Consider the following 57,671-nt stretch of genomic DNA (forward strand, 5'->3'; position numbering starts at 1 on the left):
GCCATGGCGAAGCAGCTTCACATCAAAGAGCCTGAGGTTGACGGTATTTGGGGCGCGGGTAAATACCTGTGTGAAATCTTTGAAGCAACAGCTGAAGAGAAGCTTGAACAGCCTACGTTTATTACTGAATATCCGTGGGAAGTATCGCCGCTTGCACGTCGTAACGACAACAACCCGTTCATTACTGACCGTTTCGAGTTCTTCGTAGGCGGACGTGAATTAGCGAACGGCTTTAGCGAGCTTAACGACCCAGAAGACCAGGCTGAGCGTTTTGCGAAACAGGTTGAAGAAAAAGATGCAGGCGATGATGAAGCCATGCACTTTGACGATGACTATATTCGTGCGCTTGAGTATGGCCTACCGCCTACGGCAGGTGAAGGTATTGGTATCGACCGTCTAGCTATGCTGTTTACCGATAGCTCAACCATTAAAGACGTAATTTTGTTCCCTCATATGAAGCCTGAGGCAACAAAAGAAGCTGAATAAAATGCATTGAATGCAGCGCGGGTGGTTAATCTAGCCGCGCTTGTTCGATATAACGTTTAACGCTGAGACGTAATTAAACGAGTATTGGCACTCAGGGCTTTTACGCGTTGAACAAGAAGGGCATTGGTGCTTGCACTAATGCCTTTTTTATTTGCCATAGTCACAATATAACCATTAATTGCGTCTATTTCTGTTTGGCGTTTGTACTTAATATCTTGGTGCATACTCGAGAAGTTATTCCCCGTGGCGGTTGCCACTTCAAGCACAGTGTTTTTTATAGCCCGGAGATCAAAACGCTGCCCGCACGACGCTGCTACATCCACAAATTCCTGACATATTTGATGTCGAAGTTCACTGTAGCATTCATCGCAAATAGCGCGATTCGGCACGTCGTTAAGTGCGGTTAAAGGGTTGATGACTGCATTTACCGCTAACTTGCTCCACAACGCATACAAAATGTCATTTGAAATCGTCACGGGAGGCAAAACACGAGTTAGCAAGTCACAGGCTACTATTAGTTTGTTTTTGCTATTTTCAAGGTTATCTAAGTCCGTAACGATATCAATGCTTTCAGGCTGACTACTGCCGATTGTTATAGAACCACTGCCGGTAAAGATCACTTGGGATACATTACGACTAGTGCGCTTTTTTAGTGCTCCATGACTGGTTGTAGCAAGAAGCAGCGGGTAGTGATCACCAAGTAGCGATTGAGCGATTTCTTGCCCACCCATACCGTTGTGAAGTAATACGACAACGGGTTTTTGGTTTAAAAATGGCAGCCATTGCGTTAACGCCTCTTCTAGCTGATACACCTTAAGAGGAATAATTAACACATCATTGGCACTTAATGACTGAGGAGGGAGGACAGAACCATTTAGCGAAAAAGTTTTTCCGTCCAACCATACCGCACTACCAGGAATATCTGCAGAGACTGCAGAGCGAGGGTAAAGGCTGTAATTCACGTTGTGCTTTTCGGCACCTGCGGCTAACAAGCTGCCTATGGCACCACAGCCTACAATATGCAGTTGTGCCATCTTGGTTAACCGCCTTGAATGTTCATGCCGCGCTCATCGCATTCTTGTTGAAAGCGAGAAGGTAAAGCCGGCCATAAGAGGACTTCAGGTGTAGCGACCGACGATATCCAGTCTTTAACCTGTGCTTCGTTAAATATATCCCCCTCTAAAAGAGGTGCTGTGGCGGATATCACGCCGCTTTTTAGTGGGAGCGTTAATTTAAAAGCATGTAAATACAGCCTGTCGGCATTGCTGCCGCCATAAAGAACGTCTCCTAAAATGGGCGCGCCTATGCTTTTTAGCGCTACTCTGATTTGGTGAGTTTTGCCGGAGTGTGGCTTTAATATAAACCCTCTCACTCCAGGCTTGGCAGAATAGCTGAAAAACTGAGTAAGCGCTGGGTTTACCGTAGTCTTCAACAAAATGTGCTGCCCGCCGCGACGGTTTTTCATATCGCCGATAATAGCGCCTTGTTTTTTCTTTGGTTTCTTATCACTGAGCGCAAGGTAGTACTTACTAACTTGGCGAGTTTCAAATAACCTGCCTATCTCAGCGGCCACTGATTCGTTTTCAGCTAGACATAAACAGCCTGAAGTCCCAGTATCTAAGCGATGACACAAGTGTAGATGCGGCACATTAAGCTGCTCTTTTAATCGCGTTACAATACCTTCGCTATTAGACAAAACGCTATCAGGCGCTTTATTTCTGGCTGTTTCATCGTGCATAGCTGCTTCATCATGCATAGCTAGGTCGACAGGCTTGTTGACAATAACAACACCCTTGTCACGATAGAGGATAGGGATAGATTGCACTATTTCGCGTCGAGTTCTGACAGCGCTTCTTCGTAATCTAGTTCGTCAACGGCATCAATAATTGCTTCGCGCTTTTCGTTTTCAATACCCATAGCCGACAACCACTCTTCTAACGTAGATTGTGAAATGAATTCACTTGCTTTAAGTGCAGAGGTTAACTGTTTTCTTGCGCGTTCTGCAGCGGCGCTATTTACCGGAGCGTTGCTTGCTTTCGCATTGGCGCTGTTATCAGAAGTAGATTCAGCGGTAAGCGTATCAATGTTGCTAACCGTTTCGTTCAGTAAAACCACAAAACTTGAATAGTCATTGGGAAGTTCTTTGTCGTTTCTAATTGCGCTTTCCACTGGCTTGCTTGCGTTGTGCAAAGCAAACAGGCCTAGGTTTCCAGTCACGCCCTTTAGAGTATGAATTAACGAATAGGCATCATCATATTGCTGACTTTCTACAAGTCCCTGTAAATCTGTATCCAACGTTCGATATTCATCGGTGAATTTTCCGAGCAAAGTGAATAAGAGCTTTTTGTTTCCGCTTAACTGCGACAGTCCAAATTCAATATCGACTAATGTCGTTGACTTATCCATGCAGGTATCCTTTTACAACACGTTTAGGCGACGTTTGAGTAACGTCGTTGGTCATTGCTTTACTACCATTGAGCGAAACAACATGGCACTGCTCTGCGTTAATAGAGATGATAGTGCAAAATATGGTGAGTAGTGTATTTCAAGAATACACAAATTAATAGAACCATAGCAAAGTCTGAACAAGTAAAGCGCTCAAAATTCTGGTAATCTCAAGCGCTAACACTGCATCGTCCTCGTGTTGATGAACAATAAGAAAATGCCGCTACCCAACCGGCTTGCAAGAAGTTGTTATAAAAAGGAATAAACATGCCGGGAAAATTCTCCTTTCGCACCATTGGTATGGTGCTTATCGTTTTATCTATTAGCGCTTGTCAGCGTGCTCAGGTAGAACAGAGCCAAGAAACGAACGCTGCCTCAATATCGATACCTTATGAAAAATATACCTTAGATAACGGGTTAACCGTTATTCTTCACGAAGATCATTCAGATCCATTGGTTCATGTTGATGTTACCTATCACGTTGGATCCGCGAGAGAAGAGATTGGAAAATCCGGCTTTGCGCATTTTTTTGAGCATATGATGTTTCAGGGCTCTCAGCACGTTGCTGATGAACAGCACTTTAAGGTAATTACAGAAGTCGGTGGTAATTTAAACGGGACGACAAATACAGATAGAACCAACTATTTTGAAACAGTACCAGCTAATCAATTAGAAAAGGTTTTGTGGTTAGAGTCTGATCGTATGGGGTTTTTACTCGAGGCCGTTGACCAAGAAAAATTTGAGAATCAGCGGGAAACGGTAAAAAACGAACGTTCTCAACGAGTTGATAATCAGCCTTATGGATTGCGCAACGAATTAAATGGTGAAGCTCTCTATCCTGAGGGGCACCCTTATTCTTGGTCAACTATTGGTTATGTTGAAGATTTAGACCGCGTGGACGTTGAAGATCTCAAAGCCTTCTTTAAACGCTGGTATGGGCCGAATAACGCCGTGCTTACCATTGGTGGCGATATCGACATCGAGCAAACCAAAGCGCTGATCAAAAAATATTTTGGGAGTATTCCCAAAGGCCCTGAAGTGTCAGATCCTCAGCCTCAACCTGTAACCCTTAATGAAACTCGGTATCTTACTCTAGAAGACAATGTGCATTTGCCATTGCTTCAGATTACTTTCCCAACTGTGCATGTTCGCCATCCCGACGAAGCGCCATTAGACGTGCTGGCAAATATTCTTGGCGGTGGTAAAACGTCGTTGTTTTATAAAAATTTAGTGAAGCAGGGGATTGCGGTTCAAGCGGCAGTATCACACCCATGTCGTGAGTTGGCCTGCGAATTTCAGCTTCTCGCACTTGCCAATCCATCAAAGATAACTTCTCTAGGTACGCTTCAGAAGGCGCTTAATGATACGCTTAAAGAATTTGAAAACCGCGGTGTAACTGTGGACGATCTTGCACGTACCAAGGGACAGTTGGAGTCAACCACTGTGTTTGGCCTTCAAAGTGTGTCTGGAAAAGTGTCGGCACTCGCCGCTAATGAAACCTTTCATAATACACCTGACCTCATCGCGGAAGATATCGCGCGCTATAACGGGGTGACTGCCAGCGATATTATGCGTGTTTACAATACCTACATCAAAAATGCGAACAGCGTAATTTTAAGTGTGGTTCCGGAGGGTAGCCCACAGCTCGCTGCCGCAGAACCAAACTTTGAACGTCCGGTTCGTACGCTACCTCAATCTGACGCACAGGCCTCAATGACTGAAAATGTGCCTTCACAAGCTTCAGATATTGAGAATGGTGTAAGTAAGCGTGTTGCGTATGACAACTTTGATAGAAGCGTTATGCCAGATGCAGGACCGGCGCCTATTGTAAAAGTACCAGATTATTGGGAGCGTGAGTTAAGCAATGGCATAAAAGTGCTTGGTGTTACCAGCAATGAAACACCCACCGTCACCCTTACTTTAGGAATAGATGGCGGTATGTTGCTAGACCCTAAAGGCAAAGCAGGAACAGCTTATCTTACTGCATTGCTAATGAATGAATCGACAGAGAATTATTCCAATGAAGATTTAGCCAACGAACTGGCAAAATTGGGAAGCTCAATACGCATTAGTGCCTCTGGTCGCTCTACACAAGTTTACGTTTCTACGCTGACTAAAAATCTTACGCCTACATTATTGTTGTTAGAGGAAAAGTTATTTAAACCTGCGTTTCGTGAAGAAGACTTCGTCAGAATGAAAGAGCGCGTGCTGCAAGGGCTTCAACAGCAGGCAAAAACGCCATCTAGCCTTGCGCGTAGAGCCCGAGACTTAATTTTGTTCGGAGAAGAAAACCGCGTGAGTTTACCCGATGAGGGAACGATGGCGACGGTGGAAAATATTACGTTAAGTGACGTGAAAGCATTTTATAAACGTTATTACTCGCCCGCGAAGGCAAGTATGGTAGTGGTAGGGAATCTATCTGAAGATAAAATTGTGGACGCATTAGGTTTTATAGCCCAGTGGAAAGGGCAGGATTATGAGTTTACCGATTACAATGCGTTTCCTTCTTACGATAAAAGAAACCTTTATTTAGTAGATAGCCCAGGAGCCGTTCAATCAGTTGTATTTATAGTCGATAGAGGCTTGCCTTTTGATGCCACTGGAGATTATTTTAAAACAAGGTTAATGAACTTTCCTCTAGGCGGTGCTTTTAATAGTCGGATTAATCTCAACTTACGGGAAGAGAAAGGTATTACTTACGGCGCAAGCAGTGGTTTTGTCGGCGGCAAAACGTTAGGTTGGTTTGAAGCGAGTTCCGACCTCACCGCTGAAAATACCGCAGAAGGCATTGAGGCAATTTTTTCTGAAATACAGGCGTACAGAGAAAGCGGTATTACCGAATCGGAAATTGAATTCATGCGCAGCGCGTTTACTCTTAGTGACGCGCTAGCATTTGAGACTCCAGCGAGTAAAGCTCGCTTCTTAAGGCAGTTGCTAAGCTACGAGTTAGAGAAAGGATATCGCAAAGAGCAGCTTGCCATTATCAATACCATTGATAAAGACACGATAGACAAGTTGGCAAAACAATATTTGAATGCTGATAAAATGCAAATTATTGTAGTGGGCGATAAGGAAGAAATATTGCCGCAGCTGAACTCATTAAAACTGCCGGTCTTTGAATTAACGGTAGATGATAATAAGCGAACAGCGTTAAACTGAAGCGTTAACGTATCTTGAAATTACACTATTGCTCCCCATTTACGGGAGCAATATTGACATCACGGAAAACCATTTTGACTGCAGATACTACCTGTTTCGACGCGCGCGTGAAGGCGCTTAAATCGCCCGAATTTTTAGCCTCACTAAGAGAAATAAAACGCGGTGTAGAACGAGAAGCGCTTCGAATCAATCCAAATGGCACATTAGCCCAAACCCCACATCCAAAGCCGTTAGGTTCAGCTCTGTCCCATGAGTCGATTACCACAGACTTTTCCGAGTCACTGTTGGAGTTTATTACTCCGCCCGAGGCAAGCTCAGCAAAAACCGTTGCGCAACTCAAAGATATTCATCGCTTTGTTGCTGACAACATAAACGACGAGCAAATTTGGCCGCTCAGTATGCCCTGTTTTATTGATGACGAGACGGAAATTCCCATTGCTTATTTCGGCGAGTCGAACGTGGGCAAAATGAAGCGAGTTTACCGAATAGGGCTAAAAAATCGCTATGGTAGCATGATGCAGGCTATTGCCGGCGTGCATTTTAACTTTTCATTTCCAGATAGTTTTTGGGCGCTGTGGGCAAAGCAAAATGGCACAACCCATTCGCAAGAGCAAACTTCTGCGGAATACTTTGGGCTTATACGCAATTACCGTCGTCTATGCTGGTTGATTCCCTACTTATACGGTGCATCTCCGGCACTGTGTAGCTCATTTTTAAAAGGTAAAGAGTACAGCTTGCCGTTTAAGAAAGTAGGAAAAGGGACCCTTTACATGCCATATGCAACATCGTTGCGTATGAGCGATTTAGGCTATACCAGTGCTGAGCAGTCGTCGCTTAAGATTTGTTATAACGAGCTAGACAATTATGTTCGTCTTCTACGCGATGCCATGAGTACACCTTCCACTCGATTTGAGCGTTTCGCTTCTGGCGAAGGCGGCAATTACCAACAGCTGAGCCACAATATTATTCAAATTGAGAATGAGCTGTATTCTCCAATTCGACCCAAGCAGCCCACAGAGTCGATGGAAAAACCCACTGACGCGCTAGTGAGACGGGGAATTAGTTATATCGAGGTAAGAGCACTCGACGTCAACCCGTTTTCTTCTGTAGGTATCAGTGACACACAGTTTAATTTTCTTGATGTATTTTTACTGGCTTGTTTACTTATTCCAAGTGAAGAGTTTGACGAGCAGCAGTTAAACGAGGCAAAAGAAAATATGGATCGTGTGGTGCTTGAAGGCCGCAAACCGGAACTGATGTTGTCTAACAACGGTGTCGATGTAACCTTGCCTGAGTGGAGCAAAAAGCTATTTACGTATTTTGAGCAGGCTGCGAACATACTTGATGAAGCAAATGATACGAAGCAATACAGAGAGGCAGTAGCGCAGGAATACGCAAAAACGCAAAACCCTGAGTTAACGCCGTCGGCAAAAATACTGCAAACTCTTTTATCTGAAAATAAAGATAACAGTATATTTGGGCTTGAATTGGCGGCTAAGTATAACAAGGAGATGAAGACCTTCGATTATACTTACACGCAAAGTGAAGATTTTGTTGAACAAGGAGAGCGCTCGTACGAAGCGCAAAGAGAGATTGAAGCCGCCGACACAAAAGACTTTGATACTTTTATAAAAGACTATTTTGCAGAGCCCCCGGCAAAAAAAAATGCCTGACATAGGTCAGGCATTAAAAGGTTCCAGGGAAACACACATTTTACTAGAACATTAATTAAGACACGCTATGAACCAAAAGTTCAAAAAATGGGTTGTTTTTTTATCAACTCTCATCGTTCTTTTTCCACTATTGATCGCGGGGTGTGCCACAACGCCTCCGAAAAATAGCAGTAACTTGTGTGAAATCTTCTTCGAGAAAGAGGACTGGTATGATGCTGCTGCCGATGCGAGAGATAAATGGGGAGTTCCTATTCACGTGCCCATGGCCATGATGTATCAAGAAAGCTCATTTAGACATGATGCATTGCCGCCAAGAGACTATGTGTTTTTTGGTTTAGTGCCATGGGGAAGAGTGAGCAGTGCGTATGGGTACTCACAAGCAAAAACCCCTACCTGGCAAGATTACATCAGAGAAACAGACAACGGCGGTGCCGACAGAGACGACTTTGAGGACGCTATCGACTTTATGGGCTGGTTTATTTATAAATCACAAAAAGTAAATGGCGTATCAAAATGGGACGCATACGCCCAATATCTGAATTATCACGAAGGGTGGGGAGGATATAAACGCCGCAGCTATGACAGAAAACCCTGGCTTAAAAAAGTTGCGTCAAAAGTTAAAGCTCGCTCATTACGTTACGCGACCCAACTAAAAACCTGCGAAGAAGAGCTTCAAAAAGGTTGGTTGATGAAGTTATTCAGTTAAGCAAAAAAACGAGGGATAGACGAGTGTCTATCCCTCAGCGACGCCAAGCCAAGACCGTTTTTTACCCAACGTCGAACAGGCATATATAATCTATTGCAAATGATAATGATTTGCAATACCGATTGTTGAAATAATTTCTAATCTCCCCTCCGCGTGTTGGTATTTTTGATATAGATCAAACCAACCCTGTGAAGTACGCCTGCGAAATATGGCCTTTGATCTAGATCATAACGACGAGGGCCGCACTCCCATACACTTTATCCATAGCAGATTTATTCACCACTTTGGAGAGAACAATTATGTTGTGGACAATGATTAAAGATCCGGTAGTTTGGGGCTCACTTTTAGGCATAGGTATTATTGTAGCCATGATGGTGTATTACACCTATTTGTTCATGCACAACAGTGCGGCGGGCAAGTAAGCGCGAAAAGCACCTCTTGCAGATGCGTTAGATGCATCAGCAGCGCTATGCAGGGCTAATTAAGACATCAAGCCGCAGGAATAGTATTGATATATCAGCATTGGCGTTGAAAAGCGTAATTACTGTTTGTCACTTATTGAAGGCACTTCGAGTAACACTAAAAGCGCGGCTTTGCCACCGTATTCCAGCGGTGCTTGATGAAACGCTTTAACGTGGGGGTGTTGGACCAAGTAGTGGGGAAGCGCGGCTTTCAGCACGCCTTGACCAAACCCATGCATAATGCAGGCGCAATCGATGAGATCTTTTCTCGCAGCATAAATAAGAGCGCCAATTTCTTCCTTCGCCATCTCACGGGTTAGGCCATGAAGGTCAAGGTGAATCTCGGGTGAAAAGTCTCCCCGTCTTAATTGCTTTAAAACGTGCGTGGGAACATCGTTGCGACAATAACGCATCGGGCCTTCTTGAGGCAGACTCGCTTGATACATATCTGAGAAATTAAACGACGCGGCAAGCTGTTTGCTGTGCTTGATATTTTTAATCGACGACTGCTGTTTCTTTTTAAACAGCTCTACTTGCCTGTCAGGCTCTACTTTGTCTTGTGACAAAGGCTTAACGCCCTGCATAGCATCAGCAAAGGAAAAAGTTTCCTCGTCTTCGGCAGGTTTGTTTACATTTTGCTGCTTTTTGAATGCCTTTAATTCTTTTTTAAATACTCTCATCTCGAATCTTACCCGCATTACAGGGCTTCTGCGCACGCAGTTAATTATGTGAATTAGCATTAAGTTTGGGTATGATACCAGCTTTCAAAATATTGATGTACCCAAACGCTATGACCGATAAGTTTTACCTAGAAGAAGCCATTGACGATCTGCACACTTTGCTAGATATGACTCGATGGGCGACAAGCCGTTTTAATGACGCTGAGCTCTATTTCGGTCACGGTACTGATAATGCGTGGGATGAGGCCGTAAGCCTTGTTCTTCAGGCTCTGCACCTTCCGCATCCCATTTTAGCTTCTGTGGGCGAAAGTATATTGTCCTCTCGTTTAACTAAAAGCGAGCGCGAGAAAATAGCTGAGTTGGTACTGAAGCGTGTTCAAACACGTATGCCTTTGCCCTACATTACCAACGAAGCATGGTTTTGCGGTATGCCTTTTTACGTTGATGAGCGCGTATTAATTCCTCGTTCTCCTTTTGCTGAGCTTATTCAAAACCAGTTTTCTCCTTTTGTGGAAAACGAGCCAGCGTCTATTCTTGATATGTGTACTGGCGGAGCTTGTATCGCTATTGCTTTGGCACACGCTTATCCTGAAGCACAGGTAGATGCAGTCGATATTAGTACTGATGCATTAGAAGTCGCCGACATCAATATACAAGAACATGGCTTAAGTCACCGTGTTTATCCTATTCAGTCAGATCTATTCACAAACCTTGAAGGGCAAAAGTACGACCTCATCATTTCAAATCCGCCCTATGTGGATGCACAGGATATGGCTGACTTACCAGATGAGTATCATCACGAACCTGAATTGGCACTGGCTGCTGGCGAAGATGGACTCGATTTAGTCGATACAATGCTGCGCCAAGCAACGAGCTATCTTAACGATGGCGGCTGGCTGTTCATCGAGGTGGGTAATAGCGAAGTGCATATGAACAACAGGTTTCCTGGTTTAGAAGTCATTTGGATTGAGTTTGAAAATGGCGGGCAAGGTATTTTTGCCGTGAATAAAGACACGCTGGTTCAATATTTTAGTAGTAAGGATTAATAGTTAATTATGTCAGGTAATAGCTTCGGAAAACTTTTCACGGTAACCACTTTTGGAGAAAGCCACGGTATTGCTATTGGTGGTGTGGTTGACGGTTGCCCTCCAGGACTGGAAATTACTGAAGAAGATTTGCAAATAGATTTAGACAGAAGAAAGCCGGGAACCTCTCGCTACACCACAGCACGCAGAGAAGATGACGAGGTACAAATTCTTTCTGGTGTGTTTGAAGGTAAGACAACAGGTACCAGCATAGGTCTGTTGATTAAAAATAAAGATCAACGCAGCCAAGACTACGGTAATATTGCCGATCGCTTTCGTCCCGGTCATGCCGACTATACCTACGATCAAAAGTACGGCAGTCGTGATTATCGCGGTGGTGGTCGCTCTTCTGCCCGCGAGACAGCAATACGCGTAGCGGCGGGGGGGATTGCCAAAAAGTACCTTAAAGAGGTGCATGGAATAGAAGTACTGGGTTATTTATCTCAGCTAGGCCCTATTGCGGTTGAAAATGTCGACCACGCCATTACCAATACCAATCCGTTTTTCTGCCCAGACGCGAGTAAGTTAGACGCTCTTGATGAATATATGCGCGACTTAAAAAAGTCTGGCGACAGCATAGGTGCAAAGGTATCTGTTGTTGCTAAAAATGTACCTGTTGGGCTTGGTGAGCCTGTTTTCGACAGGTTAGATGCGGAAATTGCCCATGCCATGATGGGAATTAATGCAGTAAAAGGCGTGGAGATTGGCGATGGGTTTGAAGTCGTTAATCAAAAAGGCAGTGAACATCGTGATACGTTAACGCCTGAAGGGTTTGCCTCTAATCACGCGGGTGGCGTACTTGGGGGTATTTCCACTGGTCAAGACGTTGAAGTTCACATGGCGTTAAAACCAACATCCAGTATATCTGTGCCGGGTACAACGATTAACAAGCAAAACGAAGAAATTGATATTGTGACTAAAGGTCGACACGACCCCTGCGTGGGAATTCGTGCAGTACCTATTGCTGAGGCAATGATGGCACTTGTTTTAATGGACCACCTACTGCGTCATAGAGCTCAGAACATGGGCGTGGTATCAACTACTGCTCCCATTGCAGGCTCGCGATAAGCGACTCAGTTTCTCGTTATAATTAGCGCCACTAACAATATGTTAGTGGCGCTGTTTTATGTACACACTTTGACTCGTTCTTTTTACTCAAGCTCTTTACGCGCTTACGCAATTTCATTGAGGAAAATGTCTGTTGAAAGCGATTTATTTCACAGAAAGTGATATTCAAAGCGCTTTTACTAAAGAGTTTTTATCTAAAGAGTTACTACACAAAGAGCAATAGCTCATGGAGACGTTCGTTGACACTTAGCCCTCAATCTTCTGGCACTAGCAAAAAGTCGCTCATTATTCTTGCCCTTACTTACTGGCTTTATTTTGGTCAACTTGGCGTTCTTGTCCCTTATCTGGGGATTTTCTTAGACGGAAGAGGCTTTTCATCGCAAGATATCGGAGAGCTATTTGCGGTGATTACGCTTGCTCGCATTCTAGGTCCAGGGCTTTGGGCTGGTGTTGCCGATAAAACAGGAAATGCGATTGGTGTAATGAGACTTGGGTGCTTTTTGACTGTGCTTACGTTTAGTTCGGTATTTTACTTTTCCAGTTTCTGGGGGCTTACTTTAGCGTTCGGCCTAATGATGATGTTTTGGACCGCGGTGTTACCCCAGCTGGAGGTGATCACCATGAACGCGGTGTCTACAAGTTCCACAACTTACGGACAGATAAGGTTATGGGGCAGTGTCGGTTTTATTTGTTTAACTGTTAGTGCTGGTAAGGCGCTAGATATTTTCTCAACTGAAACGCCAGTTTATGTCAGTGTTGCCGTGCTGTCTCTGCTATTTATCAGCACCTTGTTCATCACTGTACCTTCTAAAAAAGCTAAAACAGAGAGTTCAACAGGCAGTATATGGACCTTCGTAAAACAAAAGCCGTTTGCTGTTTTTATCTTTGCATCAGCCTGCCTCCAAATTAGCTTTGGCGCGTTTTATGGCTTTTTTGCACTGTATATGCGAGACCTTGGATACTCGGGTCAACAAACTGGGGTATTCATTGCGCTTGGCGTATTGGCCGAGGTGGGCATTTTTCTTGTTGCACGACACCTCATCAGTCGTTTTGGCGTGTGGAATTTATTATTTGCCAGTATCGTGCTGACTGCACTTCGCTGGTACTTGCTAGCAGACTTTGCTGAATTCATATCCGTTATTGTAATAAGCCAAATTATTCACGCTTTAAGTTTTGGTTTAACTCATGCGGTGTCGGTACACTTTATTCATCAATATTTACCTGCCGCGTTTCATAGCCGCGGGCAAGCTGTGTATATCAGTATTGCGTTTGGCTTAGGCGGCGCTTCGGGTAATTATCTCGCGGGACAGCAGTGGTCTCAGGGGGCCAATGCATATGAAGCTTTTATAACTGCAGCTGTATTTGCTGGTGTAGGTGCACTATCACTGTTTTTGTGCTCAAAAAAGGTAATGGATGGCGAGGCTTCCAGAACCCCGCAGTCAAACTAAGGCTGCGCGGCCAAACTAAGGCAGCGCGGCCAAACTAGGGCGATTCTGGGTGGGGACATTGCGCTATAACTTCGGTTTTACCATCTGGATGCTCTTGCTCTAAACGGACGTCGAATTTCCACAAACGATGCAAATGTCTCATGACTTCCTGTCTTGAGTTGGCAAGTGGAATATCATTTTGAGGGATGTATCTCAGCGTCAGCGACCTATCGCCGCATATATCAACGTTGTAGACCTGAATATTAGGCTCTAGATTACTTAAATTATACTGAGCTGATAGGGCTTCTTTTATGGTGTGATAGCCCTTTTCGTCATGAATTGCGCTTACACTAATAAACGATTTTGACGTGTCATCCTCTAACGCAAATAATTTAAAGTCTCTGATTATTTTGGGTGACAAAAACTGACTGATAAAGCTTTCGTCCTTAAAATTTTGCATAGCAAAATGCACAGTCTCTAACCAATCTTTCCCCGCAATACTGGGAAGGTAATAATAGTCCTCTTCAGTGGGCGACTGACAAACACGCTTTATATCCATAAACATAGAAAAGCCGAGCGCGTAAGGGTTTATACCGGAATAGTAGGGGCTATTATATTCAGGCTGCATAACCACACTAGAATGGCTATGTAAAAACTCCATCATAAACCTGTCGCTCACTAGTTTTTCGTCATACATTTGATTGAGTATGTGATAGTGCCAAAAACACGCCCATCCCTCGTTCATAACTTGAGTTTGTTTTTGGGGATAAAAATACTGTGACACTTTACGCACTATCCTCACAATTTCTCGCTGCCACGGCTCAAGTAAAGGGGCGTTTTTTTCAATAAAGTAGAGCAAGTTTTCCTGCGGTTCTTCGGGAAAACGGGCAGGTTGAGCCTGTTTTTTTTGAGCCCCCTCTGGCAGCGTTCTCCACAGTTCATTGACTTGAGACTGCAGATACGCTTCGCGTTCCTGTTGACGAGTCTTTTCTTCTTGTAATGATATCTTCTGAGGCCGCTTATACCTGTCTACGCCAAAGTTCATTAGCGCGTGGCACGAGTCTAGAATATTCTCAACTTCGTTTATGCCGTATTTTTGCTCGCAGTTGGCAATGTAGTTTTTGGCGAAAACCAAATAATCGATAATAGAACTGGCATCTGTCCATGTTTTGAAAAGGTAATTGCCTTTAGAAAAAGAATTATGGCCATAGCAAGCATGAGCCATAACCAACGCCTGCATAGTGACGGTATTTTCTTCCATCAAATAAGCAATACAGGGGCTAGAGTTTATGACTATTTCGTAGGCAAGCCCCATCTGACCACGTTTATATTGCTGCTCTGTTTGAATAAATTTTTTGCCAAACGACCAGTGGGTATAGTTCAGCGGCATGCCTATACTGGCATAAGCATCCATCATTTGTTCGGCGGTTATTACTTCAATTTGGTTGGGGTAGGTATCTAATTTAAAGCCTCTGGCGATCCTATCTATCTCCTGCTCATATTGTAGCAGTAGGTCAAAGTTCCAGTCTGGCCCGTCGTCGAGCTTATGAGGCGATGAAGCTGCCTGAATTGGCATGATAGACTCCTTAGCGTGCAGAGGCATCTGCGCGTTTAAATAATTCTCTAAACGCAGGATAAATATCTGCTTGAGACTCAATATGTTTGCAGATAAAGTTGCTGTGAGCAGTGCTCACCGCGTCAAATATTTTCCACAAGCTTTGATGAGGTCTTTGCGTTATTTCAATGTAAGTGTAATAACGACAGGCTGGCAGCAAGTGATTGGTGAGTAAGTCTCCGCATTTCGGCGAATCGTCCGCCCAGTTATCGCCATCTGAGGCTTGCGCCCCATAAATATTCCACGCACCGTCACTATATCGTTCGTTGATAATGTCTTTCATTAGTTTTAAAGCGCTAGAAACTATGGTTCCACCGGTTTCCTGAGAGTAAAAAAACTCGTTTTCGTCGACTTCTTTAGCCTGCGTGTGATGTCGAATATAGACCACTTCAACATTTTCGTAGGTACGACTGAGAAACAGGTACAACAAGATATAAAATCGCTTGGCGGTTTCTTTGGTTTCTTGATCCATTGAACCTGATACATCCATAAGGCAGAACATCACTGCTTTACTGCTGGGGAGCGGGCGGGTATCGTAATTTTTAAAGCGTAAATCAAAGGTATCAATAAAAGGAACTTTGGCTATTTTTGCTTTTAAAGCGGCAATATCTTTTTCAATTGCCAGAATATGTAAGGTGTTTTCGTGTTTGTCCTCACGTAGGCGTCTAAGCTCTTCCTCTAGCTCTCCCAGCTTTCGCTTATCAGCTGCTGTTAACGCTATTCGCCGAGCAACGGAACCTTTTAAAGAGCGAACAATATCTAAGTTGGTGGGCATGCCATCGGTTTGATAGCCAGCGCGGTAGGTTTCGTATTGAGTAACTTGAGCGAATTGATTTTTTTGAAGATTTGGCAATTCAAGATCTTCAAACAATATGTTTAAGTACTCGTCTTTTGAAATTGAAAATACAAATTCGTCTTGGCCTTCACCTTCATTACTGGCTTCGCCGGCTCCGCTTCCTTGACCCTCACCACCCAAAGGACGCTCAATTTTGTCGCCCGCAGTAAACTGATCGTTGCCAGGATGAACGATGTGTCGTTTGCCGCCTTTCCCCGTATGAAAAATAGGTTCAGAGATATCTCTTTTGGGAATGCTAATTTGTTCACCGGATTCAACATCGGTTACCGAGCGCTTGCCGACGGCGTCTGAAACCGCTCGCTTTATTTGCTGCTTATAGCGTTTTATAAAGCGCTGTCGATTTATAGTGCTTTTGCCTTTGCTGTTTAGCCTTCGGTCAATAAAATGTGCCATAGACACCTACTTACATAATGTGGCATGTGTGCAGGTTTCTCATACCACGGAGTTTAATCGCGCAAAAAGAGTGTGTCGTTACGACGCTTTTCTCACCCTTAGATACCATTCGCAAAGTAATCGAACCTGCTTCTGTGTATAGCCTTTCTCGGTCATGCGATTAACAAAGTCATCGTGTTTTTTCTGTTCCTCTGCAGAGCCCTTGGTGTTGAATGAAATAACGGGCAGCAGATCTTCTGTATTTGAGAACATTTTCTTTTCAATAACAGTGCGCAACTTTTCATAGCTTGTCCAAGAAGGATTATTTCCGCTGTTATTCGCTCTGGCACGAAGAACAAAGTTAACGATTTCATTACGAAAGTCTTTGGGATTACTTATTCCCGCCGGTTTTTCAGTTTTCTCAAGCTCAGCATTCAGTGCGGCGCGGTCGAACAGTTGTCCGGTTTCAGGATCGCGATACTCTTGGTCTTGGATCCAAAAGTCAGCATAAGTCACATAGCGGTCAAATAAGTTTTGGCCGTATTCTGAATAACTTTCTAAATAAGCAGTTTGTATTTCCTTTCCAATAAACTCTACGTATCTCGGTGTGAGATAACCTTTGATGAATTCGAGGTATCTATCGGCAAGTTCTTGATTAAATTGCTCGCGTTCTATTTGCTTTTCTAGCACGTAAAACAGGTGTACTGGATTGGCAGCAACCTCTTGGCTATCGAAATTAAATACCCGTGATAAGATCTTAAAAGCAAAGCGGGTGGAGAGCCCTTCCATACCCTCATCTACGCCAGCATAATCTCGGTACTCTTGGTAAGATTTAGCTTTGGGATCTGTATCTTTTAGGCTTTCGCCGTCGTAAACGCGCATTTTAGAAAACAAGCTGGAGTTTTCTGGTTCTTTTAAGCGAGATAACACAATAAATTGTGCCAAACATTCTAAGGTATCTGGAGCACAGGGTGCTCCATGTAATTCGCTAGTATCAATTAATTTTCGATAAATTTTAATTTCTTCACTTACCCTCAAGCAGTAGGGCACTTTCACAATATATACCCGGTCTAAAAAGGCTTCGTTATTTTTGTTGTTGCGGAACGACTGCCACTCAGACTCATTAGAGTGAGCCAAAATGAGGCCATCAAAGGGTAAAGCCGAAAAACCTTCAGTAGGGTTGTAATTACCTTCTTGTGTTGCGGTAAGTAAAGGATGCAGTACCTTAATAGGTGCTTTAAACATCTCAACAAATTCCATCAGCCCCTGATTGGCTTTGCATAAAGACCCAGAATAGCTATAAGCATCGGGATCGTTCTGCGCATATTGCTCTAAACGACGTATATCTACTTTCCCCACGAGAGCGGATATGTCTTGATTATTTTCATCTCCGGGCTCGGTTTTAGCGATACCTGTTTGGTCGAGAATAGACGGATAAACCCGTACCACTTTAAATTGAGTAATATCGCCATTAAATTCATGCAGGCGCTTTCTGGCCCAAGGCGACATAATCGTTTTGAGATATCGCTTTGGAATACCGTATTCACGGTTTAAAATTTCGCCGTCTTCTTTTTCATCAAACAAACACAGCGGGTGATCGTTTACTGGGGAACCTTTAAGCCTGTATATGGGAACGTTTTGCATGAGCTCTTTAAGACGCTCCGCAAGTGATGATTTTCCGCCTCCCACTGGGCCCAACAGATATAAGATTTGTTTGCGCTCTTCAAGTCCTTGAGCAGCGTGCTTTAGATAAGACACGATTTGCTCGATAGCGTCTTCCATGCCATAAAACTCAGAGAAAGCTGGGTAACGAGAAATAATGCGGTTGGAGAAAATGCGGCTAAGTGCAGGGTCGTTAGCCGTATCAACTTTTTCGGGCTCGCCGATAGCCGTAAGTAATCGTTCTGCCGCGTTGGCATAGGCAAGTGGCTCTTGCTTACAAATTTCAAGAAATTCACCAATGGTAAACTCTTCCTGCTTACGCTCTTCAAAGCGGCTTTGATAATGTTCAAAGATACCCATAAATACCCCTCAGAAATCTAAACCCCTTACTTTCATGGTAGTAGGTATTCGGGAAAACGTGAGGTTTTGTTACTTAACTTTTTAGTAATACCGTATAGGGTGTAACGTTAAACACGGCCCAATAAAAAAGCCCCGCAGGTGCGAGGCTTCAATTCTTAAGACTTCGTAATCCGTCGTCGACGACTACAACAATCTTTTTTTATTTTTACATTGCTTACGCTAGGTTGCTGTTTGCAAATTCCCAGTTAACTAGTGCCCAGAAGTTTTCTAGGTATTTAGGACGTGCATTGCGGTAATCGATGTAATAAGCGTGTTCCCAAAGGTCAACAGTCAGGATAGGTGTTAATGAATCACCAGAGATTGGCGTTTCCGCATTGCTGGTGTTAACAATGTCTAAGCTGCCGTCTGCTGTTTTAACGAGCCATGTCCAGCTTGAACCAAAGTTGTTTACTGCCTTGTCGTTAAATGCTGCTTGGAAGTCTGCAAATGACCCCCACTTCGCATTAATTGCATCTGCTACTGCGCCTGTCGGCTCACCGCCACCATTTGGGCTTAGGCAGTTCCAGTAAAAAGTGTGGTTCCACACTTGTGCCGCGTTGTTGAACACACCGCCTTCAGACGCCTTAATGATCTCTTCAAGGCTTTTGCTTTCCATGTCCGTACCTTCAACAAGGCCATTAAGCTTTGTTACATAGGTCGCGTGGTGCTTACCGTAGTGGTACTCAAGAGTTTCGGCAGAAATATGCGGTTCAAGTGCATTTTGTTCGTATGGTAATGCTGGTAATTCAAAAGCCATGTCGGTCTCCATGATTAGTTTGTATTTATAACGTTATTCCCCCCCCCTAACGCCTGTGGAAAGGAGGCAACGTGCTAATTTAGCTCACTAATAACATTACGTAGTAAAGCATAACGTAGAAGTGGGGATAAAGTCTTATAACTCAATGACAAAATTATGAATTTTTTGCCACGGTAAAAACGTTAATGTTAATTAATACCTTTAGATAGCGCATGACTGAGTGAACAGATCACTTTACAACGTAGAAAACGCCTCTATTGGCAGTACTTCATTTCGCTAGTGCGGGCCAAAGCGCTAATTGCTTGAAGTAAACATTAAGAAGGATAACGAGAAAATAAATTATGTTATCCTCCCCTTGATAAATGTGATGAGCATTCCCACTTCTTGAATATTAACTATTCCGCTGAGAGGATCTAATGGATAACACTGAAAGCCAATCGACGATTGAACGAATAAAGCAACAAATAGAAGAAAATCCAATTCTTCTTTATATGAAGGGCTCACCAAAACTACCAAGCTGTGGTTTTTCTTCACAAGCATCGCAAGCGCTAATGTCGTGCGGTGAGGCATTTGCTTATGTTGATATCCTTCAGAACCCAGACATTCGTGCAGAGTTGCCAAAATATGCCAATTGGCCTACGTTCCCGCAACTGTGGGTTGACGGTGAACTTGTGGGTGGTTGTGACATTATTATAGAAATGTTCCAGCAAAACGAGCTACAGCCACTTATCAAAGAAACTGCTGAAAAACATAAAACTGAAGAGTAAAACCGTAAATCAGTTTACTATATTAAGAAGCCGGCTTTCAGTCGGCTTTTTTTATTAGGAACGGCAAGAAAACTTTCACCTTTACCCCCGCTAAAATTATATAGACAAGTCAGAAAACAAAATCCTCTACGGTGTGAAAATATATTTTTATTTTGTCGAAAATGGTTTGTTTTTTAGTGCGTTACGCTCTATAAATCGTGCCGTGCTGACGAATTAATCGTCAGTGTTGAAGGTAAAAATACAATCATTTTTGAATTGGTTTAGAACGCATAAAGCGTCAACGCTACTAAAAGCACTCCGGGAAAACACCATGAATACACACTTGTCTTTACTGACTAAAAACGTACGCAGCATTCTTACTGCATCTGCTGCGTTTTCCGTTATCGCAACTGCGCCTGTTTTTGCGCAAGAAGAAAGCGATGAAACAAAAGCAGAAGATTATGAGCAAATTGCAGTAGTAGGTTCACGTGCTGCTCCGCGCTCAATTGGCGATTCAGCAGTTCCGATTGACATTATTTCCAGTGAAGATTTTAAGCAGCAAGGTGCCACCGATATGGTATCCATGATGCAAACAGTTGTACCTTCATTCAACGTGAACGACCAGCCTATTAACGATGCATCAACACTTGTACGTCCAGCTAACCTTCGCGGTATGGCGTCAGACCACACGCTTGTGCTAGTAAACGGAAAGCGTCGTCATCGCTCTGCAGTTATCACGTTCCTTGGCGGCGGTCTATCAGACGGTGCACAAGGTCCAGATATTTCGGTTATACCAGCATCAGCATTGAAGCAAGTAGAAGTACTTCGTGACGGCGCCGCTGCGCAATACGGTTCAGATGCCATTGCTGGTGTTATCAACTTCGTACTAAACGACGCCTCAGAAGGCGGTACGTTTGAAGCACGTTACGGCTCTTTCTATGAAGGCGATGGTGACATGATCCAGCTTTCAGGAAATGTTGGTCTTCCACTGTCTGACAATGGATTCATTAATCTTTCAGCAGAATATCGCACTGCTGACGATACATCACGCAGCATTCAGCGCGATGACGCTGCCGCTCTTGTCGCTGCAGGAAACACCTTTGTTGCAAATCCTGCGCAAATTTGGGGCTCGCCTGAAATTAAGCACGACGTAAAGCTTTTTGCTAACGCTGGGTTAGAGTTATCTGATACGTCAGAAGCTTACATGTTTGGTAACTACGCTGTGCGTGAAGTTGAAGGGGGTTTTTACTTCCGTAATCCGCACACTCGTGGTGGTGTTTATGCCAGCGGTGATGGTTCATTACTGGTAGGTGATTTAACAGGTGACATGTCAGGTAACTGTCCAACGGATATCGCTCCGGGTGCAAATGTTCTAACTAACGACCGTTACATCAATGAAGTAGCAAACAACCCTGATTGCTTCGCATTCAACGAAATTCTTCCAGGTGGTTTTACGCCTCGCTTCGGCGGCGAAGTGACTGACATGTCTTTGGTATTTGGTACCAAGGGTGAGTTAGATAACGATGTGACTTATGACGTTAGTGTAAACTTAGGCCAAAACGAAGTTGATTTTAAAATTAGCAACACAATCAACCCGTCTTTAGGTCCAGATACGCCGTTCGAATTTAGTCCTGGCCGTTACACACAGTCGGAACAAACATTGGATATCGATTTAACTAAACCATTTGATGTTGGTTTATACGAGCCACTTTTCGTTGCGACGGGTTTCCAATACCGTCATGAAAGCTACGAAAGTTTCGCAGGCGATAACGCTTCCTACGAAATTGGTCCATTGGCGTCACAAGGTTTTGGTATTGGTTCAAACGGTTTCCCTGGCCTAGCAGCGAACAGCCAAGGCCTTGTGTCTCGCCATAACATTGCGTTTTATATCGATGCAGAGGCATACATAACAGAGAACTTTATGTTAGCCGGTGCCCTTCGTTATGAAGACTTCTCTGACTTTGGTGATACAACAAAAGGTAAAATTGCTTTCCGTTGGCAGGCGCTTGAAAACATCGCGTTCCGCGGTGCGTTCTCAACGGGCTTTAAAGCACCTACACTTGGACAAAGCAATGTGCGTAACGTAACAACTGCGTTTGGTACAGATGGTAAACTTATTGACCGTGCAACACTGCCTCCTACAGATCCAGTGTCTCAACTTAAAGGCGGTGAACAGCTTACTCCGGAAGAGTCTGAGAGCATTACATTTGGTGTGGTTGCTGAGTTTGATAACGGACTCTTTATTACCGCAGATTACTACAACATCGAACTTACTGACCGTCTAAGTACAGCGTCGGGTATTGCACTGACAGACGAAGACATTGCTACCTTGATTTCTCAAGGTGTTAACGATGCATCTAGCTTCTCTGAAATTAGCTTCTTTACTAACGACTTCGATACTACCACTGAAGGTGTAGATATCGTTGCAAACTACAGCATGGAAATGCTGGGTGGAGATACTAAATTCTCACTTGCATACAACTGGACGTCTACAGTAGTGGACCGTGCTTCTGACAATATTTCAGATTTTCGTATCCGCATGCTAGAAGACAACCTTCCAGCAGTACGTTATAGCGCAACGGCTAACCACACTAATGGTGACTGGCGCTTCCTTACTCGCCTGAACTATTTTGGCAGCACGTTTGAAGATCACTTAGACTCAGCGCTTCCAATTGAAAAGATTGGCTCTGAATTTACGGTTGACCTAGAAGTAGCGTATAGCTTTACAGAAGAGTTCACACTTACTGTAGGCGCGAAAAATGCGCTGGATGAATATCCTGACGAAAATACCCAGTATGCTGGTATTGCTGGGTCGTTGTACCCAACAACAGCACCAATAGGTATTAACGGTGGATTCTACTATCTACGCGGTATGTATACGTTCTAATTGGCGTAATACTTAAAAGGGAGCATCTGCTCCCTTTTTACGTTAAAAGCCTGAAATTTAAAACGTGAAAAGCCAAAAAAAGACAGGCATTATTAGGGTCTGTAAGCAATTCGAAACACGTGCAATAGAGATTTATGACCAGAAAGTCGACAGTAGCTGAAACCTTCTTAAAATACCGTAGCAAATTAATGCGCGCGGTAGGTTCTATTGTTGGTGCTGATGATATCGAAGATATTGTGCAAGAAGCATTTATTAAGAGTTATGAGGCCGAACTAAAACAAGAAATACAGTACGAACGGACCTACATGCTCAAGACTGCGCGCAACTTAGCGCTCAATCATGTGTCGAAAGCTGAAAACAAGAATAAACAGCATTTAGACGATATGGATTTATTGCCCTATGAGTTAATTGGGCACAGTTTAGAAAAAAACGTTGAAAGTAAAGAACGCTTTATTCATTTTTGCCGAGCCACAGATACATTATCGGCGGATGTAAAGCGCGTATTTTTGCTGAAAAAAGTTTATGGCATGCGACAGAAAGAGATTGCTGAACTTGTGGGGTTAAGTGAAAGCACCGTCGAAAAGCATGTCGCCAAAGGTCTTTTAATGTGTTCTCGGTATTTGGCCGACTTATCTAAAGACACGACATCGCCCCAAGCACCCGTGAGTGCGACTCAGGACATAAGCCGTAGTTAATATGAACAATATTCGTCAATTTTCCAGTAAAGAAGATATCCAAGAGCAGGCATGCCTGTGGGTTAGTCGCCTAGATCGCGGTTTGAAAGACAATGAACTCGCAGAGCTTGATAACTGGCTGGGTGAGAGCAACGCCCACCGACAGTCTCTCATTGATGCTGCTAGCTTGTGGGACGACATGTCGGTACTGAATGAGTTAAGTGGTTTGTTTCCAGAAGCAACCATGCGTAAAAACGACGCGGGTAAAAACAAACGTCAGTCTTCTCATTCTTCTCGTCATTATTCGAAAACTTGGGGAATTGCAGCAGCATTTTTGGTAATGGCGCTAGCCATAGGTACTGTCGTGCAGCGCGGATGGTTAGACAATAGTGCTGAGTTTGCGAGCACAAGTGAGAAGGTTGAAACCGGCGTGGGAGAGCAAAAAAATATTACTCTTGCCGATGGTTCTATTCTTCACCTGAACACTAACTCTATTGTTACTGTAGATTTTTCCCCAACAGCTCGCAGTATAGTATTACTTAGAGGCGAGGCGCATTTTGAGGTGGCTCATGATAAGTCTCGTCCGTTTTCAGTCACCGCGGGGAAAAACACCGTCACTGCGGTAGGGACGGCGTTTAATATGCAGTACATCGATGATAACGCCTTTGAGTTGGTTGTTACCGATGGCAAGGTGTTAGTGAAAGATAGATTTAAAGATGCGTCTTCTGCAGAATCACTTTTTGGTAAGAAGTCTGTAGCGGAAGAAGGGCTTCTTATGTTCGCTGGCGAAAAGGCGACGGTTCAAGGAAAAGTAGAAGCGCGTGAGAATATGACGCAGAACGATATTGAAGATGATCTTGCATGGCAGCAGGGCATGATTGTGTTTAAGGGCGAGCCTCTTGAAGCGGTACTAGCAGAGATTGGGCGATATACGTCGGTTCGTTTCAGTATTGCTGATGAGCGCTTGCGCAAACGTCGAGTGGCGGGTTACTTCAAAGTGGGTGATATTGACGGTTTGCTAGCGGCGCTTAAAAGTAGTTTTAATATCAATTATGAGAAAGTAACAGAAACGAGCATTCAATTATCGGTAGCATCTTGATGATTGATTAAAAAGTTAGCCGGATGTCACTGCCCTTAGTGGCATCAGGCTATTGAATGTGACAATATAATAACGACAAATAGCACATCGAAAAATTATCTTGCAGTACATGCATTTTGCTAACATCTCGCACTTTATTAAACGTCAAATTTTATGTTGGCGTGAATCTGCTGTAGATACGCAGCACGGGAATGCAAAGCGAAGTGCTTTTTTTCTTGTCGTAGTTATTTCTTTACTCAGTGCGATATGCTCAAACAACAGCTATGCACTGCAAAATACAATAGCTGAAAAAGGGGCCCCGGCGCCTCCCATCGCTTCTCCACCTTCCTATACATTTTCGGTTAAGTCTCAATCGGCAGATGAAGCACTCACAGAGTTGGCGAAGCAGGCTAACACAACATTGCTTTTTCCTTTCGATTTAGCAAAGCGCGTTAAAACCAATTCATTGGTTGGAACCTTTACGCTTAGCGAAGCTCTTCAGCAATTACTAGAAGGCACCGAACTTGCCGTTATTACTGATGAGCTAGGTGTGTTGAGTATACGCTCACGAGCGTCATTAACCGCCAAGAAAGCTTCGCAGAATAAGCAAGAAGAGCAAGCCGACAACGGTAACGCACTAGAACGCATTGCTATTGTGGGAACGCGAAATACTCCCCGCAGTGCAACAGACTCTCCTGTTCCTCTAGATATCATTGGTGCAAAATCCTTAAGTTCTCAGGGCAACGCAGATGTATTGTCTATGCTCAGCGTTATGGTTCCGTCTCTTAATGTGAACGACCAGCCTATAAACGATGCAAGCAGCTTGGTTCGGCCTGCTAACCTACGGGGAATGTCATCTGATCACACGTTGTTACTGCTCAACGGTAAACGCCGCCACCGCTCTGCGGTTATTACCTTTCTTGGCGGTGGTCTGAGTGATGGTGCTCAAGGCCCAGATATTTCTGTTATCCCAGCCTACGCTTTAAAGCAGGTTGAAGTATTGCGCGATGGTGCTTCTGCGCAATACGGCTCTGACGCAATTGCTGGCGTAATTAACTTTGTGCTCAAAGATGCGAAAGCGGGCGGGAATATTGCTCTGAAAACTGGCGCATACGGCGAGGGAGATGGTGAACTTTTCCAACTTCAGGGAAATCGAGGTTTTGCATTTGGCGACAACGGTTTTATTAATGTTACCGGGGAGTATAGACAGCAAGGTGGCACATCTCGCTCTGTTCAGCGCGATGACGCTATTGCCCTAACTCAACAAGGTAATGCATTCATCGACAACCCCGCACAAGTATGGGGGGCTTTAGATGTGGACAAAGACCTTAAATTTGCAATTAATACAGGTTTCAAATTTTCACCGTCTACCCAGCTTTATGGTTTTCTTACTGCGGCTAAAAGAGAGTTGTCTGGAGGCTTTTATTACCGCAACCCGCAAACCCGAGAAGGTGTGTTTAGCAGAACCAACTCCGAAACCGGGGCTCGGCGCTTAATCGTTGCCGATTTAGACGGTGTAGATAGTGGTATATCCTGTCCGTTGATAACATTGAACGACGCTAATGTGCTTGAAGATCCGAACTATCTGAAAATAGCGGATAACAGTACCCCTTTGGGCGCTAATTGTTTTGCGTTTAACGAACTTTATCCGGGCGGTTTTACGCCAAGCTTCGGCGGTGTGATTGAAGATGGCTCCGTTACCCTGGGCTTAAAAAAAGAATTGCCTTACGACTGGGCGTTTGATGCAAGCGCAACGGTTGGTTACAGCAACATTGACTATAATATCAGTGGCACGGTAAACCCGTCGTTAGGTCCGGAATCGCCCACGGCCTTTGATCCCGGAGGCGTATCTCAAGTTGAGCGTACATTAAATTTAGATTTTACTAAGCTGATTCAATCGGTTTTTGAAGATCCTATCAGCATTGGTGTTGGTCTTGAATGGCGCAAAGAGACATACTTTCAAAAGGCCGGTGATATAAACTCATACATAGCCGGACCTTTTGCCTTAGAGCCACCACTTGGTTTAAACGAAGGGTTTGCGATTGGCTCAAACGGTTTTCCAGGCTATCAGCCTCAATCTGCGGGACACTGGAGTCGTAACAACTGGGCAATGTATGGCGACATAGAGCTGTTTGTTACCGAGTCATTGCAATTCGGATTGGCTTCGCGGGTAGAACATTTTAGTGATTTTGGAACGACTTTCGATGGAAAGCTCAGTACCCGCTACAAGTTAAGCGATCTGTTTGCTATTCGAGGTTCTGTTAATACGGGCTTCAAAGCGCCGACAGTGGGGCAGAGTAATGTTATCAACGTAACTACTGCTTATGGCGAAAACGGGCTTGAAGACCAAGCTACGTTACCTCCCACTGATATGATATCTATGCAATTAGGTGCAACGCCTTTGCAGCCGGAAGAGTCGGTAAATTTCAGTGTGGGGGCGGTGTTGCAAGCTAGCGACCAGTTCTTTGCTACCATCGATTATTTTAATATTAGATTAAGAGATAGAATTAGCACCACTTCAGCTATTCCACTTACTGAAAGCGATATCAATACGCTTATTCAAAACGGTCGCCCCGACGCTGCAAAATATAATGCAGCGAAATATTTCACCAACGATTTTGACACAAAAACACAAGGTATTGATGTTGTTGTTAACTATCAGTTTATGTTTGATGAGTGGCAAAACAATTTACTTTTTGCGTATAACTGGACAGACACGCAGGTAGAGCGAGTTACACTTTACCCCGCGGTTATTGATGGAAGATTACAATTAGCGCCAAACCTAACCGAGGCACGCATCCGCATGCTGGAGGATAATTTGCCGGCACACAGGGGGAGCATTACATTAGAACAACGTCTGCAGTCTTTTGAGTTTACTTGGCGACTGAATTATTTTGGTTCTTTTTATGAAGACCATTTAGATGCGTCTGCAGGGCTAGACATATACGGAGGAGCTAGATTTACCATGGATGCGCAGTTTGCGTGGCAGTTTTCAAAGGAAACTCGGTTAACCTTAGGCGTACAGAATCTTTTTAATACACTACCAGGTACGAATGTTTTTAAAGGGGAAGTTGGAGCACTCTATCCGCCGACCACGCCAGGTGGTATCAACGGCAACTTCTTTTATGCGGGTTTAGAGTATTCGTTTGAGTAAACGTTAAACGCTTTTGATAGGGAATATGAAGGCGGACAGAAAATAACGTTTTAACCCACGTTTTTAAACAGGGACTCATCGATGATTGTTTGGTCAATTATTTGCTGAGCCATACCAATACATTTGCCACATTGAGAGCCCAGTTCTAAGTGCTCACGCAACTCACGCATATTTCCAACACCGTTCGTTTCAACAGCGGCGCGAATACTTTTGTCGGTTACTCCGTAGCACATACATACAAACATTATTGGGCACTCCAAATGAATCTGTAAATGATAATAATTGTTATTCATGAGTTTGGCAAGTCGTGATGAGAATTATTTTCATTAAAAATTACCCAACTTGTTCAGTGGTCAAAAAAGGCTTATGTTTAGCGTCTATAGACGCTAAATTTTAAATTTCGGAGGGGCGAGTGTTGATCAACACTCCCTTTCAAGGGGCCAGCCACCAAGGGCTTTATAGCGGTTTACCATGTAGCAGAATAGCTCTGTGGTTTTTTGTGCATCATACAGTGCACTGTGGGCTTCGTTTTGGTCAAACTCAATACCTGCAGCGCGGCAGGCCTTAACCAATACCGTTTGACCAAGTGCTAAACCAGCTAGGCTGGTAGTATCAAAAGACACAAAAGGGTGGAATGGGGTGCGTTTAATATTGCAGCGTTGAATAGCAGCATTGACAAAACCCTGATCGAAGGCGGCATTATGAGCTACGATCACGGAACGTTGGCAGTCTGCATTTTTTTGTGCCTTGCGCACGCCTTTACACAACTCCTTCATGGCTTCACTTTCTTCTATTGCGCCTCTTAGAGCGCAATGAGGATCAATACCGTTAAACTCTAATGCGGCAGGCTCAAGATTTGCGCCTTCAAAGGGTTCAATATGATAGTGAAAAGTTTGGTCTGGGTGTAGCAGACCATTTTCGTCCATTTTCACCGTCACGGCAGCAAGTTCTAATAGTGCATCGGTGCCTGCAATAAATCCCGCTGTTTCAACATCTATAACAACAGGAAAGTACCCTCTAAATCGTTCAGATAAGGTAGGTATTGCAGTTGAAGACTTGGCTGTAGAAGACTTAGCAGATGAAGACATAGACTCTCTTATAAGAACGGGTGAATTTGGATGTGACCGGCGTAGCTATAGGGCACATATTGTTTCTGCAAAGATTATCGCAAGTATGTAAGGCAAGTGCTAGCATGAATTGTATAGAAGCTGTTTTAGGCCTTTCTTAATAAAGCTCTTTTACGCTGTGATTTTGTTCGAGCGGGGAAGGCAATCGCAAGGGCAAACATAGAACGTAAAAGTAGAACGCAAAAATAGAACGTTAAAATAGAAGAGGCCACCAGGGAAGTAAGCCAAGGACATTTGGCAATCAAGACTAAACTTTTCTACAATTCAGGCGATAATAACACTAAGCGCGACTCTACTACACACATTCGAATAATCTGGGAACAGGGTTTTTTATAACCTACTCTGTGCCTAAATGAAGAGTAAGTGTGGGCGTATAAGTTAAAAATTTTCATTTTCTGGGCGTCAGTATGTCTTTTACATGTAAAATCGGGTGGAAAATAAAACCTGCTATTTTATTTGCAATGCTCGTTGGTATGGCAGCGTCTGCAACGGTGTCTCATGCTGCAATGCGTCAGTATTCCGCTACCGTTGAGACTTCAAATTGGCAAGTTGAGAAGGATTCTAGGTTACAGTGCAGGCTAAACCATGATCTTCCCGGATATGGTGATGCCATGTTTACTAGCGTGGCCTCGAAGCAACTCAATATGGAGTTCGAACTTGATATGCACCTGCTGCCTAATCGATTTGACGTTGCAGCGGTATACTCAGTACCACCTAAATGGATGCCCGGTGTAGCGCCCAAGCCAATAGCTGATATGACGATACGCAAGCAGTACAATGGTGACCTCCCACAAGACGCGGCCTGGACAATGCTGTCAGAGTTAGAGAAAGGATTCTGGCCCACTATCTACTATCAAGATTGGTACAACAAATACGATAAAGTGAGCGTTGCGTTAAACGCTAGCAACTTTATCAGCGTTTACAGAGAATTTGTAAATTGTGTTGATAACTTACTGCCTTACACTTTCGACGATATTGCTTATACCGTGCTGTCATACAAAAATAACAGTACAGAACTCACAAAGTATTCGCAGAAACGATTAACAATGATAGGTGAATACCTCAAAGAAGATGCTGAGCTTGAGCTTGTGTTGTTAGACGGTTACACCGATAGCTATGGAGGGCGCTGGACCAACGAGCAGCTCTCTATTCAAAGAGCGAACGAAGTTAAAGACTATTTGACGACATTGGGTGTCCCTAACGATCGTATTCAACTAACAGGACATGGAGAAAAGCGTCATATTGCTCCGAATGACACTCGCGAGTCTAGGGCGCAGAACAGGCGAGTTGTGGTGCGTTTATCTAAGTCATAACCGCGCGGAATGCAAAGTGTTCGAATTGAGATAATCAGCGCGCCACTTTGCAACAGGTGGAATATGGTCGGTAAATATTCCATCTGCCTTTACTTGCGTTTTTAAGGCATTTAGTAGCTGTTCGCCAGATAGGCCTAGCGGAAGTGCATCTTGGCGGTAGGTGTAGGGGTGTATCGTTAACCCGTGTTTATGCGCCTCTGAAATCCACCCTGCAGCTTTTATTGTACTCTGAGTTTTTTGCGAAGACTGCTTATCTAAAGGTTTGTCATCATAAGTTTGTGCGTCGAAAAGTTGATTGAGCCAAGGACCTATACCATCAGCATACTCAGCTACCTTGGCCATACCCTCTGCGCTGCGGATCCAGTTGTAGTCTGTCTTACTCTCGCGCCAACTGTTCTCTCCAATTAGCATAACAACCTTGCCTTTGTAGCCTAACTCGTTGCGTATGCGCTTGATTTCATTAAAGTCGAAACACTGCAAATAGCTATTATTGCTAGCGCCATCGAGTTTGTACGTTTGAAGCGCTTCTATAACAATCTTACTGGCATCTACTCCTTCGGCTAAGTGAAATGAGGGAGACTTCACTTCTGGGTAAACGCCTACAGATTTACCGAACTGCCGATTGAGCTCGCCTATTAACGCTAAGTGTTCATATAAAGTGGCAATAGAAAAGTGTGGTGCAGATGCGGAAAAGCGCTTTGCAAAAACGGGGTTTTGCTTTTTATCCTCACGCTCGTGAATTCTAAGTGTGCGTAGCTCTGCAAGTGTAAAGTCACGGGCGTAATACCTTCCATCTTTCCGAGCTCTATCAGCGAATACTTCCTCCACATTGGTCACAGTTTCTAAGTGAATATCATGAAGTACAACGGGAATATCATCTTTAGTGATAACTACGTCTTGCTCTATAAAGTCAGCGTTCAATGAAAATGCAAGAGTGGCTGCCTCAAGTGTATGCTCAGGTAAGTAGCCTGACGCACCCCGATGAGCAATAATGGCAAAAGGCTTACCAGCCATACTGGAAGAGGAAGCCTCAGAATCTTCGTGGGAAGTCGCTATTGCAAAGGAGGGCAGGTACGCCGTAAGGAGGCATGCTGTAACAAGGGTTGCAATAAAACGCGGCGCGGTAAAAAGGTATCTGGTGGCAACGCTAACTTTCATATTTAAATTCCAAATGAGTCGGCTCTGAACACATCATAAAGGCGCTTTGTTACGATATTGCTATCTAAGCGCTTTTATCCAAACTTATGTTATGCCTGTGTGGAGGTGTTTAAGGTTGCTCGGACACGGTGGATGATTCGGTTAAACACGCCTGTGATATCAAGCTATCGGCCTTCAATGAGTTCAATGGCATAGCCATCAGGGTCGCGTACGAAAGCAATGACGGTGCTACCGCCTTTTACAGGCCCCGGCTGACGATATACTTCAGCACCGTGAGCTTCAAGATTTTTACAAAAACCATAGATATCTTCCACGCCAATAGCAATATGGCCATAGGCATTACCTTTATCATAGGTATTGTCTCCCCAGTTATAAGTCAGCTCTAGCACAGTAGAATTTTCTTCATCGCCGTAACCAACAAAAGCCAGTGTGTATTCATACTTTTTGTTTTCAGACTTGCGCAATAAGCGCATGCCCATGAGCTCAGTGTAAAAGTGTAACGATGCATCGAGGTTTTCCACGCGCAGCATTGTATGCAGCATTCTCATAGTGATTCTCTCATAATAGTTTGTGTGCACTAGATGTTCGCTATCTATAAATTTAAGCAACTCAGATAAACAAAATAAGTGCAATGGGACCAAGCGTAATTAGTGTAATTAAACGCATGACGGTAAAGAATAACTCTTAAAGATATGTTTGAGAATTGCAGCGGGTTACGCTGTTCTTAAATTACCGTGAGTAACTGTTAAGCAATACTGAGTTGGTATGTTTGGTGAGGAACGCCCTTATTTCTCTAAAAGGAAGCGACGCGAAGCAGCAAAATAAAAATATCCAATAAAGTGATAGTAAACATGAGGTTAAGGAAGAGTTATCATTGTTTAAGTAATATATATACGAAATAATGGGGAAAAGGTTAGACATACTCTGCCATAGCATGTATCTTACGCGGGCTTTAGATATGTTTTACGCTTTACCTAATACTGCGCTGTACCACTCTTTTATTCCTTCAATTGAAGTTTTATATAGATATACATCTGCTTTACTAGCTCGTTTATGTCTATCGCTTATCGGTGATTTCACCACACAAACATCAATTTTTAAAAGGTATATATTATGTCTAATTCAGTAAATGGCACAGTAAAATGGTTTAACGAAGAAAAAGGTTTTGGTTTCCTAACTCAAGACGGCGGCGGTAAAGATGTATTCGTACACTTCCGTTCAATCGCTTCTGACGGTTTCAAAACTCTTTCTGAAGGCCAAGCGGTAAGCTTCGAAGTAGAACAAGGTCAAAAAGGCCCACAAGCAGCTAACGTTGTTGTTCGATAAGCTTAGCTCTAGTTAAGTTTACGAAGCAATTAGGCTCTCTTTTGAGAGCCTAATTAATAAGTTTTTTGAATTTCTATTTCTTACTATAAATTGCTGACTACAAGAGGAATACTAAAAACAAAATATAATAATGATAAAAGAAGTAAATAATTTGCAAGCACAAACATTTAAAAACTCTCCTATACAAACTCCCATTTCAAATATATCAGTACACAAAAACAGCATTGCTTACACAGAAGTGAATGGCAAACGTCATGTTGAGTTTACCTCGAAAAAAGAAACCAGAGCTTATCTTGAATGGCTTTTAAACTTCTCTTAAGTTTAATTTAGCCAAAACCTCTTCAATATTTGATTTTCAAACCAAACTTTTTACCATCAAGCAGCTGATACCAATCCGCATAGATTATTGCCAGACTTTCCCGAAGGGCGAGTTTAAAAATGTCCGTACTCTTTGTTGTGTCACTTTGATGTAGAACCACTATACCTGCGGTAACACGCCGCGATTACGAACATTTTAAGTCTCGCTGAATGGGTAAGTATCTATGCGGACTTGTATAACATCCTTGTTCACTGGTATTTGTGTTATTTCGTGCTCTTCAAATCAATCTCTGTGTCGGCAAGTAAATATATACTGGCCGCATAAGCTGCGATATTTTGCGCAAGTTCATCAGGATTTATCTTATCCAGAGTATCATCGGGAGTGTGATGTAAATCGAAGTAATCTCGACCATTTTGATTAAGCCTAATAGTAGGGACGCCCTTTGCTGCAAGCGGAATAATATCTGGTCCGCCGCCAACAACATCTGCTGCACCTCTAATGATGCCAAGTGGTGACAGTATTTTAGCAATCTCATCGACTAATATTGTAGCCTCTGGGTTGACGTTTGAGACGAGCTGCCAAATAGTTTGTGCGCCAAAATCGGATTCAGTGGCTAGAACATGATTAGCTAAGTTAGCTTCATGCTGTTTCGCATAGGCAAACGCACCTAGTAAACCAACTTCTTCGGCTCCGAACATAACAACGCGAATAGTGCGTTTTGGCCTAGTTGGAAGTTTAGCGATAAGTGCCGCAGCTGCTGTGGTAATAGCAATACCAGCACCATCATCTACCGCACCAGTTCCCAGATCCCAGCTATCTAAGTGGCCGCCAATTAGCACAATTTCTTCTGGTTTTTCACTACCCACGATATCCATTACAACATTGCCGCTGTTTACTTCACCCTTCCATTTCGACTCACTGTGAAGTGAGAGTGCAAGAGGCTTATCTGCGCGATACAAACGACGTAAATGGTCTGCATCGGGGTTAGAAATAGCTATTACCGGTATTTCTGCCCATTTATCATCGTTCTTACTCATCATACCTGTATGAGGAAAACGATGGGAGTCAGAGCCTACTGAGCGCACTACAAGGGCGCTAGCACCTCCACGCTGAGCGTGCTGCCAACCAATGCGGCGGCGTTGATTAGCCTGTCCGTAGCCTGCTCCCGTTTGGCTTTTGACCATAGCATCTCCGTCTACAAAGGCAATTTTACCCTGCAGTTCGCCGTCTTTTACTTCCGTTAACGCATGAATATCACGAAAGTAAACCACATCTGCGTTTACTTCGCTTTTACTTGGCGCAGCGCCGCCCAGCGCAGTTCCGTATAGTTCTTGCTGATAAGGAGAAGTTAATGCAATGTGTAGATGCCCTCTGTCCCAAAAAGGCATGCTAAATTCTTCTATCGTAACCTTGTCGAACCCCAACTCTTTGCCTAAGTCTGCGCCCCAGTCTCGAGCGCGCTTTTCGGCTTCAGAGCCTCCTAACCGCGGGCCAACTTCTGTGGTTAAAGAGGTAACAATATCGTAGCCTAATTTGCTATTTAACGCGGTTTCAATTAATTGTTCAGCAGTGTCTTTCTGCGTATCTGTAATAGGGGAGGGGGCGGCTGATAATGAAGCGCTTAACACGCCCATTAATACACCGAATGTGGCGGCTTTTAGTTGTAGCATGACATCTCCAAATTCTTATAAAGTGCTTATTAAGATTTTATGTAGTTATTTTATACTTTTTGTTATTTATGCGGACCTATGGTTTTATCCAATCATAGCTGTTGAAACTAGAATGTCGATACGGTGTGCTGTCAGTGTAGTATTTAAGGAGATAGATTGAATATTTAGGCGTAAGCTTTGGCAACTCTGAAGAAAGGGCTATGCCAAAGATAGAGCAACGCTACAGAAAGAGCAACGCTATAGTAACAGCAAGACAGTGGCTAGAGTCTATTTCTAAACTAACCTTTCCGTTTTGACGTTAGCGCAAGCTTTTTGTCTTTTTTTTCTTTTTCTTTCAATACTTCGTTAATAAAGCTCTTTCGCCCAAACTCTCTCGTAATAACACATCTATCGAGTGAAAAACCTCGTGCAGGGCAATATTCGCGACCATAAAATATAATCTGCAGGTGAAGGTCGTTCCACTTTTCTCTGGGGAATAAGCGTTTCGCATCTCTCTCGGTTTGCTCGACGCTTTTACCATTAGACAGACCCCATCGATACATCAAACGATGAATGTGGGTATCTACGGGAAATGCGGGTACACCAAACGCTTGAGACATTACTACTGAGGCGGTTTTGTGGCCTACTGCTGGCATGGCTTCAAGCGCGGCAAAGTCTTTAGGTACCTCACCGTTATGCTGCTTTATAATCATATCTGACAGATGCCAGATACCTTTTGATTTCATTGGTGAGAGACCACATGGCCTTATGATATTTTGAATTTCCTCAATACTCATTGAAACCATATCGTAGGGATTATCGGCTATGGCAAAGAGTTTAGGTGTTATCTGGTTAACGCGCTCGTCGGTACATTGTGCTGAAAGTAAAACAGCCACTAAGAGGGTGTAAGGATCTTTGTGATCTAGAGGCACTGGAACTTCTGGGTAAAGTTCATCGAGAATATCCATAATAGCCTGAACTTTCTCTTTTTTTGTTAACGTTTTCACTGCACCACCCATGTAATGTATACCTTTTTTGTTCTTATTTATTTTGGTTTAAGCAATGAGAGTTAAGCATACATAAACTACTTTTTACGTTTCTGCCGTTACTCTAGCCCTTTCTGCTTTCTCTTTTGGTGCAGTTTCTCTTGCTGCCAGCTTCGCATCTATCATATTTTTTAACGCTATTAGCAAGCCCATTGCGAGAAAAGCGCCAGGAGGAAGAATAGCGAGTAAAAACGGGCTATCGGTCTCAAATAGAACCACTGTCCAATTTTTAGCAGCATCGCCAAAGAGTCTATCGGCTCCAGCGAGTAGAGTGCCTGCACCTAACACCTCTCTCAAACCGCCGAGAATAACTAGAACAGCTGTAAAACCAAGCCCCATCATGGCACCGTCATACGCTGACGCCAGCGGCTTATTTTTCGAGGCAAAAGCCTCCGCTCGGCCAATGATGGCGCAGTTAGTCACAATTAAAGGAATAAAAATCCCCAGTGCTAAATATAGCTCGTAGGTGTAGGCGTTCATAAGAAGCTGCACAATAGTCACAAACGAGGCAATGATCAAAACGAACACAGGTATACGGATTTCATTGCGCACAATGTTACGCACTAAAGATACGGTTACATTACTGCCAATGAGCACAAGCATTGTGGCGAGGCCAAGGCCTAAGCCATTAATGAAGGTTGAGGTTACCGCTAGCAGCGGACAGAGTCCGAGAAGCTGCACTAGAGCAGGGTTGTTCTTCCATAGCCCTTGAAGCGATAGGTCGCGAAAATCGGTCATTATATTTGCTCCTCAGATGTTTGGTGATCAGCAGCTTGACTTTTCACTGCCTGAACATCTGCCGTGTCGCAGGCATTTGCCGCATCAAATAATGCCTGCTGATTGGTTTCAACGTACAAAAGAGCGTTTTTCACTGCACTCACTACTGCTCTAGGGGTAATTGTTGCGCCAGTAAACTGGTCAAATTCACCACCGTCTTTCTTAACTTGCCATGGCGCCAGGTTATCACTTGAGAAATCTTTGCCAGCAAAGGAAGTTATCCAATCACTTATCGCAAGCTCTACTTTATCACCAAGTCCTGGTGTCTCTTTATGCTCCACTACGCGAACGCCTAGCACCTCTAATTGGGTGTTAACGCCAATCACCATATCAATGTTGCCGCTATATCCATCGGGCGCTGTTGCCTGAACGACTAGCGCACTTGGTGAATTATCTAAACGCGCTCTATAAATCGCATGCTGACCAGGGCCTAATGATTTTGAATCAGTGACAGTACAGTCAGCATACAGCGCATTGGTGTGTAGGTTGTTAGGAACCACTTCATTTAGAACACTGAGTAACTTGCGCTTCTTTTGTTCTTCGATGGTGTCCTTGGTACCAAAAAAAGTAACGGCAATAAGGGCTGTGGTAACAATGGCAAATGCACCTAGCATAGCGCCATTTTTAACTAAGCTATCTTTCAACATTACTTTGCACCTCGTTTACTGGTCACATTCTTGCCATAGACTCGGGGGCGAGTGTAATAGTCGATTAAGGGTACCGCCATATTCATGATAATCACGGCAAAGGCAACCGCGTCTGGGTATCCACCAAAGACACGAATAATTACAATCCAAAACCCAATTGCGGCACCAAAGATAATGCGGCCTCTAGGTGTAGTTGAGGCTGATACTGGATCTGTTGCGATAAAGAAAGCGCCAACGATAACAGCGCCATTTAATAAGTGAAAGAGTGGTGACGCGTAAACATCGCCATTAGCTAAATGCAAAACGGCTGCGCAGATAAATACACTCACAATCATGCTGCCGGGAATATGCCAACTAATGACACGAGTTTTTACAAGTGCAAGACCGCCAAGTAAGTAGGCTAGGCTAACCCATCCCCATCCTGCGCCGGCAGCATCAAAGAAGCTTCCGTTAAATGTCGCCTTTGATAATGATTCTGAGTAGGTTAGCCCTTGAGTCAGATCGGTTTTTAACGTATCCAACGGCGTTGCCATTGTCACGCCGTCGGCGATAGTTCTCAACTGAGTAACGTCGTAGCCGCTGGTGGTGAAACCGGTAAAAATAAGTGATACAGAGTCTAAAAAGCTGGGTGTAATCCCCGCTTGCGTTGTAGCAGGAAGCCAGAGGCTCATCGCGGCTGGAAACGAAATAAGTAAAACCACGTAGGCAATCATAGCAGGGTTGAAAATATTGAAACCTAGACCGCCGTAAACTTGTTTTGCTACCCCAATGGCAAAAAACACGCCAATAACCGTCATCCACCAAGGTAGAGTGGGGGGGATACTTATAGCGATTAAAAGCCCGGTGAGTGCTGCACTATAATCGGTAAGTGTTCTTTCTATAGGTCGCTTTCTTAGATATAAGATAACACCTTCAAAAAGAACAGCGCTAAACACCGCAATTACCGCTTGAATTAGCATTCCCCAGCCAAAGAAGAATGTCTGAGCCAGCATGCCAGGAATCATTGCATAAATAACAATACGCATGACTTGCCCAGTGTCACGTCTGACTCTTTGATGTGGTGAGCTTGATAAACTTAGTTTCATTTCGACTCTTTCTCTTTATCAGCCGCCGCTTTTTTAGCCTTCGCTTTTGCCACTGCCGCCGCTATACGCGCCTTTTTGTCATCTGGCGTTATGTTACCGGTAGATACAGAAGTATCATTACTTGTATCGCTAGTCATCGCATCGTCTGTGTGAGCATCGCTGGTGGCAGAATTGCTATTTGATGCATTGATATTCGCGGCATTGCTGGCCGACGTACTGCCTTGAGCACTCGCTTTTTTGGCTTTAGCCTTTGCTACTGCCGCTGCAATACGCGCTTTTTTTGCTTCAGCTGCTGAAGTTGCTCCACCGCTGGCTTCGGAAGCGTTAGGCTCCTTGGGAGTTACTCCGCTCTCATTTCTGCTCTCATTTCCGCTTTCCTTTGCACTGTCCTTTGCGTTGTCTGAGGTAGATTGAGTGCTTTCAACGTGCTGCGGCTCGTTTGACGGGGCGTGTGACGGGGCATTATCTTTTGTTTCTTGCGCCGCTTTTTTTGCCTTCGCACGAGCTATAGCCGCAGCTACTTTAGCCTTTTTAGCATCGGCCGATGTGGAATCAGCGTTGTGCGTTTCAGCGAGTGGTGCATCTGGTTTTTTCGCTAAGCTAGCTTGAGCTTCTTTTTTCGCTTTTGCTCTCGCTATTGCTGCCGCGACTTGCGCCTTTTTGTCGTTGGCTGCAGTTTGAGTTTTATTATCTTCGTCAGCGGCTTGCGAGTTCGACTCGGAAATTGGTTTAGAGGAAACGTCCCCTGTTGATGAGTTTGCTTGAAGAGCGGCTTTTTTAGCCTTGGCCCTAGCAAGTGCTGCGGCAACTTTATCTTTTGTTTCGTTTACCGGTGAAGCAGCTTCTTCTGCGCCAGAAGGCTTGGCTTTGCTTGCTGCGAGTCTTGCTTCTTTCGCTTTGCGATGCTTTTCCTCTCTTTCACGCTTCTCTCGCTCAAGCCTTTCGTTTCGTGCTTCAAAGCGCTGCTTGGCTTTTTCTGCCTTGTTTCTTTCGTCTCGCTGCAGTCGGATATCTGCTTTTGCCTGCCGGTAGTAATGAACCAAGGGGATCTCACTTGGACATACGTATGCACATGCGCCGCACTCTATACAGTCAAATAAGTCGTAGTCTTCTGCTTTGTCATATTCTTTCGCTTTAGCATGCCAAAACATTTGCTGAGGCAGCAGCGAGGCAGGGCAAGCATCTGCGCAAGCACTACAGCGAATGCAGGGGCGCTCAGCCCCTTCGTCTACCAATTCTTTTTTGCTGGGAACTAGTAGGCAGTTTGTGGTTTTAACAATAGGAATTGTTGCGTCTGATAGGGTGAAGCCCATCATCGGGCCGCCCATCACTACCTTAGGTACTTTTTGCTTTTTAGGGTTGTATTCAGCCTGTTCAAGAAGATGCGCGACAGGAGTACCAATGAGCGCTCTGAAATTCCCCGGCTTCTGAACGGCTTCTCCTGTTACGGTAACAATGCGCTCTATCAAAGGTTTGCCTTGCAAAATCGCATCGGCTACGGCGTAGCACGTGCCCACATTGAACATTACAATGCCAATATCTATGGGTAAGCCATCGCGAGGAACTTCTCTGCCGGTTAATACCTGTATAAGTTGTTTTTCGCCGCCTGCCGGGTACTTAGTTTCTACACTCACTACGCGGTAAGATTCTTTATCTTGGCAAGCAATGTTCAGAGCTTGGAGAGCCTCAGGCTTATTATCTTCAATGGCAATAATTATCGCCTGAGGGTTAATAAGGTGAGCCAAAATATCTAAGCCCTGTCTAATTTGCCACGCATGCTCTCGCATCAGTCTGTCGTCTGACGTGATGTATGGTTCGCATTCAATGCCATTAAGTACTAAGAATTCGATTGGCTTCGACGTGGAAGTCTTAATATGGGTAGGGAAGCCAGCGCCCCCCATTCCCGAGATACCCGCTTGACATATATGCTTAATGATCTCGTTTTTATTCTCGTCAAGATAATTGGGTAGGGGCTCCAAGTCGCACCACGTATCATTACCATCAGGCTTAAGCGTAATACACATTTCGGTTAAGCCGCTTGGGTGAGCAACTACATGCGGCGCAATTGCGATAATTTCGCCAGAGGTTGGAGCGTGAACTGGCACGGCGAAGGGCGTGGCGCTCTGCGACAATATTTGGCCTTTGTAAACCCTGTCACCTACCTCTACGCAGCACGCACCATCTGATCCAATATGTTGACGCATAGGAATAATGAGGTGTTCGGGAAGTGACGGGGTTTGTATCGACGTGTTATTAGACAGAGATTTTCTATCGTCAGGATGCACGCCACCTGGGAACGAGTAGAGCTTACCGTCGTTAAGGTTTTCTATAATGGAATCGAAGCTAGGAGACAACACAATTAAGACACCATTTTTATAGGAATGTCACCTTTCGGTGAGGCAGAAAAGTCCCAGTTCCACGTGGATGTGGTTTGCACCAGTGGAACCATGTCGATGCAGTCTACAGGGCAGGGGTCAACACAAAGATCGCAACCAGTACACTCATCAGTAATAACCGTATGCATGTGCTTTGCCGCACCTAAAATTGCGTCCACCGGACATGCTTGAATACACTTTGTGCATCCAATGCATTCGTCCTCGCGAATAAACGCGACTTTTTTTGAGTCTTCTTCACCGTGTGCAGCATCAAGGGGTTTTGCTTCTACCCCCATCAGGTCGGCTAACTTTTTAATCGTGGATTCACCGCCAGGAGGACACTTGTTAATATCATCCCCATTAGCAATAGCCTCTGCATAAGGCTTACAACCCGGATAACCACACTGACCGCACTGTGTTTGCGGCAAAATTTCATCAATTTGATCAACAAGAGGGTCGCCTTCTACGTGGAAGCGAATACTCGCGTAGCCTAAAATCAAACCAAAAATAACGGCTAATACGCCAATTGTGATAACTGCGAAAGAAATAGACATTATACTTTCACCAACCCGCTGAAACCCATAAATGCCAGCGACATTAACCCAGCTGTTATCATTGCGATTGAGGCCCCTTTAAACGCAACCGGAACATCCGCTGCGGCGAGTCGCTCACGCATAGCTGCAAACAATATAAGTACTAATGAGAAGCCGAGCGCAGCGCCGAAACCATATATAAGGCTCTGCATAAAGTTGTGTTGCTCGGTTAAATTTAACAAGGCAACACCAAGCACGGCGCAGTTTGTTGTAATAAGAGGAAGAAAGATCCCCAGAAGCCTGTAGAGTGTAGGACTGGTTTTATGGACAACCATTTCAGTAAACTGCACTACCACTGCAATAACTAGAATAAAGGCTAGAGTTCTTAGATAACTCAACCCGAGAGGGGCAAGAAGATAAGTTTCCACGAGATAACTCGATGCCGATGCTAGCGTGAGTACAAAGGTAGTGGCCATAGACATACCCATCGCAGTTTCAAGCTTGCTCGAAACTCCCATAAATGGACATAGCCCTAAAAACTTCACCAAAACGAAGTTGTTTACCAATACTGTGCCAATCAAAAGCAGTAGAAATTCAGTCATGAAAAAACCAACATGGGAAAACAATTCCTTCAACAATTGCTAGGGTCATTGCCCACAAATAAAAAAGAAAGCGATATAGCGCTATTATCCCTTTTTAAGGCAGGTTTAACAACTTGATTGAATTAGGGTAATTTAATGTATTGTTGTTTCTAAGATGGTAAATAAAAACGGAATTTTAGAATGGTAACTTAAGCTAGTGAAGCTTTGGCCAATTAAGTGGCTCCCCCTCCCCGACTCGAACGGGGGACCTGCGGATTAACAGTCCGTCGCTCTAACCAACTGAGCTAAGGGGGAATTGACACTTAATTTGTTGTTGAAAGCTTGGCTCCCCCTCCCCGACTCGAACGGGGGACCTGCGGATTAACAGTCCGTCGCTCTAACCAACTGAGCTAAGGGGGACCTGTGCTTCAACGGAGGCGAATATTAAAGAGGTACATTGTTGCTGTCAACAATATATCTAAAATATTTGTTCTGACTGCACAAAAAATAGCTTTTCTTGCCTTTTGTGCTTAATTTGTCGTCAGTACGGTAAAATTTATGATTAATTACTGAGCATAGGGCCGTATCCTGCCGATTAAATATTATTTTCCTAGTGCTGGAAGAGACTGTGGAATGTCTAAATTCGCATATCGGTTATTGCGCGAATGCTATAACAAAAAAGAATAAAAAAAAGCTTTCATACTGGTATTATGTACAGGCGTTCATAAATCTGTAACCTGAACCTAAGGATTAAAAGGTTAGTCATTACTTACCTTTTATGAGACTTTTTGTTCAACAAATCCCGCCAACTATGGCCTGCCGTTAGTTATCCACTAATTCTGTGGATAACTATGTTGATAGGTTGATTTTATGCTTATTTACAGAACGATCATAATGCTTTTGATCAGTATGTGCCGAGTGGGTTATTTTTTGTTTTTTGATAAAAATCAATTAATTATAGCCACTTTGCAGATCTATTAAGCAGATCGACCTTGATCCCGTGGATAAATTTTAGCTTGTGTGTTAATTCAACGAATGTCTAAAAGCCAAACAGCTAAATTTATGTTTTTTCAATAATTGTTACATGTTTATAACATCATTCACGCTTTGCTAATGGGAGCTGATTTTCTAAATTTGCCGCTTATACCGCGCTTCAATAGGCGAATCGAGTAAGTAGTAACGGGATTGAAAGTTGGAAAGCAACTTTATTTCTCTATCTTCTGATAACAAACATTAAACTACCAAGGCAAATTCTTATTTCAACCTATTCGCATTAAAAGACGCTCTAAAGAATATTTTCATCAAAAACAAAATCAGGTTTAAAGGCGCACTAAATATCTATTTCATCGCTTAGCCGTGGCATAACAACTAGCACTCTTTTACACTAACGCCGTTGGGCTGCACAGTGGAGGGGAATAGGTGCACGGGAATAAGTGTGCAGCGCAATAGACGCGCGGCAAAAAGCTTTTTGCTATCAATCTTTTTTATAAATAGTAAGTAAACGTGTTTTGTTTTTAAATCGAGGTTTTGTTTTTAAATCGCAATAATAGCGCTGTTAGTATCGCACTTATTTTACATATAGGCGTATAGATATCTACATACGTTGTCTGACGCCAAGACAAGAAATAAAAAAACGCACAGGAGAGTAAGTGGTTAAAGACCAGCGAGATCGTAAAGTGTCCAACTTATTGGAAGGCGACATAGGCTCAACATTAAAGCGTATGACTATTCCGATGATTTTGGGCATGGTCATGATGATGAGCTTCGGCTTAATTGATACTTTTTTTGTAAGCCTTCTTGGCACCGATCCCTTAGCAGCAATTAGTTTTACTTTTCCTGTGACATTTACCGTTATTAGCTTAACCATAGGTCTTGGAATTGGCACATCAGCAACGATTGGACGCTTACAGGGAAGTAAAGAGCTAGAGAAATCTAAGCTTTATGCCACTGGTTCATTGACTCTATCTGCAATGCTAGTAGGCGTGTTGGCCACTATAGGTTTCTTCTCAATAACCCCCGTTTTTTCCATGCTCAATGCCTCTGAACGTCTAATGCCTTATATCTCTGACTATATGGGCTTGTGGTATATATCGAGTGTTTTTCTCGCTCTCCCTATGGTAGGCAACAGTGTATTAAGAGCATGTGGCGATACGAAAACTCCCAGTATCGTTATGGCGTCTGTCGGCGGTTTAAATGCGTTGCTTGACCCGTTATTCATTTTTGGTTTTGGGCCTATCCCTGCAATGGGAATTAAAGGCGCCGCACTTGCCACCTTTATTGCTTGGGTAGTAGGCGCCGGTTGGATTATTTACATCTTGGCCGTACGTCGTAAGTTGATGCTTCCAAGGTTGCTCTCATTTGCTGAATTGCGCACCAGTAGCAGAGATATTCTAAAAATAGGATTGCCCGCCGCGGGGGCGAACATGCTTACACCGATTGCCGGGGGAGTGATGACCGCCATAGTTGCCGCCTACGGAGCTGAGGCTGTAGCTGCCTGGGGGGTAGGGAATCGAATGGAATCAATTGCTAATATAGTGGTGTTAGCACTATCAATGACTCTCCCTCCATTTATAAGTCAAAACTTTGGTGCATCACAAATAGAACGTGTTAAGCATGCTTATTCGCTCGCGCTTAAATTTGTTTTAGTATGGCAATTCATAGTGTTTCTCGCCATGTGGGGGCTGTCTGATTGGATTGCACAGGCATTTGCAAATGAAGCTAAAGTGAGTGCATTAATTCAACTGTTCCTTATGATAGTGCCACTAGGCTATGGCATGCAGGGGATCATAGTGTTAACGAATTCATCATTGAACGCCATGCATCGGCCGATGACTGCGTTAATTCTTAGTATCATCCGCTTATTCGTTTTCTTCGTACCCATTAGTATTGCGGGCAGTTACTTATACGGCCTGCAAGGACTATTTATTGGTAACGTTATTGCAAACGTGGCCATGGCGGGTGTTTCTCTTGTCGTGTTTAAAAAAGCAATAGCGCAGTGCGACCACAGCTCTGTTAGCTCAAAATAAAGGTATTGAAATGAGTAGAGGTTTCGAACTTCATTCGAAATATAAACCCGATGGCGATCAACCCGCGGCAATTGAATCCTTAGTGGACGGTTTGGAAAGTGGTTTAGCCGCACAAACACTGTTAGGTGTTACCGGTTCGGGTAAAACATTTACTATGGCTAACGTGATAAAAGAAGTGCAGCGTCCCACTTTAATCCTAGCTCATAACAAAACGTTAGCGGCGCAGCTTTATGGGGAGATGAAAGAGTTCTTTCCGAATAATGCCGTAGAGTATTTTGTATCTTACTACGATTATTATCAGCCTGAAGCCTATGTGCCAACTACAGATACGTTTATTGAGAAAGATGCCTCTATTAATGACCATATAGAGCAAATGCGACTGTCTGCGACCAAAGCGCTGATGGAGCGAAGAGACGTCATTATTATTGCCAGTGTGTCTGCTATTTATGGCTTAGGCGACCCAGAGTCATACATGAAAATGCTGTTGCACCTTCGCCAGGGCGACACTATGGACCAGCGCGATATATTAAGAAGACTTGCTGAATTGCAGTACAAGCGCAACGATCTGGCTTTCGAGCGAGGCACTTTTCGCGTTCGCGGCGATGTCATAGATATCTTTCCCGCCGATTCGGAAAAGCAAGCTGTGCGAGTTGAGCTTTTCGATGATGAAATTGATAAAATAAGCTTGTTTGACCCACTTACTGGTGCCGTTGATAAGTCAGTAGTGCGGGCTACCGTGTTTCCTAAAACTCACTATGTAACGCCGAGAGAAAAAATTCTTAACGCAATAGAGCACATAAAGGATGAATTGGGAGACCGTAAAAAGCAGCTGCAAGAAGCGAATAAGCTGATTGAAGAGCAGCGAATTTCACAGCGAACGCAATTCGACATAGAAATGATGATGGAGCTTGGCTATTGCTCTGGTATCGAAAATTACTCGCGTTACCTTTCTGGTCGCGCTTCAGGCGAGCCACCGCCAACCTTGTTAGATTACTTTCCAGCTGATGGCCTGATGTTTATCGACGAATCTCATGTAACCGTATCTCAAGTGGGTGCCATGTATCGCGGCGACCGCTCCCGTAAAGAGACATTGGTTGAGTTTGGTTTTAGGTTGCCATCGGCCCTTGATAATCGACCTCTGAAGTTCGAAGAGTTCGAGAAGATTTGCCCTCAAACAATCTATGTTTCTGCAACGCCCGGCGATTATGAGTTGAAAAAAACCGAAGGCGATATTGTTGAACAAGTAGTAAGACCCACTGGTTTATTAGACCCTATTATTGAAGTACGCCCCGTTGCTACTCAAGTGGACGATGTACTCTCTGAAATTCACAAGCGTGTAGCGTTAGATGAGCGGGTGCTAATAACCACGCTTACCAAGCGCATGGCGGAAGATTTGAGCGAATATTTGAACGAACACGGCGTCAAGGTTCGCTATCTTCATTCAGATATAGATACGGTAGAGCGTATCGAAATAATTCGTGATTTACGCCTAGGGAAATTTGATGTGTTGGTAGGGATAAACCTCTTACGAGAAGGTTTAGACATGCCTGAAGTCTCTCTTGTTGCCATATTAGATGCCGATAAAGAGGGCTTTTTGCGAGCTGAGCGTTCTCTCATACAAACTATTGGTCGTGCTGCACGTCACTTAAACGGTAAAGCTATTTTATATGGCGACACCATCACCAAGTCGATGCGAAAAGCTATCGACGAGACCGATAGACGCCGTGAAAAACAAATGGCGCACAACAAAGCGAATAATATCACTCCAATGCGTCTGAATAAGGCAATCACCGATATTATGGACTTAGGTGAAAGCGCGCACCCTGCGTCTGGTAAAGTAAGACTCCGTAAGGTAGAAGAGAAGAAAAAACAGCAGAAGACGGCCAGTGCCACTGATCTTATGGATCAAATTGCTGAACTCGAAAAGCAAATGTTTGAATATGCGAGAGAGCTCGAATTCGAAAAAGCAGCATCACTGAGAGATGATGTAGAAGCATTGAGAAAGCAAGTTGTCGCTTTATCGTAAATTTTTAACCAACAGGGGCGTGATGATCTTTGCTTAAAAACTGTAAAGCAACGACCAACACGCTCTTATAAAACAGTTATTCAGTATAAAGCTGAATAACCCACGAGATTAAAATAACAAAGAAAAAACACCATAATTGCGATTAAATGTCGCAAATTGTCGTTGTAATAGCCTGTCTAGTTTCATATAGTTAGTGAAAGAGTATCAATAACTATACCTAAAACAGGTGCTACTATGCTAAATCGTCTCCAAGAATCGGATATTAAGCTATTGCGTGTGTTTTACGCAGTGGCAAGTTGTAATGGATTTACGGCGGCTGAACCCGTGTTGCGTATGCAGCGACCCAACATAAGCGCGGCAATCAAAAAGTTGGAAGAGCGCTTAGATCTCGTTCTTTGTCATAGGGGCAGAGGCGGTTTTCAGATGACCAAGGAAGGCGAGGTTGTTTTTCAAGAAACCAAGCGTATTTTCAACGCATTCGATAACTTTGTTTTCAACCTGAAGTCGCTTCATGACGATTATTCTGGGCACATTACGCTTGTACTCATGGCCGGCTTGCCGCTTTCAATGCATCTGGCGGTCAGTAAAGCCGTTAAAAGCACCATGAAAAAGTTTGATGATATTCACGTAAATATTCAAACGCGTTTATATAATGAAGTAGAGCACGTAGCACTATCTGGTGAATGTCACCTTGTTGTATCAACCTATGACATGGTCAAACCCGAATCGGTAACCTTTCACCCTGTTGGGCTAGATGTTGAAGGGCGTTTATACTGCTCTCCTACTCATGCATTGGCAAAATACCGAGATACCGAGCTTCCCGATGATGTAAATATTGAGGATTATCCCGCAATAGGTATATCGGGTTTGTCTTCTGCTAACTATATTGAAGACGAATCACGTCTTGCTATTCAAACCTTCTCCGACTCTTTTGATGCTGCTATGTCAGCTATTATGACAGGAGAGTATGTAGGTCTGTTACCCGACTATATGGCAAAAGAGCAGGGAGCGGCGTTAGGATTAGTTCCTATCGCGAACGGAAGTCTATTTAAGTTCACCCACGAATTGTTTGTAATGAATGGCAAAAATACTCGGTTAAACCCAGTGTTACGCCACTGCATAAAAGAACTTAGCTATTTCATCGCTGAGAGCCAAAAATAATAGCAAACTTTTCTAAAATTACAGCGCAGAAATGGGTTTTGTGTGGCGAAGGCAGACCGTTGAAAGAAACAGGTATTTTTTATTTAGCCAAGTTACTTTCATTTTTTTTTGGAATTTACGGCTGCTTTTTTCTGCACAGCTCACTACACGTGCCTGTTGTTGTGAGCGCCGCCTCGATAGGTCTTTTAGGTAGCTTTTTTCCCTCTCATTTACGTTTCAAACACCACATACAGTCGGCAATCTATGCCGGAGCCTTTGCGGGAATGTGCTCCTACGATATTGTTTCCTCTGTTTACGATTTAATGTTGATGAGTATCATCGGTGCCGCGCTTTATACGGCCTTGAGGAATGTATTAATTGGCATTGGCGGAAAGCTTGGTGCAATTGCCTTCGTTTCCGTGGCTAGCGTTATCTTAACTAAAGCGATGATGTTCTGATGGTATTGTTTTTCTTTGCGCTATTAGGAGGCATAGTCACATACAAAGCTAGTTCTCAACCTTGGATGAACAGTGTTAGAGCAAGCAGTGCCGGTACATTAGTATGTTATCTATTGGTTTTGTTGCTCGCTGGTACAGATAAAGCTAACGTTTATGCCACTATGTTCTTTGGCGGAAGCTTTGTGGGCATGACATCGTCTCATCGACTCAATCATACCGGAATTTTGATCGCGTCTTGTGTGTTTGGCGCAATCAGTGCGGTTATTTTACCGCTTCTAAATGGAATTGGCGGGGCGTTAGGCGTGTGTGCTTTCATATCCGTTGTCATTGTGCATATCGGCTCAGTGGCGTTTCAGCGTATTGCAATGAGGAAGTGACCTCAAGCGCTCACGTCACTTTTCCGTTAAAAGCGCTTTGTGGACATAGCCCTTGTGAAAGGGCTTTAGTCACAAGTTAGACTCTTAAAAAGAACTACTCGTATTCTAAGGGGTCTGTGGCGTTATTGTCCTTAAATGCCTCTAAACGTTCTTCGCAGGCCCCGCATTTTCCGCAAGCTTTCTCTCTTCCGTTATAGCATGTCCACGTTTTGCCATAATCTAGCCCCATGTTGAGGCCGTCGGTGAGAATTGCTGTTTTGCTGTCATCGATGTAAGGAGTGACAATTTCAACGGGGGTGTAATTTGCTATCCCGCACACGTCGTTCATACGGTGCACAAATTCGGGTCTACAATCTGGATAAATAGCGTGATCACCAGCGTGAGCACCGTAGTAGACTTTGTTTGCCTCTAAACTAACTGCATAGCCAACCGCAAGTGACAGTAGAATCATATTGCGATTAGGTACAACCGTTTGTTTCATACTGGGTTCTTCATAATGACCTTCTGGAACCTCAATATCAGAGGTTAACGCAGAACCACCCACTAAAGAATTGATAGCACTTATATCAACCACTTTATGTGGCACATTAAGCGACTCACAGACCTCAGCCGCGTAATCAAGTTCTTTCTTATGGCGTTGACCATAATTGAAACTAAGCGGGTGCACCTTTTTCCCTTCCCTAAGCGCTTTATGCAATACAGTGAAGGAATCCATACCTCCTGAATAAATAACAACAACGTTTTCTGACATAGTTTTTGACGAATTAAGAAATAATGTCAGAATTTTATGTGATCCTTGGTAAAATCCCAAGATACAATCGGTAAAGGACGTCAATTTGTCTGTATTAAGCACGTTAAACATCAATGAAATGTTTGAAACCATACAAGGTGAGGGAGCGCATACAGGAATTCCCTCAATTTTTGTTCGTTTACAAGGGTGCCCAGTGGGGTGTCCGTGGTGCGACACAAAACACACATGGGAAATAAAAGAAGACTTAATTGTTTCCTCAAAAGAGATCATCGAGCAAACAGAGGAGTCAGAAACTTATTTTCTTAGCGATGATAAAGAGCTTCTCACCTTATTTGAAAAAGAGGGGTATCTAGCCAAGCACGTTGTCATTACCGGCGGTGAACCATGTATGTATGACCTGCGGGGACTGACTACATTACTGCACGATAACGGCTTTACAACGCAAATTGAAACAAGCGGCACGTTTGAAATTTTTTGTGATGAAAGAACATATGTCACGGTATCGCCGAAGATAAATATGCGAGGCGGTTTTGAAGTACTGACCAGTGCGCTAGAGCGCGCAAATGAAATAAAGCATCCCATTGCTATGCAAAAGCATATTGATGAACTCGACGCGCTTTTAGCTAATGTGTCGTCACTGGAAGGAAAGCAGGTATGTCTCCAGCCAATAAGTCAGCAACCAAGAGCAACGGAATTAGCCGTGAAGACTTGTATTGCGAGAAACTGGCGGCTATCTTTACAAACACATAAGTATATAGGTATTGAATAATAACCTAATGACAAATAAAGGAATGTTAGGGATGTGTAGAGCACTTGCTCTTGTGTTATTGCTTGGCTGTTTTTCGGTTCAAGGGGCGTTGTGGACAATCACCTACCCGCGTCCAATAGACGATACTGACGAGCGCACGCAATATCCCATAGCATTGCTTAAACTAGCGCTCGACAAAACAGGCGTTAACTATGAACTACGTCCCTCAGACAGAATTTTGCTATCTGGTAAAGCAATGCGCCAGCTGCGTGAAAATAGACAGGTAAACGTTGTGTGGAGTATGACGGATATTCAGAGGGAGAAAGATCTCAATGCTATTCGAATACCTATTGCCAAAGGACTAATCGGTCTACGAGTTTTTGCAGTAAACGATAAAAAGCGGGCGAAGTTCAAAAACATTAGTTCCATTGAAGATATGCGTGGCTTTGTTCCAGTGCAAGGGGAAGACTGGCCGGATACCAAAATTTTACAGGCCAACGGCTTTAATGTGTTTACTGTGCCTGAGTTCGATGAAGCCTACGATTTTCTAAAGCAGGGGAGAGGCGATTTCTTTCCCCGCTCGGTTATTGAGATCACACCTGAGCTTGAAAAGCTTGGTAAAGGGTCAAACATATCCCTAGAACCGTCTTATGCCTTATATTATCCCACTGCCATGTATTATTTTGTCAGCAACAATAATAAAACATTGGCAAATCTAATCGAGTCGGGGCTTCGCAGAGCGAAAGCTGATGGGTCGTTTGATAAACTTTTTCAGTCTACCTATTTGCCTGTTCTCGATGAAATTAATATGAGCGAAAGAACGATATTTACGATTGAAAACCCTTTGCTGCCCGATGATACGCCATTAGATGATGAATCTCTGTGGTATACGTCTATGCAATAAAAAACGCGACTTTACGTCGCGTTTTTTAGTTAACAAATTACTCTGCTGATATTAAGATTCACCCGAGTGAACCCCTTTCATTGAGCGACCCGACGGGTCTGCATTGTTCTTAAAGCTTTCATCCCACTCAAGAGCTTCTACGGTACTACACGCGATAGATTTTCCTCCTGGAACACAGCGTGCCGCGCTTTCTTGTGGGAAGTAGCCCTCAAAAATAGTGCGGTAGTAGTAACCCTCTTTCGTATCAGGGGTATTGTGCGGGAAGCGGAACTCGGCAGTGGCAAGCTGTTGATCAGTCACTTCGTTGTCTACAAAATCTCTGATAGAGTCTATCCAAGAATAGCCTACGCCATCACCAAACTGCTCTTTTTGACGCCACAAAACCTCTGCGGGAAGCGTGTCACCGTTATCGAACGATTTACGAAGGATCCATTTTTCCATTTTCCCATCAAGACACATCTTGTCTTGTGGGTTCAAGCGCATGGCCACATCAATGAAGTTTTTATCAAGGAAAGGCACGCGGGCTTCTACACCCCAGGCGGAAGTCGCTTTGTTAGCACGGGCGCAGTCGAACATATGAAGACGGTCTAGCTTACGAACAGTTTCTTCGTGGAATTCTTTAGCATTTGGCGCTTTGTGGAAATATAGGTAGCCGCCAAAAATTTCGTCAGCCCCTTCACCCGACAACACCATTTTAATACCCATAGCCTTAATCTTTCGGGTCATTAGATACATAGGTGTGGCGGCACGAATGGTTGTCGTGTCATAAGTTTCAAGATGGAAAATAACGTCACGGATCGCGTCTAAACCTTCTTGAATGGTGAAATGTATTTCGTGGTGCACAGTGCCAATCATATCAGCCACTTTCTTGGCGGCTTTCAAGTCAGGCGCACCTTCTAAACCGACAGCGAAGCTGTGGAGTCTAGGCCACCATGCGTCTGTTTTGTCTTCATCTTCTACACGCTTGGCGACATATTGTGCTGCGACTGCAGACACCAATGAGGAATCTAGACCACCTGACAGAAGTACTGCGTAAGGAACGTCTGACATCATGTGAGATTTCACGGCCTTTTCAAATGCAACTCGAAGCTCTTCGAGGTCAGAGCTGTTGTCTTTTACATTCTCATAGTCCATCCAGTCGCGCTTGTAATATTTAGTTAGTTTGCCTTCCTTACTCCACATGTAGTGGCCTGGAGGAAATTCACTTATGGTTTTACACACACTGGCTAGCGCCTTCATTTCAGAAGAAACATAGAAGTTGCCGTGCTCGTCGTAACCTGTGTAAAGGGGGATAATACCAATGTGATCACGTGCGATTAGGTATGCATCTTTTTCTTCGTCATAAAGAATAAAAGCAAACATTCCTTCTAGTTCGTCAATAAACTCCACGCCTTTTTGTTGATATAGGGGAAGTATAACTTCGCAGTCAGAGCGAGTTTTAAATGGATAAGGCTCATCCAAATCAGCAGCTAACTGCTTGTGATTATATATTTCACCGTTAACAGCAAGGATGTGTTTGTCGTTCTGACTGATAAGCGGTTGAGCGCCTGTATCTACATCGACAATAGCCAATCGTTCATGACAAAGAATGGTATTGTCATTATTCCAGATACCCGACCAGTCAGGGCCACGGTGGCGCAAAAGTTTAGATAAATCGAGGGCTTGGGTTCTGAGTTCAGACACATCGGTTTTGATATCAAGGATACCGAAAATACCACACATAAAACGAGTTCTCTCTGTTCACTTATTGAAAAAAATGGGTTATTTCTGTCGGGCGCTTGTCTATAAGCAGCGAAAGATTATTATTTTTGATTTGTATGGTTCGCGTGTCTTGAATGTGCCAGTCTGACAGGAAATTGCAAGTATATTGTGATGATAAAATGGAATTTATTAGTTCTTTTGAAGCCTGTTAACGGTAAAAATGCAAAAGTATTCTAAATTGCCTGAAAAATCGTCAATGATATACCTTAGCTAGCTGCGACGTTTCCTTTTAACTCCCAGAAGCTAGCGTTCTAACCTCTGTACTATTTACGATTAACAAGTTGCGATTAACAAGTTTCTATTGAATTTTTTATCGATAGTGAAGTTGGTACAGCGATGCACATTGCGAATGCAGTGCAAAAAAACGTGCAGAGTAAATGAAGAAGCCCCGCTGGGACGGGGCTTCACGCTTTTCTTATCTTTACGCTTTCGGTTTAGCTTTGTTTTTAATACTGGCGCTGAAACTCACTGCCTTCGTTCCATTTAGGCCACATAGGCGCGTTCGCTACATTCACACCAACGTCGAATAACATCTGTGTATCTTGCACTATGCCGCTTAAGTCCCAGCTGTCTCTATACTCATCACATACTTGGTGATAGCAGCCTGTAACGATAACATTCATGCGCTTGCGATATTTAGCTGTTTCCTCATCGGCAGGCTCGTCGCCTCCTTCAGCATAAAGCGCTGGTACGCCTTGCTTCGCAAAACTGAAGTGATCAGAGCGATAGTAGTAGCCTGCCTCTGGTTTATCCTCTTGTGTTAGCACTCTTCCTTGCTTATCTGCAGCCTTTTTAAGATAGGTTTCAAGCTCAGATTTTCCCATTCCAACCACGGCAACGTTTTTAGTTTTACCCAATACATTCATGGCATCCATATTAATATTGGCGACGGTTCTCTCAAGTGGAATGACCGGGTTAGCCGCATAGTACTTGCTGCCTAACAGACCTTGCTCTTCTGCCGTCACGACCAAAAATGATACTGAGCGTTTCGGTCTAGGGGTTAGAGAAGAGTAGGCCTTTGCCATCGCTATCATTGCGGCAGTGCCGGTAGCATTATCATGAGCGCCGTTATAAATTTGATCACCTTCTTTGCTAGCATCTTTACCAAGGTGATCCCAGTGAGCTGTATAGATGATGTGATCATCTGCAAATGCAGACCCGGGTAAAGTTGCAATAACATTATTACTCTCAGACTTTTTGAACGTGTTGTTAACGGTAACTGAGGCTTTGATATCCATGGCTTTGTGATAGGGGCCTTTCATCGCCTTGGCCTTCTCGCTAGTAAAATCTAACCCGGCATCACTGAACACTTTTTTAGCTGCATCTAATGTCAGCCAGCCTTCAACTGCAACTCTGCTCGCGCCTTTGTCGGGTGTTACAAGACCGTATTGAGGACCACTCCAACTGTTTGCCACTACCGACCAACCGTAAGAAGCCGGAGCTGATTCGTGCACAATAATAGCGGCTGCAGCACCCTGGCGACTGGCCTCTTCATATTTGTAGCTCCAACGACCATAATAAGTCATTGTTGTACCCTGAAATTTACCGCTTTTAGGGTTTTCAAAGCCAGGATCGTTGATGAGTATCACCACGGTTTTCCCTGTAACATCTAACCCTTCGTAGTCGTTCCAATCATATTCAGGCGCATTGACACCATAGCCTACGAATACTAGCTCAGAGTCTTCTAGACTCACTGACGCTTTCTCGCGTTTGGATGATGCCACCATGTCTTCTTTATAGGTGAAGCTATTGTCTCCAATAGACATTGTCATGTCGGGGTCAGCAGTAATTTCCATCAACGCTACTTTTTGCAGGTAGCTATCGCCATTTCCCGGCTCTAAACCGGCTTCTTTAAATTGGCTTACCAGATAATCAATTGTCTTCTTTTCACCCTCAGTGGTTGGTAAACGCCCCTCAAATTCGTCTGATGAAAGGATCTTCAACGGCTCTCTGATATCAGTGTCTGAAATGCTGTTATACACGTCATCAAAATTTGTTGACGCCTCTGCTGGCAAGGCATTTTTCACTTGGTTTTGTGGAGATTCTGTATCGTTAGATGGTGTACATGCACTTACGCTAAAAAGCGCAGGAACAAGCAAGGGCAAGAACATTTTTTTCATTATTAATCTCTATTAATTGTTTTTTTGCTCTACAATAGGGAGTGTCAATTTTTGCAAAAATATCAGAAACACATGGTAAAAACCGACACGCCGTAGTCATCAGTATAGAGAATTCCATAATCTGAACCAATAGGTGTTATGCAATCAGCACATATTCCTTTCGATAAAAGCCATCTTCATGATTCTGCCTCTCCTTGTGTTACCGCCCTTTTGTCAGAAGTTAACTTGCTAAATGAAAATGCTTTTCCCAGTGCGCAGCAGCTCAACAGGGTAGTGCAACGGTTTCAACCAAAATGGCAAGGCCCAACGTTCAAGGGACAAAGCACATTTCCAGCTACTGAAAGTCGATACTATGAAACCATTATTGGCGAAGACAATGTGGTTCCCACACGAGAGGACAACTGGCACGATTTATTTAATGCGCTTATTTGGGTTCAGTTTCCGAAAGCAAAATCACTGCTTAATGCACTCCATATTAAGGATATCGCAAACTTCGGGACGAACCCTCGTACGGCGAGACGAAATCGAATAACCCATTTCGACGAATGCGGTGTTGTCTTAGCTATTGAAGCTGGTGACAGTTTTAGTAAAACAGAAAACGTAAGCAAAGCAGAGCTAAACCAGTTTCTTGCTAGCCTCGCGATGCATGAATGGCATGAAGTATTTATTCAGCAGCGAGATAAATGGGGAAAATGCGTAACACCGTTTATCTTCGGACATGCGAATTTAGAAATGATGCTTAGCCCATTTATTGGTTTAACGGGCAAATGGCTTGCAGTCGCTGTTCCTAGTGGTTTTAGCAAATTAGACCCTTGGCAACAAAGGAGTGTGTTAGATAATGCTTTAGTGGAGCGAATAGTGCAGTTAGATAATTTTCAGCAGGCTCCTATTCTAAAACCCATTCCCTTATTAGGAGTGCCGGGATGGCACCACGATCAGACGCTCGATTTTTATAATAACAAGGAGTATTTTAGGCCGGTTAGAGAGGGAGCGAAAATGCCGACTCAGTTACCGCTTTGGAAGCCAATATAAAAAGGTTCCAAAGCAGTAAAAACGTGCGATATCAATTAGAATGCGAGTAATGCAACAAGCCAAATTGAATAAATAATAAGGTAAGGCGCCGTCGCGATTATTGCAGCTTTTTGCTTAGAAAATGATGTCCATTGCGATATACCGACCATAGCAAGGTAGATACCCCAAAACAGCTCTAATCGAATTGCCTGACAAAATGCAAACCACTCAGAATCCATGGGGACACTGAGAATATAGCTCAACGACGTTGGTGCTAATGCAGCTGGCGATATCTGATGGTCGTTGGTAAAGAGCAGTATGGCAAGACCTAATAAGCCTGTTATCACGTACGGCATAGACACCCACCATGAGAAGCCGTACCAGTCTGTGAAACCGAAAACATGACTGTCATCTGCACGGGTGGCTAGGTTTAGATAAACGGCATAGATTGCGTTAATGATAATGAGAGCAAAGAACGCACCAATAAGCTGAGACCACATTAAGCTGCTTCGGGTGAAAAAGGCGCGCATTTGATCTTCTTCAGCTGGGCTCATATCGCCCTGTGCAGCAATATTCAAATTCGCAAACCATTCAATATCAACAAAATTAACGTACAGATATTGCAGTACTAATGTGATGCCCATCACCATAAAAAATGGCATCCAACTCCAGTTGTTCCTTTCTCCAACTGCCTTGAACACGCCATTAGGTTTAAAAAATATATCGTTGCAAGCCTGGAATGGGTTTGAAACCGAGTGCATTTCTTTCTCCCTGAAAATAGTTTTGTTTTTATTTGGTTATTTGGCCATTCGAATAAGAGCGGCTTTTTTTAAGTAGAGTACGGAGTTGGCTCGCCAAAGTACAGCGCAATGCAAATTTTTCAACATACTAATTTGTAAGTAATTGTTGAGCAAATTTACACGGTAAGTTTAATACCATATAGGGTATAAGAATAAAAAAGGAAGCAACAGCTTCCTTATTCACTTAAAACCTAATCACCGTTCTTTGACTTATTTACCTAGCCTGATGTTCGAAGCTGACGTCCACGGGCTAAAAATAAGTCGCATTAAGAAGGCAAAGCACAATGGCGCTGTACACAATCGATATAGGTAGACCTATTTTTATGAAATGGGAAAACCGGTAGTTCGCGGCATTGTATACCAGTAAATTAGTTTGATACCCAAAAGGTGATATAAAGCTAGCACTTGCAGCAAAGGCAACCGCTAAAGCAAAGGGCATGAGCGGAGCACCAATAATCTCCACTAAGCCGTACGCAAAAGGAAACATTAAGGCAGCAGCGGCATTATTAGTCACAAATTCAGTAAGCAAAAGTGTAATCAGGTATATAGCTATTAATGCAATAAACCAGTCAGTGCCAGACAGTATGGGCATTAACGCTTGAGTTGTAACAGCAATTACACCTGAAGTTTCAAGTGCAGTAGCTAAACTCAACGCGCCCACAATCACCACAATCAAATTGAGGGGAAGGTTTCGTTTCATTTCACCATTAGACGTTACTTTCATGATCACCAAAACTGCAGCCAAAAATAGCAAACCGATGGCTAAATTAATAATGTCAGATGCAGCAAGTGTAACGGTAGTTAAAAAGCCACCTAACGTGATCCATTCTTGTTTGTTGGTGAGCGGGCGAGCGATTTTTTGCTCTGAAAGTACGAAGAAGTTCTTACTCAGGTTTTGCCTAGTCGCGAAGTCAGGGCCTGTTGCGAGAAGCAAAAAATCACCAGACTTTAATTTTATTTCCCCAAGTTTACCTGAGAGTTGTTCCCCGTCTCTGCGTATGGCAACAACGGCGGCATCAAACAACGCCCTAAAACCCAACTGCTTTATTGTTTGCCCAATTATTTGTGCACGATTTGATACCACTACCTCGGTAAGGCTTTCCCGTAAAACGCCATCGGTTTCGGCAAACATACTTAAGCCTTTTATATGGCTTAAATTGTCTAGCTTTTGTACGTTACCCGAAAACATCAGCTTATCGTTTTCTAGAATAACAACCTCAGGG

Annotated in this window: 49 protein-coding genes and 2 tRNA genes (2 of these 51 only partly in view); 24 read left to right on the forward strand and 27 right to left on the reverse strand. The window is 43.7% G+C overall.

The window, feature by feature from the left end; translation table 11 throughout:
• A protein-coding gene (gene lysS, locus GTW09_RS04470) for a lysine--tRNA ligase (protein ID WP_163110415.1) crosses the window boundary here: on the forward strand, nucleotides 1–486 show its final stretch. Its footprint begins 1,065 nt before the window's first position; 486 of the gene's 1,551 nt are visible here — the last part of the coding sequence; its start codon lies off the left edge, out of view; its stop codon occupies nucleotides 484–486.
• A 56-nt stretch (nucleotides 487–542) separates the two neighbouring features.
• Here lysS and GTW09_RS04475 read toward each other — a convergent pair whose 3' ends face one another.
• From GTW09_RS04475 to GTW09_RS04485, 3 genes are read right to left on the reverse strand one after another with little or no spacing between them, the layout of a single operon-like run.
• Complete coding sequence (locus tag GTW09_RS04475) at nucleotides 543–1,520, reverse strand: ketopantoate reductase family protein (protein WP_163110417.1); 978 nt, start codon at nucleotides 1,518–1,520, stop codon at nucleotides 543–545.
• A 5-nt stretch (nucleotides 1,521–1,525) separates the two neighbouring features.
• Nucleotides 1,526–2,311, reverse strand: coding sequence for a pseudouridine synthase (locus GTW09_RS04480; protein ID WP_163110419.1), 786 nt, complete (start codon nucleotides 2,309–2,311; stop codon nucleotides 1,526–1,528).
• Nucleotides 2,311–2,892, reverse strand: coding sequence for an Hpt domain-containing protein (locus GTW09_RS04485; RefSeq protein WP_163110421.1), 582 nt, complete (start codon nucleotides 2,890–2,892; stop codon nucleotides 2,311–2,313). The genes GTW09_RS04480 and GTW09_RS04485 overlap by 1 nt, the downstream gene beginning before the upstream one ends.
• Nucleotides 2,893–3,198: 306 nt before the next feature.
• On the opposite strand from GTW09_RS04485, the gene GTW09_RS04490 reads away from it, so the two are divergent.
• The 4 genes from GTW09_RS04490 to GTW09_RS17675 all read left to right on the forward strand — a co-directional run bounded on the left by GTW09_RS04490 (nucleotide 3,199) and on the right by GTW09_RS17675 (nucleotide 8,891).
• On the forward strand, nucleotides 3,199–6,090 hold the full coding sequence (locus GTW09_RS04490) for a M16 family metallopeptidase (RefSeq protein WP_163110423.1): 2,892 nt from the start codon (nucleotides 3,199–3,201) through the stop codon (nucleotides 6,088–6,090).
• Between the two features lie 74 nt (nucleotides 6,091–6,164).
• Nucleotides 6,165–7,763: a glutamate--cysteine ligase gene (gene gshA, locus GTW09_RS04495; RefSeq protein ID WP_163110696.1), complete on the forward strand. Its 1,599-nt coding sequence runs from the start codon at nucleotides 6,165–6,167 to the stop codon at nucleotides 7,761–7,763.
• A gap of 67 nt (nucleotides 7,764–7,830) precedes the next feature.
• The gene (locus GTW09_RS04500; protein WP_071979567.1) at nucleotides 7,831–8,469 is read left to right on the forward strand and encodes a transglycosylase SLT domain-containing protein; all 639 of its coding nucleotides are present in this window, start codon (nucleotides 7,831–7,833) and stop codon (nucleotides 8,467–8,469) included.
• Nucleotides 8,470–8,768: 299 nt separating this feature from the next.
• On the forward strand, nucleotides 8,769–8,891 hold the full coding sequence (locus GTW09_RS17675) for a hypothetical protein (RefSeq protein ID WP_269529771.1): 123 nt from the start codon (nucleotides 8,769–8,771) through the stop codon (nucleotides 8,889–8,891).
• A gap of 119 nt (nucleotides 8,892–9,010) precedes the next feature.
• On the opposite strand, the gene smrB is transcribed toward GTW09_RS17675, so the two are convergent.
• The gene (gene smrB, locus GTW09_RS04505; protein WP_163110425.1) at nucleotides 9,011–9,610 is read right to left on the reverse strand and encodes an endonuclease SmrB; all 600 of its coding nucleotides are present in this window, start codon (nucleotides 9,608–9,610) and stop codon (nucleotides 9,011–9,013) included.
• Between the two features lie 110 nt (nucleotides 9,611–9,720).
• Between smrB and prmB the strand changes: the two genes are divergently transcribed.
• The 3 genes from prmB (at nucleotide 9,721) to GTW09_RS04520 (ending at nucleotide 13,211) form a co-directional block, all read left to right on the forward strand.
• The gene (gene prmB, locus GTW09_RS04510; RefSeq protein WP_163110698.1) at nucleotides 9,721–10,656 is read left to right on the forward strand and encodes a 50S ribosomal protein L3 N(5)-glutamine methyltransferase; all 936 of its coding nucleotides are present in this window, start codon (nucleotides 9,721–9,723) and stop codon (nucleotides 10,654–10,656) included.
• A gap of 9 nt (nucleotides 10,657–10,665) precedes the next feature.
• Entirely contained in the window at nucleotides 10,666–11,763 is a 1,098-nt protein-coding gene (gene aroC / locus GTW09_RS04515) for a chorismate synthase (RefSeq protein ID WP_163110427.1), read from the forward strand.
• Between the two features lie 239 nt (nucleotides 11,764–12,002).
• A complete protein-coding gene (locus GTW09_RS04520; protein ID WP_203565620.1) occupies nucleotides 12,003–13,211 on the forward strand; it encodes an MFS transporter in 1,209 nt (402 codons plus the stop codon).
• A 34-nt stretch (nucleotides 13,212–13,245) separates the two neighbouring features.
• Here the strand turns inward: GTW09_RS04520 and GTW09_RS04525 are convergent, their stop codons facing one another.
• The 4 genes from GTW09_RS04525 to sodB all read right to left on the reverse strand — a co-directional run bounded on the left by GTW09_RS04525 (nucleotide 13,246) and on the right by sodB (nucleotide 18,851).
• Nucleotides 13,246–14,766, reverse strand: a complete 1,521-nt coding sequence (locus tag GTW09_RS04525) for a SpoVR family protein (RefSeq protein WP_163110429.1) — start codon at nucleotides 14,764–14,766, stop codon at nucleotides 13,246–13,248.
• A 10-nt stretch (nucleotides 14,767–14,776) separates the two neighbouring features.
• The gene (locus GTW09_RS04530) at nucleotides 14,777–16,054 is read right to left on the reverse strand and encodes a YeaH/YhbH family protein (protein WP_163110431.1); all 1,278 of its coding nucleotides are present in this window, start codon (nucleotides 16,052–16,054) and stop codon (nucleotides 14,777–14,779) included.
• Nucleotides 16,055–16,132: 78 nt separating this feature from the next.
• On the reverse strand, nucleotides 16,133–18,055 hold the full coding sequence (locus GTW09_RS04535) for a PrkA family serine protein kinase (protein ID WP_071979563.1): 1,923 nt from the start codon (nucleotides 18,053–18,055) through the stop codon (nucleotides 16,133–16,135).
• 214 nt (nucleotides 18,056–18,269) lie between these two features.
• The gene (sodB, locus tag GTW09_RS04540; protein ID WP_071979558.1) at nucleotides 18,270–18,851 is read right to left on the reverse strand and encodes a superoxide dismutase [Fe]; all 582 of its coding nucleotides are present in this window, start codon (nucleotides 18,849–18,851) and stop codon (nucleotides 18,270–18,272) included.
• A 416-nt stretch (nucleotides 18,852–19,267) separates the two neighbouring features.
• Between sodB and GTW09_RS04545 the strand changes: the two genes are divergently transcribed.
• From GTW09_RS04545 to GTW09_RS04565, 5 genes are all read left to right on the forward strand, one after another.
• Nucleotides 19,268–19,618: a Grx4 family monothiol glutaredoxin gene (locus GTW09_RS04545; RefSeq protein ID WP_071979557.1), complete on the forward strand. Its 351-nt coding sequence runs from the start codon at nucleotides 19,268–19,270 to the stop codon at nucleotides 19,616–19,618.
• 310 nt (nucleotides 19,619–19,928) lie between these two features.
• Complete coding sequence (locus tag GTW09_RS04550; protein ID WP_163110433.1) at nucleotides 19,929–22,484, forward strand: TonB-dependent receptor plug domain-containing protein; 2,556 nt, start codon at nucleotides 19,929–19,931, stop codon at nucleotides 22,482–22,484.
• 134 nt (nucleotides 22,485–22,618) lie between these two features.
• Nucleotides 22,619–23,179 (forward strand): RNA polymerase sigma factor, encoded by a 561-nt coding sequence (locus GTW09_RS04555; RefSeq protein WP_163110435.1) that lies wholly within the window; start codon nucleotides 22,619–22,621, stop codon nucleotides 23,177–23,179.
• Between the two features lies 1 nt (nucleotide 23,180).
• Nucleotides 23,181–24,257 (forward strand): FecR family protein, encoded by a 1,077-nt coding sequence (locus GTW09_RS04560; protein ID WP_163110437.1) that lies wholly within the window; start codon nucleotides 23,181–23,183, stop codon nucleotides 24,255–24,257.
• A gap of 109 nt (nucleotides 24,258–24,366) precedes the next feature.
• Nucleotides 24,367–27,390 carry a TonB-dependent receptor plug domain-containing protein gene (locus GTW09_RS04565; protein WP_163110702.1) on the forward strand — a complete coding sequence of 1,008 codons (3,024 nt, stop codon included), beginning with the start codon at nucleotides 24,367–24,369 and terminating at the stop codon, nucleotides 27,388–27,390.
• Nucleotides 27,391–27,440: 50 nt separating this feature from the next.
• Here GTW09_RS04565 and GTW09_RS04570 read toward each other — a convergent pair whose 3' ends face one another.
• Nucleotides 27,441–27,635 (reverse strand): bacterioferritin-associated ferredoxin, encoded by a 195-nt coding sequence (locus tag GTW09_RS04570; protein WP_032094496.1) that lies wholly within the window; start codon nucleotides 27,633–27,635, stop codon nucleotides 27,441–27,443.
• A 174-nt stretch (nucleotides 27,636–27,809) separates the two neighbouring features.
• A complete protein-coding gene (gene rnt, locus GTW09_RS04575) occupies nucleotides 27,810–28,478 on the reverse strand; it encodes a ribonuclease T (protein ID WP_163110439.1) in 669 nt (222 codons plus the stop codon).
• Nucleotides 28,479–28,924: 446 nt separating this feature from the next.
• Here rnt and GTW09_RS04580 point away from each other — a divergent pair, with 446 nt between their 5' ends.
• Complete coding sequence (locus GTW09_RS04580) at nucleotides 28,925–29,830, forward strand: flagellar protein MotY (RefSeq protein ID WP_239059270.1); 906 nt, start codon at nucleotides 28,925–28,927, stop codon at nucleotides 29,828–29,830.
• Here the strand turns inward: GTW09_RS04580 and glpQ are convergent.
• Together glpQ and gloA are read right to left on the reverse strand one after the other, a co-directional pair.
• The gene (gene glpQ / locus GTW09_RS04585; protein WP_163110441.1) at nucleotides 29,825–30,988 is read right to left on the reverse strand and encodes a glycerophosphodiester phosphodiesterase; all 1,164 of its coding nucleotides are present in this window, start codon (nucleotides 30,986–30,988) and stop codon (nucleotides 29,825–29,827) included. The genes GTW09_RS04580 and glpQ overlap by 6 nt on opposite strands.
• Before the next feature lie 164 nt (nucleotides 30,989–31,152).
• A complete protein-coding gene (gene gloA / locus GTW09_RS04590; protein WP_071979551.1) occupies nucleotides 31,153–31,536 on the reverse strand; it encodes a lactoylglutathione lyase in 384 nt (127 codons plus the stop codon).
• A gap of 565 nt (nucleotides 31,537–32,101) precedes the next feature.
• Here gloA and cspE point away from each other — a divergent pair.
• Both cspE and GTW09_RS04600 read left to right on the forward strand, forming a co-directional pair.
• Nucleotides 32,102–32,314, forward strand: coding sequence for a transcription antiterminator/RNA stability regulator CspE (cspE, locus tag GTW09_RS04595; protein ID WP_032094499.1), 213 nt, complete (start codon nucleotides 32,102–32,104; stop codon nucleotides 32,312–32,314).
• A 130-nt stretch (nucleotides 32,315–32,444) separates the two neighbouring features.
• Nucleotides 32,445–32,633 carry a hypothetical protein gene (locus tag GTW09_RS04600; RefSeq protein WP_071979550.1) on the forward strand — a complete coding sequence of 63 codons (189 nt, stop codon included), beginning with the start codon at nucleotides 32,445–32,447 and terminating at the stop codon, nucleotides 32,631–32,633.
• Nucleotides 32,634–32,896: 263 nt separating this feature from the next.
• Here the strand turns inward: GTW09_RS04600 and GTW09_RS04605 are convergent, their stop codons facing one another.
• The 10 genes from GTW09_RS04605 to GTW09_RS04650 all read right to left on the reverse strand — a co-directional run bounded on the left by GTW09_RS04605 (nucleotide 32,897) and on the right by GTW09_RS04650 (nucleotide 41,746).
• The gene (locus tag GTW09_RS04605) at nucleotides 32,897–34,267 is read right to left on the reverse strand and encodes a M20/M25/M40 family metallo-hydrolase (protein WP_338024927.1); all 1,371 of its coding nucleotides are present in this window, start codon (nucleotides 34,265–34,267) and stop codon (nucleotides 32,897–32,899) included.
• 314 nt (nucleotides 34,268–34,581) lie between these two features.
• Nucleotides 34,582–35,289 carry an endonuclease III gene (gene nth, locus GTW09_RS04610; RefSeq protein ID WP_420809536.1) on the reverse strand — a complete coding sequence of 236 codons (708 nt, stop codon included), beginning with the start codon at nucleotides 35,287–35,289 and terminating at the stop codon, nucleotides 34,582–34,584.
• Between the two features lie 84 nt (nucleotides 35,290–35,373).
• Nucleotides 35,374–36,066: an electron transport complex subunit E gene (locus GTW09_RS04615; protein WP_163110447.1), complete on the reverse strand. Its 693-nt coding sequence runs from the start codon at nucleotides 36,064–36,066 to the stop codon at nucleotides 35,374–35,376.
• Nucleotides 36,066–36,752, reverse strand: a complete 687-nt coding sequence (gene rsxG, locus GTW09_RS04620) for an electron transport complex subunit RsxG (RefSeq protein WP_203565621.1) — start codon at nucleotides 36,750–36,752, stop codon at nucleotides 36,066–36,068. The genes GTW09_RS04615 and rsxG overlap by 1 nt, the downstream gene beginning before the upstream one ends.
• On the reverse strand, nucleotides 36,752–37,837 hold the full coding sequence (rsxD, locus tag GTW09_RS04625; protein WP_163110449.1) for an electron transport complex subunit RsxD: 1,086 nt from the start codon (nucleotides 37,835–37,837) through the stop codon (nucleotides 36,752–36,754). The genes rsxG and rsxD overlap by 1 nt, the downstream gene beginning before the upstream one ends.
• A complete protein-coding gene (rsxC, locus tag GTW09_RS04630) occupies nucleotides 37,834–40,191 on the reverse strand; it encodes an electron transport complex subunit RsxC (protein WP_163110708.1) in 2,358 nt (785 codons plus the stop codon). Before rsxC ends, rsxD begins: the two co-directional genes overlap by 4 nt.
• Nucleotides 40,192–40,196: 5 nt before the next feature.
• Nucleotides 40,197–40,766 carry an electron transport complex subunit RsxB gene (gene rsxB, locus GTW09_RS04635; protein WP_163110452.1) on the reverse strand — a complete coding sequence of 190 codons (570 nt, stop codon included), beginning with the start codon at nucleotides 40,764–40,766 and terminating at the stop codon, nucleotides 40,197–40,199.
• Complete coding sequence (gene rsxA, locus GTW09_RS04640; protein ID WP_071979542.1) at nucleotides 40,766–41,347, reverse strand: electron transport complex subunit RsxA; 582 nt, start codon at nucleotides 41,345–41,347, stop codon at nucleotides 40,766–40,768. Before rsxA ends, rsxB begins: the two co-directional genes overlap by 1 nt.
• Nucleotides 41,348–41,564: 217 nt before the next feature.
• Nucleotides 41,565–41,641 (reverse strand) — tRNA-Asn (locus GTW09_RS04645).
• 28 nt (nucleotides 41,642–41,669) lie between these two features.
• A tRNA-Asn gene (locus tag GTW09_RS04650) sits at nucleotides 41,670–41,746 on the reverse strand.
• 1,301 nt (nucleotides 41,747–43,047) lie between these two features.
• On the opposite strand from GTW09_RS04650, the gene GTW09_RS04655 reads away from it, so the two are divergent.
• The 5 genes from GTW09_RS04655 (at nucleotide 43,048) to GTW09_RS04675 (ending at nucleotide 48,353) form a co-directional block, all read left to right on the forward strand.
• Nucleotides 43,048–44,352 carry an MATE family efflux transporter gene (locus tag GTW09_RS04655; RefSeq protein WP_163110710.1) on the forward strand — a complete coding sequence of 435 codons (1,305 nt, stop codon included), beginning with the start codon at nucleotides 43,048–43,050 and terminating at the stop codon, nucleotides 44,350–44,352.
• A 10-nt stretch (nucleotides 44,353–44,362) separates the two neighbouring features.
• Nucleotides 44,363–46,378 carry an excinuclease ABC subunit UvrB gene (gene uvrB, locus GTW09_RS04660; RefSeq protein WP_163110454.1) on the forward strand — a complete coding sequence of 672 codons (2,016 nt, stop codon included), beginning with the start codon at nucleotides 44,363–44,365 and terminating at the stop codon, nucleotides 46,376–46,378.
• A gap of 234 nt (nucleotides 46,379–46,612) precedes the next feature.
• Complete coding sequence (locus tag GTW09_RS04665) at nucleotides 46,613–47,539, forward strand: LysR family transcriptional regulator (RefSeq protein ID WP_071979539.1); 927 nt, start codon at nucleotides 46,613–46,615, stop codon at nucleotides 47,537–47,539.
• Between the two features lie 59 nt (nucleotides 47,540–47,598).
• Complete coding sequence (locus tag GTW09_RS04670) at nucleotides 47,599–47,976, forward strand: hypothetical protein (protein ID WP_239059271.1); 378 nt, start codon at nucleotides 47,599–47,601, stop codon at nucleotides 47,974–47,976.
• Nucleotides 47,976–48,353, forward strand: coding sequence for a hypothetical protein (locus GTW09_RS04675; RefSeq protein ID WP_071979538.1), 378 nt, complete (start codon nucleotides 47,976–47,978; stop codon nucleotides 48,351–48,353). The genes GTW09_RS04670 and GTW09_RS04675 overlap by 1 nt, the downstream gene beginning before the upstream one ends.
• Nucleotides 48,354–48,447: 94 nt before the next feature.
• On the opposite strand, the gene queC is transcribed toward GTW09_RS04675, so the two are convergent.
• On the reverse strand, nucleotides 48,448–49,104 hold the full coding sequence (queC, locus tag GTW09_RS04680; protein ID WP_163110456.1) for a 7-cyano-7-deazaguanine synthase QueC: 657 nt from the start codon (nucleotides 49,102–49,104) through the stop codon (nucleotides 48,448–48,450).
• Between the two features lie 118 nt (nucleotides 49,105–49,222).
• On the opposite strand from queC, the gene queE reads away from it, so the two are divergent.
• Both queE and GTW09_RS04690 read left to right on the forward strand, forming a co-directional pair.
• Entirely contained in the window at nucleotides 49,223–49,873 is a 651-nt protein-coding gene (queE, locus tag GTW09_RS04685; protein WP_071981237.1) for a 7-carboxy-7-deazaguanine synthase QueE, read from the forward strand.
• A 31-nt stretch (nucleotides 49,874–49,904) separates the two neighbouring features.
• The gene (locus tag GTW09_RS04690) at nucleotides 49,905–50,756 is read left to right on the forward strand and encodes a substrate-binding periplasmic protein (protein ID WP_239059272.1); all 852 of its coding nucleotides are present in this window, start codon (nucleotides 49,905–49,907) and stop codon (nucleotides 50,754–50,756) included.
• Nucleotides 50,757–50,807: 51 nt separating this feature from the next.
• Here the strand turns inward: GTW09_RS04690 and asnB are convergent, their stop codons facing one another.
• Both asnB and GTW09_RS04700 read right to left on the reverse strand, forming a co-directional pair.
• On the reverse strand, nucleotides 50,808–52,478 hold the full coding sequence (asnB, locus tag GTW09_RS04695) for an asparagine synthase B (protein ID WP_071979536.1): 1,671 nt from the start codon (nucleotides 52,476–52,478) through the stop codon (nucleotides 50,808–50,810).
• Between the two features lie 485 nt (nucleotides 52,479–52,963).
• The gene (locus tag GTW09_RS04700) at nucleotides 52,964–54,637 is read right to left on the reverse strand and encodes a M28 family metallopeptidase (RefSeq protein ID WP_163110460.1); all 1,674 of its coding nucleotides are present in this window, start codon (nucleotides 54,635–54,637) and stop codon (nucleotides 52,964–52,966) included.
• A 138-nt stretch (nucleotides 54,638–54,775) separates the two neighbouring features.
• Between GTW09_RS04700 and GTW09_RS04705 the strand changes: the two genes are divergently transcribed.
• On the forward strand, nucleotides 54,776–55,669 hold the full coding sequence (locus GTW09_RS04705) for a DUF3025 domain-containing protein (RefSeq protein WP_163110462.1): 894 nt from the start codon (nucleotides 54,776–54,778) through the stop codon (nucleotides 55,667–55,669).
• Nucleotides 55,670–55,704: 35 nt separating this feature from the next.
• Here the strand turns inward: GTW09_RS04705 and GTW09_RS04710 are convergent, their stop codons facing one another.
• Nucleotides 55,705–56,409, reverse strand: a complete 705-nt coding sequence (locus tag GTW09_RS04710; RefSeq protein ID WP_163110464.1) for a YIP1 family protein — start codon at nucleotides 56,407–56,409, stop codon at nucleotides 55,705–55,707.
• Between the two features lie 289 nt (nucleotides 56,410–56,698).
• Nucleotides 56,699–57,671 carry the 3' portion of an SLC13 family permease gene (locus tag GTW09_RS04715; protein WP_163110466.1) on the reverse strand. The gene runs 752 nt beyond the window's last position, so only the last 973 of its 1,725 coding nucleotides appear in the window; its start codon lies beyond the right edge, outside the window — the gene reads right to left on this strand; its stop codon occupies nucleotides 56,699–56,701.

Origin of the sequence: Alteromonas hispanica, from assembly GCF_010500915.1 — a bacterium.
GTDB lineage: Bacteria > Pseudomonadota > Gammaproteobacteria > Enterobacterales > Alteromonadaceae > Alteromonas > Alteromonas hispanica.

Coding starts and splice junctions, on each gene's coding strand:
- GTW09_RS04475 (WP_163110417.1), bottom strand. CDS start 1,520: ATGGCACAACTGCATATTGTAGGCTGTGGTGCCATAGGCAGCTTGTTA.
- GTW09_RS04485 (WP_163110421.1), bottom strand. CDS start 2,892: ATGGATAAGTCAACGACATTAGTCGATATTGAATTTGGACTGTCGCAG.
- GTW09_RS04490 (WP_163110423.1), top strand. CDS start 3,199: ATGCCGGGAAAATTCTCCTTTCGCACCATTGGTATGGTGCTTATCGTT.
- GTW09_RS04500 (WP_071979567.1), top strand. CDS start 7,831: ATGAACCAAAAGTTCAAAAAATGGGTTGTTTTTTTATCAACTCTCATC.
- GTW09_RS17675 (WP_269529771.1), top strand. CDS start 8,769: ATGTTGTGGACAATGATTAAAGATCCGGTAGTTTGGGGCTCACTTTTA.
- smrB (WP_163110425.1), bottom strand. CDS start 9,610: ATGAGAGTATTTAAAAAAGAATTAAAGGCATTCAAAAAGCAGCAAAAT.
- prmB (WP_163110698.1), top strand. CDS start 9,721: ATGACCGATAAGTTTTACCTAGAAGAAGCCATTGACGATCTGCACACT.
- aroC (WP_163110427.1), top strand. CDS start 10,666: ATGTCAGGTAATAGCTTCGGAAAACTTTTCACGGTAACCACTTTTGGA.
- GTW09_RS04525 (WP_163110429.1), bottom strand. CDS start 14,766: ATGCCAATTCAGGCAGCTTCATCGCCTCATAAGCTCGACGACGGGCCA.
- GTW09_RS04530 (WP_163110431.1), bottom strand. CDS start 16,054: ATGGCACATTTTATTGACCGAAGGCTAAACAGCAAAGGCAAAAGCACT.
- GTW09_RS04535 (WP_071979563.1), bottom strand. CDS start 18,055: ATGGGTATCTTTGAACATTATCAAAGCCGCTTTGAAGAGCGTAAGCAG.
- sodB (WP_071979558.1), bottom strand. CDS start 18,851: ATGGCTTTTGAATTACCAGCATTACCATACGAACAAAATGCACTTGAA.
- GTW09_RS04545 (WP_071979557.1), top strand. CDS start 19,268: ATGGATAACACTGAAAGCCAATCGACGATTGAACGAATAAAGCAACAA.
- GTW09_RS04550 (WP_163110433.1), top strand. CDS start 19,929: ATGAATACACACTTGTCTTTACTGACTAAAAACGTACGCAGCATTCTT.
- GTW09_RS04555 (WP_163110435.1), top strand. CDS start 22,619: ATGACCAGAAAGTCGACAGTAGCTGAAACCTTCTTAAAATACCGTAGC.
- GTW09_RS04560 (WP_163110437.1), top strand. CDS start 23,181: ATGAACAATATTCGTCAATTTTCCAGTAAAGAAGATATCCAAGAGCAG.
- GTW09_RS04565 (WP_163110702.1), top strand. CDS start 24,367: ATGCATTTTGCTAACATCTCGCACTTTATTAAACGTCAAATTTTATGT.
- GTW09_RS04570 (WP_032094496.1), bottom strand. CDS start 27,635: ATGTTTGTATGTATGTGCTACGGAGTAACCGACAAAAGTATTCGCGCC.
- rnt (WP_163110439.1), bottom strand. CDS start 28,478: ATGTCTTCATCTGCTAAGTCTTCTACAGCCAAGTCTTCAACTGCAATA.
- GTW09_RS04580 (WP_239059270.1), top strand. CDS start 28,925: ATGTCTTTTACATGTAAAATCGGGTGGAAAATAAAACCTGCTATTTTA.
- glpQ (WP_163110441.1), bottom strand. CDS start 30,988: ATGAAAGTTAGCGTTGCCACCAGATACCTTTTTACCGCGCCGCGTTTT.
- gloA (WP_071979551.1), bottom strand. CDS start 31,536: ATGAGAATGCTGCATACAATGCTGCGCGTGGAAAACCTCGATGCATCG.
- cspE (WP_032094499.1), top strand. CDS start 32,102: ATGTCTAATTCAGTAAATGGCACAGTAAAATGGTTTAACGAAGAAAAA.
- GTW09_RS04600 (WP_071979550.1), top strand. CDS start 32,445: ATGATAAAAGAAGTAAATAATTTGCAAGCACAAACATTTAAAAACTCT.
- GTW09_RS04605 (WP_338024927.1), bottom strand. CDS start 34,267: ATGGGCGTGTTAAGCGCTTCATTATCAGCCGCCCCCTCCCCTATTACA.
- GTW09_RS04615 (WP_163110447.1), bottom strand. CDS start 36,066: ATGACCGATTTTCGCGACCTATCGCTTCAAGGGCTATGGAAGAACAAC.
- rsxG (WP_203565621.1), bottom strand. CDS start 36,752: ATGTTGAAAGATAGCTTAGTTAAAAATGGCGCTATGCTAGGTGCATTT.
- rsxD (WP_163110449.1), bottom strand. CDS start 37,837: ATGAAACTAAGTTTATCAAGCTCACCACATCAAAGAGTCAGACGTGAC.
- rsxB (WP_163110452.1), bottom strand. CDS start 40,766: ATGTCTATTTCTTTCGCAGTTATCACAATTGGCGTATTAGCCGTTATT.
- rsxA (WP_071979542.1), bottom strand. CDS start 41,347: ATGACTGAATTTCTACTGCTTTTGATTGGCACAGTATTGGTAAACAAC.
- GTW09_RS04655 (WP_163110710.1), top strand. CDS start 43,048: ATGACTATTCCGATGATTTTGGGCATGGTCATGATGATGAGCTTCGGC.
- uvrB (WP_163110454.1), top strand. CDS start 44,363: ATGAGTAGAGGTTTCGAACTTCATTCGAAATATAAACCCGATGGCGAT.
- GTW09_RS04665 (WP_071979539.1), top strand. CDS start 46,613: ATGCTAAATCGTCTCCAAGAATCGGATATTAAGCTATTGCGTGTGTTT.
- GTW09_RS04675 (WP_071979538.1), top strand. CDS start 47,976: ATGGTATTGTTTTTCTTTGCGCTATTAGGAGGCATAGTCACATACAAA.
- queC (WP_163110456.1), bottom strand. CDS start 49,104: ATGTCAGAAAACGTTGTTGTTATTTATTCAGGAGGTATGGATTCCTTC.
- queE (WP_071981237.1), top strand. CDS start 49,223: ATGTTTGAAACCATACAAGGTGAGGGAGCGCATACAGGAATTCCCTCA.
- GTW09_RS04690 (WP_239059272.1), top strand. CDS start 49,905: ATGTGTAGAGCACTTGCTCTTGTGTTATTGCTTGGCTGTTTTTCGGTT.
- asnB (WP_071979536.1), bottom strand. CDS start 52,478: ATGTGTGGTATTTTCGGTATCCTTGATATCAAAACCGATGTGTCTGAA.
- GTW09_RS04700 (WP_163110460.1), bottom strand. CDS start 54,637: ATGAAAAAAATGTTCTTGCCCTTGCTTGTTCCTGCGCTTTTTAGCGTA.
- GTW09_RS04705 (WP_163110462.1), top strand. CDS start 54,776: ATGCAATCAGCACATATTCCTTTCGATAAAAGCCATCTTCATGATTCT.
- GTW09_RS04710 (WP_163110464.1), bottom strand. CDS start 56,409: ATGCACTCGGTTTCAAACCCATTCCAGGCTTGCAACGATATATTTTTT.